Source organism: Burkholderiales bacterium, assembly GCA_035518095.1.
Classification (GTDB): Bacteria; Pseudomonadota; Gammaproteobacteria; order Burkholderiales; family JAHFRG01; genus JAHFRG01.
This window is the reverse complement of sequence record DATIXX010000035.1, coordinates 57,672-109,861: the sequence shown is the minus strand read 5'-3', so window position 1 is coordinate 109,861 and position 52,190 is coordinate 57,672. Positions and strand designations below refer to the sequence as shown.

The following is a 52,190-nucleotide window of genomic DNA, read 5'->3' as shown; positions in this document are numbered from 1 at the left end:
CGCATTGCCCAAATGACGTCTGGCCCACTGTTTTGCCTGCCCGATGGCGATCCGAATTGCCTGGCCTTCCGGGTAGCCTTCGGCGAGCAGAGCGTTGGCGATAGCGATCGCCTTGTCGCGCACTGCCGGTTCAAGATGCTTCATTGAAGTAGGAAAGCGTTCGCTGTTCCAGGGCATAGCTGTCGAATGCAGACGGTTATGGGATAATCCAGTTGCGTACAGTTAATCGCGGACTAACGCAACTGATCTTGATCTAAATCAAGCAAAGCGCGGCGGACCTGATAATACAATTCATTCATTTCTAATATATAAAGACTAACATGACTGCCAAACAACTGTTCTTTCGCCATGATGCGCACCGCAAGATCATGGCGGGCGTGACTCTTCTTGCAAACGCAGTGCGTCCCACCCTCGGGCCCAAAGCTCGCACCGTGGTGCTGGAGCGATCTTACGGCGCGCCAACCATCATTAACTCCGGAGTCGTGGTGGCAAAGGAAATCGAGCTCAAGGATCCTCTCGAAAACATGGGTGTGCAGATGGTGAAAGAAGTCGCCGTCAAGACCTCGGACGTCGCCGGTGATGGAACCACAACGGCGACATTACTGGCTTACGGCATACTCGCCGAAGGCATGAAATATGTCGCTGCCGGCATGAATCCGATGGACCTTAAACGAGGCATCGATCTGGCGGTCACTGCAATCGTGGCTGAACTCGAACGGATGGCGAAACCTTGCGCCACGCGCACGGAGATTACCCAAGTGGCGACGGTTTCGGCGAACTCCGACCCCTCGATCGGCGAGATCATTGCCAATGCGATGGAGAAAGTGGGCAAGGAGGGGGTTATAACGGTTGAAGATGGCTCGGGCCTAAACAGCGAGCTGGAAGTCGTCGAAGGAATGCAGTTCGATCGCGGCTATTTGTCGCCGTACTTCATCAACACTGCCGAGAAACAGCGCTCGATACTGGAAGAGGCATACATTCTGGTTTACGACAAGAAGATTTCCTCGATTCACGACTTGCTGCCGGTGCTGGAACAGGTTGCGAAAGCGGGAAAGACGCTGCTGGTCATAGCCGAAGATGTCGAGGGCGAAGCGCTGGCGACGCTGGTTGTCAACACACTGCGCGGCGTGCTCAAGACTTGCGCGGTTAAGGCGCCGGGCTTCGGCGACCGCCGCAAATCCATGTTGGAGGACATCGCGGTTCTTACCGGAGGCCGTGTCATTGCAGAGGAAGTCGGCCTGACGCTGGAGAAGGCAACGCTCAAAGATCTTGGCCGCGCCAAGCGGGTCGAGGTCGACAAGGACAACACCACCCTTATCGGCGGCGCCGGCCAAGCCGCAAAGATCGCAGCACGGGTTGCCGAAATCCGGCAGCAAGTAAAGGATGCCACCAGCGATTACGATAAAGAGAAGCTGCAAGAACGCGTGGCAAAGCTCGCCGGCGGCGTCGCCATCGTAAAAGTCGGCGCTGCGACCGAAACCGAGATGAAAGAGAAGAAATCCCGCGTCGAGGATGCGCTGCATGCAACGCACGCAGCGGTGGAAGAGGGCATCCTGCCGGGCGGCGGCGTTGCCCTTCTGCGTGCCCGCGCGCGCCTTAGCGCACTTCACGGGGAGAACCTCGATCAGGATGCCGGTATCAAAATCGTGCTGCGCGCACTGGAAGAGCCGCTGCGCCAAATAGTGGCGAACGCCGGAGAGGAGCCGTCGGTGGTCCTCAATCGGGTACTTGAGGGAAAAGATAATTTCGGTTTCAACGCGCTCACCAATGAATACGGCGATATGGTGCAGATGGGCGTCCTGGATCCACGCAAAGTGACGCGCACGGCATTGCAGAACGCAGCCTCAATCGCCGGATTAATGTTAACGACCGATTGCATGATCGCGCAGCTGCCCGAAAAGGTCGAAGCGGGCGGCGCCGCGCCGGCAGGAATGGAATACTAAACCGCCCGTCGGCGGCCCGCAGAGCTTGCGGCTATAACGGGTAGAAAATTCTCAGGCTGGCGCGTATTATGCTGACGCGCGTGTCTGTCGACTCCGTACGATACCAAAAGCTTCGACCTCGAGCGTCCTGTGGTCGACCCGATGCGCAAGACTTGCTCGCTCGGCTCGATAGGTAATTTCACGGCACCCGATCTGTAAACAGCGTGGCGCAAATCGCTTTTGATCCCTCGCGCCGCAGATGCCTGCCCGAAGGTTCGGCACGCGCTCGATTGGGTGGGTTCAAAATACGTTCATGCATTGCCGGCGCTTTGGCTTGATTAAAATCAAAAGCGTTACTGCAACAGAGCGCATAATATTTTTGTTGAAGCAGCGGTCCGCTTTGGAAGTCGTCGTAACTCAACAATATCGTACCAGGAGGCAAATTTACCCATGCAAGTCCCTTTGCAAATTACCTTCCGTAATTTTCAGCACTCCGACGCGGTGGAAACGCGTATTCGCGAGAAAGCTGCGAAGCTCGAGGAATTTCATCCGCGCATTATCAGTTGCCGCGTCGTCGTCGAGGAGCGCGATCGTCACCATCACCAAGGCAAGCAGTTCAACGTTCGCCTCGACATCCGCGTGCCCGGGCACGAGCTGGCTATCGATCGCGATCATCACGAGGACATCTACGTGGCGGTGCGCGACGCTTTCGATGCCGCCGCCCGGAAACTCGAGGACGTCGTGCGAGTCCAACGTGGCGTCGTCAAGGCGCACGTAATGCCGCAGCACGGCAAGGTAGTGCGCTTGTTTCTCGAAGAGGGCTACGGCTTCATCGAGACCGCTGACGGGCGCGAGCTCTATTTCAGCCGTGACAACGTGGTGGAGCCGTCTTTCGATCAGCTCGAGATCGGCATTGCGGTTCAATTTATCGAGGAGTCCGCAGGCCAAGGCCAACAAGCGAAACGCATAACTGTTGGCAAACACCGCCCGCTCAGCGGTTAACACTCTAAACGGCGGTACGTTTCCTCGCGGAGTCGTACGGCTCCAATACTGTGTTTTGGACCGGTGACAAAATACGTGGGGGTTCAAAGGAGCAGGAGTGGAAGACGTGGCAACGGGACTCCCGGACAAACCGGACCAAGCGGTCCGGAAAACCGACGACTACGCTCAGCAATCAGCCCCCAAGACTGTGAGCGCGTTCGATGTTGACGCCAAGCACGGACTGACCACTCAGCAGGTGCAACAGCAGCTGGCGCGTTTCGGATACAACGAAATTACGGAAAAAGAAGAACCCCTTTGGCACCGCGTTTTCCGCCGTTTCTGGGGTCCGATTCCGTGGATGATCGAGGTCGCGGCCATCCTGTCGGCGGTGGTGCAGAAGTGGGAGGATTTTGGCATCATCCTCGTCATGCTTCTGGTCAATGCCGGACTGGATTTCTTTCAGGAGCATCGCGCTCTCAACGCGCTTAAGGCTCTAAAACAACGTCTGGCCAGCGAAGTCGTGGTTCTACGCGACGGCGCTTTCAAAACAGTCCTCGCCCGCGAGCTGGTACCGGGCGACATCATAAAGCTGCGCATTGGCAACATTGTCCCGGCCGACGTGCAGTTGCTGCAGGGCGACTACCTGCTGATCGATCAGTCGGCGCTCACCGGTGAATCCCTGCCGGTGAGCAAGAAAATCGACGCGATCGCTTACGCCAATACCATCGTCAAGCAGGGGGAAATGCTGGCGGTGGTAGTGAATACCGGATCCAGCACCAATTTCCATACGGTGGTGGCCCTGGTCGCCAAAGCGGCCCTGGAAGAGCGCAGTCATTTTCAGAAAATGGTGATCCGGATCGGCGACTTCTTGATCATGGTAACGATCGCTTTGGTGGTGTTAATTGTCATGGTCGCACTATTCAGGCATGAACACTTCCTCGAGATTGCGCGCTTTGCGCTGGTGCTGACGGTGGCGGCAATCCCGGTCGCCCTGCCTGCGGTATTGTCGGTCACCATGGCAGTCGGGGCGCTCAACCTCGCGCGCCGCAAGGCCATCGTCTCGCGCCTGACGGCTATCGAGGAACTCGCAGGCGTCGACATATTCTGCTCCGACAAAACAGGGACGCTCACCAAAAACGAAATGCGCGTGGCCGATCCCGTAGTTCTGGACAAGCATGACGAGAAAGAGCTGTTTCTGGTAGCTGCGCTCGCGTCAAGGCCCGAAAACCGTGACCCGATTGAACTGCCGATTTTTGAGTACATCGACGCGCACTTTCCTGAACTCGACTGGAAATCCTACCGCCAATCGCGATTTGCGCCGTTTGATCCGGTGCATAAGCGCACCGAGGCGGAAGTCGAGAAGGGCCCGGAGCGCTTTACCGCCGTGAAAGGCGCGGCGCAAGTGCTGGTGGGAATGGCGCAGCTTTCTGACGAACAGGTGCAAGATATCAACAAAAAAGTGGACGCGCTGGCTTCCAAGGGATACCGCACCCTTGCGGTCGGTCGCAAAACAGGCGATGCACCCCTCGAGTTGCTGGGCCTGATACCCCTGTATGACCCGCCGCGAGATGATTCAAAGCAGGTGATTTCGGACATGGGCGCCCACGGCGTGGAAGTGAAGATGGTCACGGGCGACAATCTTGCCATCGCCGTCGAGATCGGACGCTTGTTGGGACTCAAGCCCCGCACCATGCGCTCGGAGCAACTTTCCGGCAGCGCCGGCAGCGAGTTGCTGAGCTTGGCCTCAGTGCTCTCCGCCGCGATCTATCAGCGCCTCAAGCCCGAGGTCTCAAGTCGCGACGCGCAGCGCTTCGCCAAAGAAGTGATGGAAGGGGTGGGAACCATGTACGACACCCGCCTGCTGGAACGGGAGTTCCTTCACACGCACGAATCGGCGATCGTCGAGATGATCGAGTCGGTGGATATCTTCGCCCAGGTGGTGCCCGAGGATAAATTTCGCATCGTTGACACGTTGCAAAAAGGCGGACATATCGTTGCCATGACCGGCGACGGTGTCAACGACGCACCGGCCCTGAAAAGAGCCGACTGCGGCATCGCGGTGTCCAATGCCACCGATGCGGCGCGCGCCGCAGCAGACATCATTCTCACTGCGCCCGGGCTCGACGTCATCAACGAGGCGATTAAACAGGCGCGCATCACTTTTGAGCGCATGAAGAGCTACGCGATTTATCGCATTGCCGAGACTATACGGGTTATCCTGTTCATGACTGCCAGCATCGTGCTATTCAATTTCTATCCGGTGACGGCGCTGATGATCATTCTGCTGGCGTTGCTTAACGACATCCCGATACTCACCATCGCTTATGACCACACTAAAGTGTCGAAGCAGCCGGTGCGCTGGAACATGACCGAGCTGCTCACCGTGTCCACCATTCTGGGCGTCATCGGCATAGTGGCATCTTTTGGCCTGTTCTACATCCTGGTCGAGATGAAGTTTCCAAAAGACGTGATCCAGTCGCTGATCTTTCTCAAGCTGGTGGTGGCCGGCCACGCAACCATTTTCTTGACGCGCACCGAGGACTGGTTCTGGAAGCGCCCATTCCCGTCCAGGCTCCTGCTGCACGCCAGCTTCTGGTCCGCGGTGCTCGCGACGCTCATCGTTGTGTATGGCGTCCTTGTGACGCCGGTCGGGTGGAAGTACGCGCTCTGGATCTGGGCGTATGCGCTTGCCTGGGTGGTGTTTAACGACACGCTTAAACTTTGCACGTATAAGCTGCTGCGTTCACACGATGAGTTGTGAACGCGTCCCATTCGATGGGAAACTCGGCTAAACGAGAAAATTATCGGGAACCATGACGCAATCAAGCGGCGGCCAACTGCCCCCGGGTGCATTCGCCGCTGGGCAGTCAAGTTCTGAAAGACTCATCGCGGCGCTGAGCGAGCCCAACCGCTATCCGCACCCGGTCCAGCGCGTGGACCGGATGGAGACGCATATTTCCTGGATTTTATTGACCGGCGATTACGCATACAAAATAAAAAAACCGGTCAATCTTGGTTTCCTGGATTTTCGCTCACTCGAGTCACGGCGTTTCTACTGCTGTGAAGAACTGCGTCTCAACCGGCGCACCGCACCGCAACTGTATTTGGATGTAATCCCTATCGCGGGCAGCGAGTCAAAGCCGGTGCTGGGTGGCGCCGGGCCGGCCATCGAATTCGCAGTCAAGATGCGCCAATTCCCGCAACAGGCCTTGCTTGACCGGATGGCGAAAAGCGGAACGCTCACGCCCAAGCAGGTGGATTCTCTCGCGCGGGTCGTCGCCGAATTCCATTGCACTATTGAGCGCGCCGCTACGAAGCTGCGGTTTGGCTCACCGCAGCTGGTATTGGCGCCCGCAATCCAGAATTTCGACCAGATGCAGGAACTCGCGCAAGCGACGCCGCAGCGCGAGCTGTTGCGACAGCTCCGCGCCTGGACCGAGCGCGAACACACTGCGCTCTATGCGTTATTCGATGCGCGTAAACGCGGCGGCTTTATTCGCGAATGTCACGGCGATCTGCATCTTGGCAACATCGCATTGCTCGATGATGTGCCGACCCCGTTTGACTGCATCGAGTTTAATGAGGAATTTCGCTGGATCGACGTCATGAACGAAGTGGCATTCCTGACGATGGATTTGATTGACCACCAGCTTCGGACGCTCGCTTTTCGCTTCCTGAACCGATATCTTGAGGCAACGGGAGACTACGCGGGAATGCGGGTGCTGCGGTATTATCTTGTCTATCGCGCTCTGGTTCGCGCCAAGGTGTCCTGCATTCGCGCACACCAGCCGCATGTTGAGGGCCAGGAAAAGTCCGGCGCGCTTCGGAAGTACCAAAGCCGACTTCAGCTTGCCGAATCGCTTTCCGCGCATTCTCCGCGCGCGTTGATCATCATGCACGGGCTTTCGGGGTCGGGAAAGACCACAATCGCGCAATCGCTGCTCGAGTCGCTGGGCGCGGTTAGGCTGCGCTCCGACGTGGAGCGCAAGCGGCTGCACGGCCTGGCGCCGCAGGCGCGAACCGACAGCAGCCTCGCTGCCGGAATTTATACGCCCGACGAAACCGAGCGTACTTATAACCATCTGGCGGAACTCGCGCGCCAAGTCATAGCGGCCGACTATCCGGTCATTGTGGATGCGGCGTTCCTCGTCCGCCAACAGCGTGAATTATTTCGCAGGCTGGCACGCGAGATGGAGGTGCCTTTCGTAATCCTGTCGTGCACTGCGCCGCAGGCCGTGCTGCGCGACCGGATCGTGCGGCGCGAGCGCGAGGCAAAAGATGCTTCGGAAGCCGGGCTTGCTGTTCTCGAGCAACAACTGGCGACGCAAGAGGCGCTCGGAACAGACGAAGTTGCACATATATTGAACGTTGCCCCGCAGCAGGTCGGGACGCCCCAGGGTAAGCTGGCAGAACAGCTTGCGCTGCGCCTTGGCTTGACGGGTGCCGGCTGAGTATGCGCTATATCGACGTTTTCAACGGCGATGCAGATGGTATTTGCGCATTGCACCAGTTGCGCTTGGCCGAGCCGGTTGATGCCGAGCTGATCACCGGAGTCAAACGCGATATTGAGCTGCTCAAACGCGTCAATGCGGGGCGCGGGGATGAGGTCACTGTCCTTGACATTTCGCTCGAGCGAAATCGCGCCGCTCTGGTAAATTTACTGGAGCGCGGCGCGCATGTGCGCTATTTCGACCACCATGCCGCGCCCGATATCCCCGCCCACCCCGGTTTGAGCGCGACGATCGACGAGTCTGCCGACGTATGCACCAGCATTTTAGTCGACCGGTTTCTCGCCGGGCGCTTTCGCGTCTGGGCGGTGGTCGCCGCCTTCGGCGATAACCTGGTAAATTCCGCTGCGAAGCTCGCCGAATCGCTCAACCTCGACGACGATCAGCAAATCGCCTTGAAAGAGCTGGGGGAAAACATCAACTACAATTCCTATGGCGAAACAGAGTCTGATTTGCTGATTCCTCCGGCTGAACTGTACCGCATCGTCAAGCGTTACTCCGATCCCTTCCGTTTAATCAAAAAGGAAACCTTGCTTGAGCAGCTGAGTAAAGAGCGTGCATCCGACTTGCAGCGCGCGTTGGCGATCGCCCCGCTGCGCACGGCGGGTGCATCGGATGCATACTTGCTGCCGGACGAGCCGTGGAGCCGAAGGGTCAGCGGCGCATTCGCCAACCATCTTGCAATAACCGATCCAAAACGCGCACACGCGGTGATCACTCGCAACGCGCGCGAGGGCTACACAGTCAGCGTGCGATCGCCGCATGACGGGAAAACCAACGCGTTGGATTTCTGCCGAATGTTTCCCACGGGCGGGGGCAGGTTGCGCGCAGCGGGAATCAATCACCTTGAGTCGTCGCGGCTCGAAGAATTATTGAACCGGTTCGAGGAGGCGTTCCAAAACCGCTGACTTCAGTGTATGCAGGAGAACGGGTCAAGCATGAATATCAAATGCAAGTCTTTAAAACCACTTAAAATCCGTGGTCAGGCATTGTGGTTGGATTGTAATTGGCGCGAGCTCAGTGCTTTCTCGGCCGTGCAGCCGGATTTGCCCACGCCAGGGTCATCATGCTTTCACATAATTTGCCCTATAATTGCAAATTCGAGTACGACCCTCCGAACGGAAATCCTACGCAGTCTTCCCTACCCGGAGGACTAATTCAAACGCGAACGAATTGAAGGTGATCAACAAGCGCGAAGGGTTAGCGGCGTCTGCTTTTGGAGCCGAGAACCATGATTTACGCAGAAAGTTCCAGCGGATCGAATCATCGATGCTGCGCCGCCGTAGCGCCTGCGCTAAGGCGCGCGGATAATGGTAATCACAGTTCCAATCCTGCAAGACGCAAAGAATAGCCACGACTATGAGCGATCATACGCAATCTCGCAGCCCCGTTTACGAATTCCTGCCTTCGGGAATTGATGGATTCGATTCGCTCGCCGAGCTTGCGTTGGACATGCGCTGGTCGTGGAATCACGCGGCGGACAAAATATGGCGCAAGCTTGACCCCGATTTGTGGGAACTTGCTCACAATCCCTGGGTTGTCCTGCAGACTGTTTCGCGCGGCCAGCTGCAGCGCGTGTTGGCCGATCCGGTATTTCGCAAGACTATAGATGAATTGGTGCAGGCCAAACGGCAGGCAGCGGACACGCCTGCGTGGTTCCAGCAGAATTATCAGAAATCTGCCTTAAGTTGCGTCGCTTATTTCAGCATGGAATTCATGTTGAGCGAAGCGCTGCCCATCTACTCCGGCGGCCTTGGCAATGTTGCCGGCGACCAACTCAAATCTGCCAGCGATTTGGGCGTACCCGTGGTCGGAGTGGGACTGCTCTACCAGCAGGGCTACTTTCATCAAATCATCGACCAGGACGGGTTGCAACAAGCGCTCTATCCCTACAACGATCCAGGCCAATTGCCGATTACTCCAGTGCGGGAATCGAGTGGAGAATGGTTACGTTTGCAAGTTGAGCTGCCCGGCTATTCGGTCTGGCTACGCGCCTGGCAGGCGCAGGTCGGGAGAATCAAACTTTATTTACTGGACAGCAATGACGCTGCGAACTATCCGGCGCATCGAGGGATAACCAGTGAACTCTATGGGGGCGGGCCGGAATTGCGCCTGAAGCAGGAGCTGGTTCTTGGAATTGGCGGATGGCGGCTGCTACGCGCGCTCGAAATCCAGCCTGAAGTTTGTCACCTCAATGAGGGACATGCGGCTTTCGCAGTGCTGGAACGGGCTCGCTGTTTCATGGAAGACACAGGGCAGCCTTTTGACGCGGCACTAAATGTCACACGGGCGGGTAACCTTTTTACCACACACACCGCGGTTCCCGCCGGCTTTGACCTTTTTTCGCCGGTTATCATCGAGCAGTACCTCGCCCGATATGCCCAGAATAAGCTCGGAATAACACTGCACAGTTTGTTGGCGCTCGGCCGCAAGAATCCCAACGACCTACTGGAAAATTTCAATATGGCCTATTTGGCGGTGCGCGGCAGCCGCGCGGTCAACGGTGTGAGCCGCTTGCACGGCGCAGTGAGTCGGCGCATCTTTGCGCCGCTGTTCCCGCATTGGCCCGAGGAAGAGGTGCCGATTGGGCACGTGACGAACGGAGTCCATGTGCCGAGTTGGGATTCGGCGGCCGCGGATGAAGTGTGGACCGCGGCCTGCGGTAAAGACCGCTGGCTGGGAACGATGGACGCCGTGGAACAGCAGTGTCGCTCTATTTCCGATGCCCAGCTGTGGCAGCTGCGCTCAGCCGGCCGCAAGTCGCTCGTCGAATATGCGCGCAGACGTTTGTCGCGGCAACTCGCCGCCTCCGGCGCTTCATCCCAAGAAATTGAGGTCGCGGAACATCTCTTCAGCCCCGACGCGCTGACGCTGGGTTTCGCGCGCCGCTTCGCAACCTACAAGCGACCCAACCTCTTGCTGCACGATCCTCAGCGGCTGCTGCGGCTGCTCTCCGATTCGCGGCGGCCGGTGCAACTCGTCATTGCCGGCAAGGCTCATCCGGCGGACAAAGCGGGCCAGGCGCTGATCCAGCAATGGATTCAGTTTATCCGGCGGCCCGAATTTCGTCCGCATGCTATTTTCCTCGCAGATTACGACATGCTCTTGACTGAACAGCTGGTCCAAGGCGTGGATGTTTGGCTCAATACGCCGCGCCGGCCATGGGAAGCGAGTGGGACCAGCGGCATGAAAGTGCTCGTCAACGGAGGTATCAATCTCTCGGAGTTGGATGGCTGGTGGGCCGAAGCCTATACGCCCGAAGTGGGATGGGCGCTCGGCGACGGCAAGGAACATAACGATGATCCGGCTTGGGACGCGGCGGAGGCTGACGCGCTTTATGATCTGCTCGAACACGAAGTGATTCCGGAGTTTTATGACCGCGACCAGCATGGCATTCCAACGGCGTGGGTGAAACGCATGCGCGAAAGCGTGGCACGGTTGACGCCTTACTTTAATGCCAACCGTGCGGTGCGTGAATACGCCGAAAAGTATTACTTGCCGGCCGCGGCTGTGTATCGTGAACGCGCGGCCACCAAGGGCGCGCTGGGAGCACAAATAGCTGCTTGGCAGCACACTTTGGAACAGAAATGGAACACGCTGCGCTTCGGCAGGGTGACGGTTGAGACTAAGGACAAGCAGCACACGTTTGAGGCTCAGGTCTATCTCGGAGGCCTCGACCCAAATGAGGTGCGCGTCGAGCTTTACGCGGACGGGATCAGCGGCAAGTCGGAGGTGCAGGTCATGGCGCGCGCTGAGCCGGCGACGGGCATCGCGGGAAGCTTTGTGTATCGAGCGCAAATTGAAGCGGCCCATCCGGCCGCAGATTTTACCGCGCGAGTGGTGCCGCAGCATTCCGGCGTTGCCGTTCCTACTGAGGCTGCTTACATTTTGTGGCAGCGCTGATCCGCTAGCGGCGCATGCCGGTGACCGCAAGCGCGGCGTTGCAGGGTATTTGATGCAGGTCAATAATCGAACGCCGGTACAATGTAATATTTAATTAGCAATGCGCCCGGGCTGCTCGGCGTTTCCAAGATGCGTTCCGACGCGCGCGATTTGCCGAAGGGCGAAGCCAAAAATGTCCGCAGCCGCGAGCCGAGTTACCATTCGGGTCGTGAAAACCAAGAAAGTACTTATGATTGTCAGCGCAGTGTGCCGCCTTCCGCGTAAATAAAAAAGGACGATCGCATGGATGAATCCGGGAATCGCAATATTGAAAAAGACGCGGGCGGAGCCGAGACACTTGCCACGGACGGGCTGTTTGGCAGGATCGAACGCATTGACGGACCTGTCGTCGACGTCTCTTGCAGCGAAACCAAGTCGCTGCACCGCGCGCTTTACTCCGAAGAAAATGGCAAGCGCTACGTCTTTGAGGTCTATCGCGATCTGGATGAGCATCATGTGCGCGCTATCGCGCTGCACTCCACGAGCGGACTGAAGCGCGGCATGCCTGTGTTTGACGGCGGAGGAGGGGTGCGCGTGCCGGTCGGGCCTGAATGTCTGGGCAGGCTTGTGGACATGTTCGGCGCCCCGCTCGATGGCGGCGCTCCGATCCAAGCATCGGCGCAGCGCGAGATCGTTGCCCCGCCGCCACCGCTCGCGCAAACCCTAGGTTCAGAGGGAATCCTCGAGACCGGCATCAAAGTCGTCGATCTGCTGTGCCCGTTCGTGCGCGGCGGCAAAACCGGACTGTTTGGTGGGGCCGGGGTTGGCAAAACCGTGCTGCTTACCGAGTTTATTCACTCCATTGTGCAGCTGCACCAGGGGGTATCGGTATTTGCGGGTGTCGGCGAACGCATCCGCGAAGGCCACGAACTCTGGCACGACCTGCAGGATGCCGGCGTCATGCCGAGGTCGGTGCTGGTGTTTGGACAAATGGACGAGTCGCCGGGCGTGCGCTTCCGTGTCGGGCTTACGGCATTGACTTACGCCGAATACCTGCGCGACAGCCTGCACAAAGAAGTGCTGCTGCTGATCGATAACGTGTTCCGGTTCGTACAGGCGGGCAGCGAAATATCCGGGTTGCTCGGCCGCATGCCGGCCACGGTCGGATACCAGCCCACGCTGCTCTCAGAGGTCGCCGAGCTCGAGGAGCGCATCGCTTCCATTTCGTCCGGCAGCATCACATCCGTGCAGGCGGTCTATGTTCCAGCCGACGATATGACGGACCCAGCCGTCAGCTCGATTTTCGCGCATCTCGACACGGTGGTGGTACTTTCACGCGATCAGGCGGGGAAAGGAATTTATCCGGCAGTCGATCCACTGCGCTCGTCAAGCCGGCTGATGGATCGCACTACGCTTGGAGACAGGCATTTTCGCATCGCAGAAGGCGTGCGCGAACACCTTGCGCGCTACCACGAGCTGGAAGACATCATTGCGATGCTCGGCATCGAAGCGCTCTCGGAAACTGACCGCAGGATAGTGCTGCGTGCACGCAAGCTGGAGCGTTACCTCTCGCAGCCTTTCCACGTTGTGAGCCAGCACACCGGAATAGGGGGTACATCGGTGCCCCGCGCGGAAACACTCAACGATTGCGATGCGTTCCTGCGCGGGGACTATGATACCCTTCCGGAAGACCAGTGCTACATGCGCGGCTCGATGCGCCAGGCAAAGGTATGACGGCATTTGTGCTCACATTGCACAGCGCGACTCAGCGCGAGCGCATTGCGGGTGTGAGCCGGTTCGTGGGCGAGGACGCGAGCGGGCAATTTTGCCTGCTGGCGCACCATGCGCGCATGGTGACCGTGCTTATATGTGGCGTCGCCCGGTACTGCTTGAGCGACGGCGCTTGGCGCTACATTGCGTTGCCCGGAGCGGCGCTTCACTTTGCCGGGAACGAATTACACATTGCCACGCGCCGCTATGTCCAGGGGCCCGATTTTAAAGCCATCAGCTGCGCGCTGTCGGATCAGTTGATGGATGAGGAGAAGCATCTGAGAAGCTTCAGGGATAACCTGACCCAACTGGAACAGCAAATCTTGCGCAAACTTTGGCAGATGGAGCGGCGGTGAGTGAGGATCACGAGCAGGACAAAGATCTGCAGTCGGAAATCGAGCGCCAGGCGCGCCGATTTGAGCAGGCGCGGCGCGACCGCGCCAAAATCCTTGCGCAGACGGTTTTTCTGGGAACGCTGGGTGGACTGTTCGTGCTGCCGGTTGTGGTCGGAGCTTATTTGGGCAATTGGCTGGACGATCATCTGCCAGGGTATTCGATTCACTGGACCATCAACTTGATTTTGCTGGGCGTGGTCGTCGGGGCGATTAACGTTTATCTTTTCATCAAGAATCATCTTTGAAAGCCGCACATGGTTCCGGAAATCGTTTTTCGGCTAGGACCTTTAGGAATCAGCAGCACGGTGGTCACGACCTGGGGCATAATGCTCGGTCTCGCCGCGGTCGCCTGGTTCCTGACGCACCGTCTTGCTCTGAGCCCTTCTGGGACGCAGAGCGCAATTGAAGCCATCGTTGAAGTCATCGACCGCGCGGTGCGCGCGGTTCTGCCCGAACCGCCGCCCGGCCTCGTGCCTCTGATCGGAACCCTTTGGATATTCATCGGGACAGCGAATCTTATTGGCGTTATTCCTGGACTGTCCTCGCCCACGGACGATCTTTCGCTGACCGCTGGGCTGGCCTTGTTGGTGTTCCTTTCAGTACATTGGTTTGGAATACGCGGCAGCGGTATCGGCCGCTACCTGCGCCAGTACGTCGAGCCCAATCCCATCCTGTTGCCTTTTCACCTTGTCAGCGAGTTGTCGCGCACGGTCACGCTTGCTGTGCGGCTGTTTGGAAACATGATGAGTCTTGAAATGGCCGCGGCACTGGTTTTGCTGGTCGCTGGACTGTTGATGCCGGTTCCGATACTCATGCTGCACATTATCGAAGCACTGGTGCAGGCCTATATTTTCGGCATGCTCGCCCTGGTCTATATCTCGGGCGGCATTCAGTCGCATTCATCATCCGGTAAAGGAGAATAACCATGAAAGACATGACCTGGTTTTCGATGCTGTCGACTGTCGGCGCGCTCATCGCAATAGCGTTGGGTGTGCTGGGGCCCGCGATTGGAATGGGCCGTGCCATCAGCCAGGCGATTGACGCGCTGGCGCGGCAACCTGAAGCCGAAAGATCCATTACGCGCACACTCTTCATCGGGCTCGCAATGATCGAGTCGCTCGCGATCTATGTACTGGTGGTGGTATTGATCGTGTTGTTCCGCAACCCGCTGCTGGAATATCTCGTCAAGTAGGATTAAGGGCGTAATTGTGAACTTCGACTGGCCCACGTTTTTTCTCGAGCTTGTCAACTTCCTTGTCCTTTTATGGATATTGAAGCGGCTTTTCTTTCGCCCGGTGCTGGACATGATCGCCAAGCGCCGCGCGGCTATCGAGAAAACTCTCACCGACGCGCATGCTATCGAAGCGCGGGCGGAAGAAACCAAGTCGAAATATGAGAGCCGCATGGCGGACTGGGAGGCGGAGCGCAACGCGGCGCGGGCCAAACTGTTGGACGAAATCGCGTCTGAAAAGCAACGCCGGATGGAGCGGCTCGAGCAGGCGATTAATCTGGAGCGCGAAAAAAACCGCGTTTCGGAAGCACGGCGGCTGGAAGAACAGGCACGCGCCGCGGAAATACGGGCGATTGCGCAAGCCGCCGGATTTGCGACCCACCTGCTCGAACGACTAGCAGGACCTGAGCTCGATTCCCGCATCGTTGAGCTACTTGTGGAAGATTTGAAGCGCCTATCTGATGAGCAAAAGCAGGCGCTGCGGGAGGCGGCCCACAAACCGGATGCGCAACTCGAGATGAGCAGCGCGCGCGAGCTGGCGGAAGCAGCGCGCGAGCAGTTGACGCAGGCGATAAATGAAGCGCTTGGAATATTGCCTCCGGTTGCAAAGCATATCGACCCAAGTCTCCTTTCAGGGGTGCGCGTTACGCTCGGTCCCTGGATACTGCAAGCAACCCTGGTGGATGAACTTGCGTTTTTCCGCGATGGAGCGCGCCGTGGCGCCTGATACATCATCCACCTTCGAATCGCCGCTTGCGCTCCAGGAACAGGCAATTACGCGCTACCGCTTCGGCCTCCGCGTCTTTGAGCGCGGCGAGTTAAACTCGGTCGGCGACGGCATCGCCTGGATCAAAGGACTGCCGTCGGCGCGCATCGAAGAGTTGCTTACTTTCGAAGACGGCAGTGACGCCGTCGTGTTTTGCCTCCTGCCTGACGTGATCGGCGCCATCATGTTGCGGCAGACCAACTCGGTCAAGGCAGGCACGGGGGTGCTGTTATCCGGGCGAAACCTTGATGTCGGCGTCGGCGATCCCCTGCTGGGTCGGGTGATCGATCCGCTGGGTCGGCCGCTCGACGGCCAGCGCGACCCCGTTTGCGTTGCGCGGCGCGCTCTGGACGTCAAATCGCCCAGAATCGTGGAGCGCGATTTCGTGACGCGCCCGCTTTACACAGGCAGCAAGATCGTCGACACCATGTTGCCGATCGGCAAAGGGCAGCGGCAACTGATCATAGGGGACAACGGCACCGGCAAAAGCGCGCTCGCCCTCGACGCAGTGGTGCATCAGCGCGGTCGCAACGTGCGTTGCGTATATGTGTTGATCGGTCAAAAACGCTCGACAGTTGTGCAGACCGTCAATATTCTGCGGCGCAACCGCGCGCTCGACTATTCGACAGTGGTTGTTGCAGAAGCGACCGCCACGCCAGGGCTTAAATACCTCGCGCCGTTCGCAGGCTGCGCCATAGCGGAGGAATGGACCCATAGCGGGCATGACACGCTGATTGTGTACGATGATTTGACCACGCATGCGCGCAGCTACCGTGAACTTTCGCTGCTGCTGCGGCGGGCGCCGGGCCGCGAGGCATTTCCAGGAGATATCTTTTACCTGCACGCGCGCCTTCTTGAACGCTCGATAGCGCTTGCCGCAAGTCGCGGGGGCGGCTCGATGACCGCGCTGCCGATCGTGGAGACGGAAGAGGGCGAGATCGCGGCCTATATCCCCACCAACCTGATTTCGATCACCGACGGACAGATTTATCTTGACCCCGGCCTGTTCGCACGCGGCGTGCGACCCGCGATTGACATCACTCGCTCGGTTTCACGCATCGGCGGCAAAGCGCAGACCGATGCCATCAAGCGCGAAGCCGGCCGGATGAAACTGGATTACCTGCAGTTCCTGGAGCTGGAAGTCTTCACGCGCTTCGGCGCCAAACTTGAAGCATCGATGCAGGAGCGCATCGCGCGCGGACAACTGTTGCGCGAAATTCTCAAGCAACAGCGGCTCGATCCCTTGCCCATCGAATATCATCTCGCCTGGCTGGTCGCTTTCAACGAGGGCATGCTGAACGGACTGCAAAAAGACACGCTGGAAAACGCGCTGCAAAATTTGCGCCGCGGCGTGGATCAGTCGGCATTGACGCTTAACGCGGAGCGTAGACAATGGGTCGACGCCGTGCGTGCGTGGCTGAGCGGAGACCCCGTTTGACCAAACGGCGCGAAATTCTTAGCCGCATATCTTCGCTTGGCGAGATAGAGGAAATTCTGCGCGCGATGAAGTCGCTGGCACTCGTGGAGACAAGGCGCATAAGCACATTTATCGAAGCGCAGCGCTCGGCCGTGCAAGTCATTGAAACCGCGTTAGCGGATTTCACCGCCTTTTATCGTCCCGATGTGTCATCCGTGGTCCCGCAGCGTGATGTGCTGTGCGTAATTGGAGCCGAACGCGGATTCTGCGGCGATTTTAACGCGCGCCTGGTCAGCGCCATCGAGGCCACTGTCAACGGCTCATCGCTGCCGCTGGAAATGATTATGATCGGTAATCGGCTTGCGCAAACTTGGGGTGAAAGAACTCCGGCGCCGCGCGTCATCGAGGGCGCGAGCGTGGCGGATGAAGTGCCGACGGTACTCAACCGTTTGCTTGATGATTTCAGGTCCTTGCTGGACGACGGCGATAAAACGCAGTCGGTCGGGTTCACCGTGCTGCTTTATCGGGAACGGAGTATCGAGTCACGCCGCCTGCTGCCGGTTCCCGAATTGCCGCAACCACCCCGGCTGCAGGCTTATCCGCCTTATCTGACATTGCCGCCGCAGCAATTATTATTAGCACTGGCCGACCAGTACTTATACGCCCTGCTGCATGGTATGTATTACGATTCGTTGTTGTTGGAGAACCAGAAGCGTCTCGAGCATATGGACCGCGCGATAAATAAGGTTGAAGAAAAACTCGAAGTTCTCACCAGGCGCCAGAACCAGATGCGTCAGGAAGAGATCACCGAGGACATCGAGGTCATACTTCTCGCGATTGAGTGAAGTGAATGCCCAGTTCCGCAGCCTGACGAGACCGGGATTCGCACATAAATATTTGGGTGTCGCATTCGCCGGGCCGGAACAATAACGCTACACAAGATCCCGACATCGCCATCGGCGCAATTGTGCAAGGGACAACCCTAGCGGCAAAGTGCATAGCAGGGAAAAGTTATACGCTTTGGACGGCAGCGCGTTGCCGCGTTCAGGCCGCGGCAATCCGGCAGTGCCAATTATGCTTGAGCGCCGCGCGTAGCCGGCCATTTGAGTAACAGCGAACGCCGACTCAAGGATTGAGCATGGCTGCTCCAATGTTGAAAACATTCCTGCCCAATTTCATTCGTTTTGGGCGCGAAATTTGCGGAAATCTCGCTGAAGCCGAGCGCCGCGAATGGTGGCTCGGCAACGGACTTGGCGGTTACGCCGCGGGCACCATCGCCGGCACTCTCACGCGCCGTTATCATGGACTGTTGATAGCGCCTGTCAATCCGCCGCTCGGGCGCTATCTGGTGTTCGCCAAAGCCGATGCGACAATGAACGACGGCCGGCGCGATTGGCCGCTCGCCACCAACCGCTGGAGTAGCGGGGCGGTGGAGCCGCAAGGTTTCGTGCACATCGAATCCTTCCATCTCGACGGACGCATGCCGGTTTGGCGCTACGCCATAGGCGAGTATGTGATCGAGCAGCGCATCTGGCTTGAGCCTGGAGCCAACGCGACATACGTAGCCTACCGCCTCGAGCCGAATCCCCTGCCCCCGCAAACACAACTCATGCTTTCGGTCAAGCTCTTGATTAACGCGCGCGATCACCATGTCAACACGCGGCCCGGGCAATTCAGTCCGGTGATCGAGTGCCAAACACAAAGTCTGAAAGTGAGGCATCCCAACTGGTTTACTCTGCATTTCCGCGCCTGCTGCGGGAGTATCGAAAGCCGCCATGACTGGTACGAGAATTTCGATTTGCCCGTTGAGCGCGAACGCGGGCTGCCCGATCGCGACAGCCACTTGTGCGTAGGCGTTGCAACGTTCGAACTGCGCTCTGGGGAATGGGCGGGCTTTGTCGCAAGCCTCAGCGAACAGGCTTCACCTGCTATCGAAGATGCAATGCGCCGCTTTCACTGGCGAGATGCGGAACTGCTCCGGCGTGCCAAGGTACAGGTGCCGGAACTTATCGATGCGCCGCAATGGGTGGATCAGATGGCACTCGCGGCCAATACGTTTATTTTTGCGCGGCCGCTACCGGACTTTCCTGATGGGCAGTCGGTCATTGCTGGCTATCCGTGGTTTGGTGACTGGGGGCGCGATACCATGATCGCGCTGCCGGGCATAACGCTGGCCACGGGCCAATTCGACTGTGCGCGCAACATTCTGCAAACGTTCGCGCACTTTATAGTACGCGGCATGCTGCCCAACGTTTTTCCCAATGCGGGGGACACTCCGGAATACAATACAGTAGACGCCGCTTTATGGTATATCGAGGCTTGGCGCGCCTATATCGCCGCCACGCGCGACGCATTGGCGCTGCGCGCGGTTTTCCCGGTACTGCAGGAAATCATCCGCTGCTATCGCGACGGCACGCGCTACGAAATTGGCATGGATGCAGATGCGCTGTTGCGCGCAGGCGAACCGGGGGTACAACTCACTTGGATGGACGCCAAAGTGGGCGACCGGGTTGTGACGCCGCGCATCGGCAAGCCGGTGGAAATCAACGCGCTGTGGTATAACGCACTCCAATCCATGGCCCAATTCGCCACCGACCTCAAACAGCCTGCGCAAATTTATCAGGAACTGGCGGCGCGCACGCGGTATGGTTTCTCGCGATTCATCAATCGCGAAAACGGCGGGCTTTACGACGTGCTTGACGGACCGCAGGGAACCGATAGCACGGTACGCCCGAATCAGATCTTTGCGGTGAGTCTGCCGTACAGCCCGCTGCATAAAGACACGCAAATCGGCGTCGTTCGGCTTTGCGGCAGGGAATTGCTTAGTTCTTATGGACTGCGTTCGCTCTCTCCCTCGCACCCGGATTTTCACCCCTATTACGTCGGTGGCGTGATGGTGCGCGACGGGGGTTACCATCAAGGGCCGGTGTGGGCGTGGCTGCTGGGTCATTATGTTTTGGCTGAATACCGCGTGCACGGCGACGCAAAGGCGGCACAGCGGCGGCTCGAGCCGCTTGAGGATCATCTATTGGATGCGGCGCTTGGCAATATCAGCGAAATTTTCGACGGCGCGCCGCCGCATACGCCGCGCGGCGCTCCGTGCCAGGCATGGTCTGTCGGCTGCGTACTGGAAACCTGGCTGCAGCTTGAGCGGGCGAAAAAACCGCGAACTGCGACCGGAAACACGCCGTTGGCGGTTAAATAAAGCCGCCGAGAATAAAGTAATCCGCGAAACGGATTGCCATGGATCAGGAGATGAACGCATCGAATGTTGCTTTAAATGAAGAGCGTCAACGGCTGAACGCCCAGCATGAAGGGCGCGAAAACTGGCGACTGTGGGGTCCTTATCTGGCGGAACGCGCCTGGGGGACCGTGCGCGAGGATTACAGCCCGGGCGGCACCGCATGGGAATATTTGGATCACGATCAATCTCGTTCGCGCGTTTACCGCTGGAGCGAAGACGGCATGGGCGGCATCTGTGACGAGCAGCAACGATTGTGTTTTGCGCTTGCCTTATGGAACGGGCGCGATCCGATTCTCAAGGAGCGCGCGTTTGGGCTTACCGGTAATCAGGGCAACCACGGCGAGGACGTAAAGGAATATTACTTCTATTTGGATGCGACGCCCTCACATAGCTACATGCGTTACCTCTATAAGTATCCGCAGGCGGAATATCCGTACCGCCGGCTGGTCGAGGAGAACGCGCGCCGCTCGCGCCAGGACCCGCCATTTAACTTGCTGGACACAGGTGTGTTCCGCGACAACCGCTACTGGGACGTGGAAGTGCGCTATGCAAAAGCAAGCCCGGATGAGATTCATATTCGCATTATCTTCGCAAACCGTGGCCCGGAAAGCGCGGCGCTGCACGTGCTGCCGCAACTCTGGTTCCGCAATACCTGGTCGTGGGGCGAGCCGGGCGCGATGCCCGCACTGCGTGAAATAGCGGCGCCCAAAGACGCAATGTGGGCGGTGCAGGCGCACCATGAGGCGTTGGGCGATTATTTTCTATACGGTCGGCATAAAGCGGAGACCCTGTACACCGAAAACGAAAGCAACGCGGAGCGCCTTTGGGGATTGCCGAACCCGACGCCTTATGTCAAGGATGCGTTCCACCGTTGTGTGATCGGCATGGAAAAAACGGCGGTGAATCCTGAAAAACGAGGCACCAAATTCGCCGCGTGGCATGTGCTGAAGGTGGAGCCGGGCCAGTCAGCGAGAATAGGGCTCACGCTTGCGGCGCGCATGCTGGATTCACCGTTCGCCAGGCGGGAAATAATCTTCTCGCAGCGCGAGTCGGAAGCAGCAGTGTTCTACGACGAGCTTTTGCCCGAAGCGAGCGCCCAGGACCACAATATCCTGCGTCAGGCACTGGCGGGAATGATCTGGAGCAAGCAGTTCTTTCATTACGACGTGGCACGCTGGCTCGACGGCGATGCGCTGCGACCGCCGGAAAGCCGCAAAGGAGGACGCAACCGCAGCTGGCGTCATCTCAGGGCGGCGCATGTCATATCGATGCCCGACAAATGGGAATACCCGTGGTTCGCCGCCTGGGACCTCGCGTTTCATACTGCCGCGCTGGCGCTGGTGGACGTGGATTTCGCCAAGGACCAGATCGAGCTTTTACTAAAAGAATATTATCTGCACCCCAACGGCCAAATTCCAGCCTATGAGTGGGCATTCGGCGATGTCAACCCGCCGGTGCTGGCGATGGCTGCGCTGAAAGTGTTCCGCGCGGAGCGGGTGCAACGCGGCGAAGGTGATTTGCGTTTCCTGCAACGGGTTACCCATAAGCTGCTTATGAATTACACGTGGTGGCTGAACCGCAAGGATTCCGACGGTCACAATGTTTTTGAAGGCGGTTTTCTTGGTCTGGACAACATCTCAGTCTATGACCGCTCGCAGCCGCTGCCGCCAGGTTACGCGCTCAAGCAGGCCGACGCGACCGGTTGGATGGCGATGTTCGCTCTAAACATGACTCTGCTGGCGCTGGAGCTCACCGCAGAACAATCAGACTATGAGGACGTGGCGATTCAGTGCTATGAGCAGTTCCTGGCGATGGCGAACGCCATTGCCGGCCATGCCGGAAGCCGCATTTCGCTGTGGGACGATAAGGATGGCTTTTTCAAGGACCAAGTGGTTACGCCGGACGGCATGTGGCGCCCCATCGACGTGTTTTCCTGGGTAGGAATTATTCCGCTTTTTGCCTGCGAAGTCGTGGACAAGCGGCTGCTCGATAAGGCCCCGCGCTTTGAGAAGATTCTGGGAAAACATTACCGCGGCCACTACGACGGCCACAAAGTAAGTTCTTGCCCTGTTGCGACGAATGCACGCGGCGAGCATTTGTTGGCGCTGGTCAATACTGAGTGGTTGCCGCGAATCTTAATGCGCCTACTCTCCGAACACGAGTTCCTTTCGCGCTACGGCATCCGCAGCGTCTCGCGCATTCACGCCAAGCGCCGCGACCTCGGCGTGCTTCCCGGCATCGGCCAAGCGCTTATCGAATACGTGCCCGGGGAGTCCAACAGCGGCCTTTTCGGCGGAAATTCCAATTGGCGCGGCCCGATCTGGATGCCAACCAATTACACTTTGATCCAGGCGATTGAGAAATTCCACCGCTATCTCGGCGACAGCTTCAAGGTGCCGGTACCCTGCGTTAGCAACCAAGAGATGACGCTAAAAGAAATCGCCAACCTGATTTCCGAACGCCTGGTTGACATGTTTCGACGCGATGAAAACGGACGGGTTCCGGCTTTGCCCCCGGATAGCCCGTTCCAGCATGATCCGCACTGGAAAGATCTGCTGCTGTTCAACGAGTACTTCCACGGCGAGACCGGATTAGGCTTGGGCGCGATGCACCAGACCGGCTGGACCGGATTGGTGGCCAATCTGGTTCAGCGCCGTTACCGTTCCGATATCCCTGCATTCTGGAAGAAGCGGTCGCTGCAGAAAAAAAGGGGAACATTGTCGCCTAGCGATGGCGTGCAATGATTCGCTGCATGTGCTGCAACAAGGCGACCCTATATATTTGGTAAATGCCACAAGCGGATGCCCGTGTTTTTTCCGTAATGCACAACGGCGTTTGGGCTGAGCCTATGATAATATTTCTTCAAGCGCAGCTTCGGTTCCCCCGGTTTTGTGCGCGGGGAGCGCAAATATCGCAGACTGACAAGGATTCGCCAAGACCGTAGTAAATTACAATTCTTCATGGGGAAATCCAATGTACAAAAGAATACTACTGCCTTTCGACAGCAGCAGCACGGCGGCACACGCTTTAGCAGAGTCGATCAAGCTTGCTTCCGAAATGAAGTCAAAATTGCGCATTGTTCACGTGGTGAATGTCGGCCTGCCAAGCGATGATGACCTGGAAGGCATTATCGATGTCGAAGAACTTTCAAAAAAACTGCACCATTTGGGCCAAACCTTGCTGGACAAGGCTGCCGATACGGCCCGCAAGTCTGGCGTGGAACCGGAAACAGGATTGCTCGATGCAAAAAAAGGCCGCGTCGCGGCCGTGCTTGGAGAAGAGGCAGCTAAGTGGCACGCGGACCTGGTGGTTATGGGAACGCATGGGAGAGTCGGTTTCGAGTATCTTTTGATGGGAAGCGTGGCGGAGGAATTTATTCGCATCGCCAATGCGCCTATCCTGATTGTCCGGGGATAGTTCAGCCGGTGCTTCACGCCATCATCGAGGTAACTGCAATTCCTCTAAGTCGACAGCGGGGCGGATACATCTTTTGCAACTAAGGTGGGAATTACAATTAATCTGGTTGACAGCAAAACACGGATCGACTCGGTGCAACGCTAAACGAGTGACGTAAAAGTAAACACACGCTCGCACATACCCTTGCGGAAAAACTGCTCACACCGCAACCCGGATATTGATTCCAGAATGTAGGCGATCGAATGATTCCGCGTCATGCAAATTATCCAGTATTGAAATCAAGCTGCGCGCTCGCACGCTTAAATCCTTAAGGAGAAGGCGATTGGAGCCCACAAATCGCTCGCGCTTTCCTGAATTCGAGGGGCTTGGACTGAGCGAGCAGCAAATGCTTGCCTATGACCGCTACCGCTTCTGGCGTATTACGGTCATGGCCGCGGCATGGTACAGCTTTTATTATCTGGGACGCCTTGACTGGAGCTTTTGCATCCCCTGGATCATCAGCGACCTGAATATCACCAAGTTCAACGCCGGACTCGGCGCAAGCACGATCCTTTGGGCCTATGCATTGGGCGTGTTTCTCAGCGGACGGTTGGCCGACAAATACGGCGCTCGCATCATGGATACCATCGGCGGAATCGGGACGACCGTCATGAATATCGTGATCGCCGGCTTATCCAATCTTAATTTCATCTTGGGCGCGCTTTTTGTGAACGGTTTCATTCAGGGGCAGGCTTACGCATCGACCAACGGCATGATCAGTCAGTGGTATCCGAAATCCAAGCGCGGCTTTGCAACGGGACTCTACGCGGCGTCGACCGGAGTTTCAACGCTGGTGGTTTGGCTTATTACCGGTTATTTCGTAACACATTACGGCTGGCGCGCTGCTTTTGCGTATCCGGTTTTGTTATTCACGTTGCCAATAACGATAGTCATGTTTTTGGTCGTGCGCAGCAGGCCCCAGGACGCCAATTTTCCTCCCTACCAAGAGACGCTGACCGATTCGATCTCCGCCAAAGCGGAGCATTACACGCCTGAGGAAACTCGCGGAGTCAAGGCGTGGAAAATTCTCTTCTCGAACTGGAAATTTATGCTGTATGCGGCGGCATCCATGCTGATGCACGTGGGACGCTACGGGCTTCTCACCTGGATTCCCCTTTATTACGCCGAAACATCGGGCGTCCCCCTCTCGAATATACCCGCTGCGACTGTAGCGCTGCCTCTTGGAATAATGTTGGGGCCGCTTGCCGCGGGATGGATAGCCGACAGATTCTTCCGTGCCAAGCGCTTTCAGGTGCTAAATATCTACATGGGGTGTTTCATCGCGATTATGCTTGCGATGGCGCATTTTGGCATCAGGGAGATCGGTCTCCACGGCTCTTTCGCGCTGCTGGTGCTCGGCGGCTTTTTCGCGCTGGGCGCGATCGGTGATTTGTTTGCTGCAGCATGCGATTTCGGCGGGCGCAGGATGGCCGCGACTGCGGTTGGCGTCGTCGACCTGTTTAACTATATTGGGGCTGGGTTGCAAGGGATTGTGATCGGCGGGCTTTTACAATTAACCGGTAACTGGCCCGCTGTCTTTTATACCTTGTCGATCGCGACGGCATTGGGCTTGATACTCGTCAATATTGTGAGAGAATAAAAAGCTACCGAGGACCGCTTGTTGCGTAATGTCCACCCGCTACCTCATGATGCTTATACCGTTTTGATTTAGATCAAAGCGGCATGCTGCGGGTGCGAGCATAATGAATTTGGTTTTTAGAGGGAGATATCATGGCAATTGGAGAAATCTGCAGCCGGGAGGTGGTGTTCGCGCGCAGGGACACCACTATAAAGGCAGCCGCAAGTTTAATGCGCGAGTCGCACATTGGAAGCCTGGTGATTGTAGACGAACCCAACGGGAAACGTATTCCGGCGGGAATTCTGACGGATCGGGATATCGTGGTCGCGGTCGTGGCGCTTGGGCTTAACCCGGATGCGATTCAGGTGGGGGACGTGATGGGCCAAGAACTTTTGGCAGTGCGCGAGGATGCCGGAGTGGCGGAAACAGCGGAGCTCATGCGGCTGAAAGGCGTACGGCGCCTGCCGGTAACCGACGACGCAGGCGCGCTTGTCGGCGTCGTTGCGGCCGATGATCTCCTGATTCTGCTCGCTGAGGAACTGTCCGCGCTCGCGACCATGGTTGCGCGCGAGCACAAACGGGAGCAAGAAACGAGACGAATCAGTGTCTGAGTTACGGACCGTGCAAACACCATTGCAAATCGTCTTTCACGGGATCAGTCACTCGGATGCGCTCGAGACGCATATCCGAGAAAAAGCCCAGAAGCTGGATTCATTTCATCCGCAGGTGCTGCGCTGCCACGTCACAGTGGAACAGCCTCACAAGCATAAACATCAAGGCAATCGCTTCAATGTGAGGATTGATTTAAATGTGCCCGGCGACACGATAGCTGTCAATCGCGATGCCCACGAGGATGTCTATGTCGCGTTGCGCGACGCTTTTGACGCTGCGTGCCGCCAGTTGGAAGACAGCAGTCGGCGCACGCGCGGCGCGGTGAAACACCATAGAGAACCGCAACGCAGCGGAAGCGAGACCGATTCAAAATAGCCGGCAAAAAGAGTTGCCATGAGCAGAAAAGAACCTAGAGCCCATCGCCACCATCATCTCGATCGCCAGATTGAGGAAGTCGTGCACGACCCGTATCAGGCGCGCGCCAAGCCGCCAGAGCCGTCGGCGTGCCCCAGCTGCGGTATCGTGTTCCATCAAGGCCGCTGGCAGAGATTGCCACGTCCCACTGACGCGCGGGATTATGTCTGTCCAGCATGCCACAGAACGCGCGATCACTTCCCCGCGGGTTACGTCACCCTGAGTGGCGAAGCGATGACCAGTCGCCGCGAGGAACTGATGCGCCTTGTTCGGCACGAGGAAACTAAGGAAAAATCGGACCACCCGCTGCACCGGATTATGGAAATAGAAGACCAGCCGGATAAGATCGTAATTACAACCACGGACGTGCATCTTCCGCGCCGTATCGGCGAAGCGGTGCGCCGTGCATACCGCGGCGACCTTGATGTGAAGTACAGCCCGGACGAGTACACGGTGCGCGTCAACTGGACGGGGTAAATTTATACCTGGAGCCGGTGGCTTATCAGCGCAAAAGGAGATACCTGTGTCCAAACCGACTCTTCGCTGACTTAACACCGCCGACGGACTGCACATGATCAGGAACCGGAAAAAAAGACGCGCGCTAGCTGCGGCATTGTTGGTGTTAGGCGCGGTGCTGATGTGGCTCGCGCCGGAGGTATGGTGGGGCTTAGTGCTGTTCGCTGTCGCAATCGCGCTTGAGCTGGTTGGTATCAGGTTGGAACACGCCCGCGGACGATAGCCCAACCTCTAGGCTGAGCAAGGCACGCAAGCGTTGAAATGCCGTGCCGAAAGGCGTAAATCGAAACGAGGTTGTCATGTACAAGCACATTTTATTGCCGACAGACGGCTCGCCATTATCCGAGAGGGCGGTGGAAAGCGGAATTGAATTTGCAAAGGCGATCGGTGCTCGTGTGACCGGTTTGCATGTAACGCCAAGTTTTCGAGCTACGCTTTTGAAAGGCTGGGCGCACGGTGCCTCGAAACCACGCGCGCGGCTGAAAGCCATGTTTAATGAGCATGCCAAGCAATATGTCGCGCAGATTGAACAAACGGCTGCAAGAGCTGGCGTTCGAAGCCAATGCTTTTGCATTGCGGGCGATTCGCCTTACGCGGACATCATCAAAACCGCGAGGAATAAGGGCTGCGATCTTATTTACATGGCGTCGCACGGCAAAAAAGGCGTTTCCGCTGTCGTGCTTGGCAGCGAAACTGTCAAGGTGATCACCCACAGCCCCGTCCCGGTACTGGTTCACCGCGAGGCAAGCCTCGTCAAAGGCGCATCGCCATCTGCGAAAGGCGGTGCCCGTTAGCTTTTGCAGCGAATCAAGAATAGTAACGAAGTTGCGAAGGTTAACGAAAAACAGGCAGTGAAGAACATCGACCCGGGGTCGCGGTCAGGAAATTGTAATTTGAGGCGTAGAGGGGGTTGGCCTTATGCCTTTATGTGAAACAGGGATCGGACATGGGCCTGGATAGCGCTTGCTTGTTTGCGCTTAATGCGAGCCATGATTTTGGCGCATCGATCAGCCGGCATCTCGGTATTTCCCTCACCGCGCACGAGGAACGGGAATTTGTGGACGGCGAGCATAAATCGCGAGCGCTGGCAAACGTTCGCGGCAAGGACGTGTTCGTCATTCAGTCGCTCTACCGAGACCGCCAGCAAAGCGTTAATGACAAGCTTTGCCGGTTATTGTTTTTTCTTGGCGCCGTCAAAGACGCGTCCGCGTCACGTGTAACCGCAGTAGTACCGTACCTTTGTTACGCTCGCAAAGACTGGAAGTCTCAGCCGCGCGATCCGGTAACGACACGCTACGTTGCCGGCATGTTTGAAGCCGTCGGCGCAGATCGCGTCTTGACCATGGATGTTCATAACATTTCCGCCTACCAGAACGCGTTCCGCTGCCGCACCGATCATTTGGAAGCCGCACAACTGTTTGTCGAGCACTTTGCGAAGCTGTTGGCCGCGGACGAAGTTGTGGTGCTTTCGCCGGATGTCGGCGGCGTGAAACGGGCCGAAAGATTCCGCTTGGCGTTAATGCGCCGGCTGGCACGCAATGTCGCCGGCGGTTTCATGGAGAAATACCGGGCGCTGGGCACGGTGAGCGGCGAAACGCTGGTCGCGGAAGTGAAAAACAGCTCGGTGGTGATCATTGACGACCTCATCAGCAGCGGCACGACGATTGCGCGGGCGGCCACCGCGTGCCGTTTGGCCGGCGCAAAACAAGTCTACGCAGCTGCGACGCACGGACTATTTTCCCAGGATGCCAACGCGATTCTGCGCGCTGCCCCGATTGATGCAATCGTAATCACCGACACCGTGCCGCCGCTGTGGCTGGAAGTTCAGTTGGTTCAGGAAAAACTGACTATTTTGGATTCGGCCAAGCTCTTTGCGGATGCCATCGAGAGAATACACACTGGTGGATCGATTGTAGACCTGCTTCAATCGTGATCAGTCATGCTGTGGCGCAATGCGGTCGCAAACGCAACAGGCATGTCAAAAACCCCCGGCATAGTTTCCGGCGCGCGCCAAATATTCCATCGCCAGTTGCGACCATTTCGCGGGGTCGCGGCATATCGGATCGATGAGATGCCAGACGCAAAGCTTGGCGCGCACGCAGGCCCAAAAACTCTTGTAGAAGCTCAGCAATACCGGCGATGGACGATCATGCGTCACATCACTATATACGTCCAAAATGATTTTCCCGACTTGTGGAGCGCCTAAACGTTCGCACTCCTGCGCGAGAAAAGCCAGGTCGGCCGCCGCATCCAGGGTCCGCAGCTCGCGGTTGAACTCCAGACAATCGATAATGACAGGCTCCGGTTCCAGCAGGCATATATGTTCCGGCCGAAGATCGCCGTGGCCTTCTATGATTCTTCCATCGCGAACTCTCTGGTCAAACATGGCCGGGGCCGAGCTTAGCAAATTCAACTGGGCGGCGCACGGTGCTTCGATTAACTCTTTAGGCATGCCAAACACCGGGCGGCTGAGCTCGCCGAGATTGGCGCGGACGTCGCGTTCAAACCCGGACCAGTAATCGATCGCGGCGATGCTCACCGGCGCTGAGGCCTGGTAGAATCTGGCCAGCTTTTCCGCAACCGCACGCGTCTGCCTGTCCTCGATTTGCTTGCCCAGGATAACAATGTCGAGCATGCGGTGGGCGGGCAAACGGCGCATTTTCACCAACCAGTCTACGGCGGGTCCTACGCCGTTCAATTCGAGCTTATCAGCGCGGTCCGCGGTCAATGGGATTGTCGCGATATAGACATCACCCGCCAAACGCCGGTTGAGCCGCACCTCTTCCTCGCAGTAATACTTTCTCGCGGCAACCGTGCTCGAGTCCATGAATGCGGAGCGCACCGGCTTTTTTAATTTGTAGGCGTACTGATTAGTCAGGAAAACCCATGACCGGTGGGTTTCCACGGTTTTTACATCGGATGTCGGTTCCGGATAAACCTGCGCTTGTTTCAAGAAAGCGACTTTCGCCGAAAGCGCGAACTCGGTATCGCGTTTTACTGTGGGAAGCTTTTGCACGCGCGCGCCTCTGCAGATATTAACTGTTTCCGAATCCGCTTATTTCGGGGAAACGCTTGACCAGCTCAAACCACAATATCGCTATAAAGGTTGCCGCAGCGCTTATCATCATCTCGCGCGGGTGCAGCGGGGCGAACCGAAATACGTCGCGCAGCGGCGGGAAGAGCATCACCAGCGCGAGGCCGATAAGTGTTCCGCACACAATCCACCACAACGCCGCATTGGGCGTGCGCAGCACGGTCAACAAAGGGCGTACATGAGAACGGTTGGCGAGGATGAGCCCGAGATTGCCCAAAACTATGGTCGTGAACGCGAGCGCGCGCGCCTCATTGCCCGAGGCACCCGAACCCAGCGAGTAGGCGTAGACCGCGCCAACGATGATCAACAGGCCTACTCCCTGCAGCAAGCTCAACGACAAAGCGAGGCCGCTGAACAGGGGCGCGCGCGGGTCGCGTGGCCGGCGTTGCATCAGATCCTTTTCACCGGGTTCCGCCTCAAATGCAATCGAGCAAGCCGGGTCGATAACGAATTCGAGGAATACAATATGCACCGGGAACAACATTAATGGCCAGCCCAGAAGCAGCGGAAAAAGCGACATGCCGGCGGTGGGCACATGCACGGCCATTATGTAGGTCATCGCATGACGGATGTTATCGTAGATGCGTCGCCCCATGCGCATGGCGCCAACAATAGAGGCGAAATCGTCATCAAGCAGGGTGAGAGAAGCGGCCTCGCGCGCAACATCGGTGCCGCGTGCGCCCATCGCTACGCCGATATGGGCGGCTTTGAGCGCAGGCGCATCGTTTACTCCATCGCCGGTCATGGCCACGATTTCTCCATTCGCTTTAAAAGCGCTAACTATGCGTAATTTCTGTTCCGGCACGACCCGCGCGAAGACGTTGACGTTGCGAATACGCTGCTGCAGCTCCGCATCGCCCATACCGTCGAGCTCCGAGCCGGTGATTATTTGATCGTGCTGCGCAAGGCCGATTTGCCGTGCGATGGCCTGCGCGGTGCCGGGATAATCGCCCGTAATCATCACCACGCGGATGCCCGCACTGTAGCAGTCGGCGAGCGCAGCCGCGACAGTGGGTCGCACCGGGTCGGCGAGTCCTACCAGCCCAACCAATTCAAAGTCGAAGTCGTGCTGTCCGTCAGGCCAGCGCGGGCCATCGAAACGCGCCCGCGCCACACCCAGCACGCGCAAACCTTCGGTCGCCATTTGCTTCACTTTTCCGGCCAGGTCATCGCGCCGGTTTTCAGGCAGGTGGCAAAGATCGGCGATAGCTTCAGGCGCACCCTTGGTGGCCACGATGTAGCCGTGTCCTTCGGGCGTTTTCCATGCGTGCGTGTGGGCAAGCAACTCCGGAGTCAGCGCGTATTCGTGTTTCAGCGCCCAGTCATAATGCAGATGCTCGGTCTGCGAAAGAAAGCGCTGGCCGAGGTCCATCAGCGCTTTCTCCATTGGATCGAAAGGTTCGATTTCGCTTGCCAGGATTCCATATTCCACCAGCTCGTGAAATTGCTCGGGAAGCTCGCCCGCGGGGTCAGGTTGGATATCGAGGAATCCGCCGCCTGCGTATAGCTTGCGCACCTTCATACGATTTAACGTAAGTGTGCCGGTTTTGTCCACGCATAAAACAGTAGTGGAACCCAGCGCTTCGATCGCGGGAATGTTGCGTGTCAGAACCCGTTGATGCGAAATGCGCCAGGCACCTAACGCAAGAAACACGGTGACAACTACCGGGAATTCCTGCGGCAGAAGTGCCATCGCCAGGGTTATGCCTGCGAGCGTGCCAGCCAGCCAGTCGCCGCGGTTAAGTCCGTACAAAATCACTACCGTTGCAGACAGAAGCAACCCGGCAATCGCAAGCTTGCGAACAAAAGTTCCGGTTTTCTGCTGCAGCGGCGTCGATTCCGCGGTTATGGTCTGCAGCACTTTGCCGATCTTGCCGATTTCGGTGGCCGCGCCGGTGGTCAACACCTCGGCTGTTCCCTTGCCCTGCACCAGCAAGGTACCGGAGAAGATGAACGGCAGGTTGTCACCGCCGGGGCGCTGCAGTTGCTGCGTGCCGTCCCAGGGAATTTTGCTGACCGGCACTGATTCTCCTGTCAGCAGCGACTCGTCGACGCGAAGATCGTTGCAGGACAGCAACACCGCGTCCGCCGCGACGCGGTCGCCCTCATTTAAAATAAGAAGATCGCCGCGCACCACTTCGCGGCCGGGAATGCGCTGCTGCGTTCCGTCGCGAACGACGAGCGCGCGCGGGCTCGACAGATCACGCAGTGCTTCGAGCGCGCGCTCAGTCTTGCGCTCCTGGTAGATGGTGATGCCCATGATCATCACTACGAAGGAGAGCAGAATAAGGGCTTCATGCAGGTCGCCAAGAATGCAGTAAATTGCACCCGCGGCACCCAGCAGCAGAAACATGGGTTCCCGCATTACTTGCAAAGCGATGGCAAGCAGTCCGGAGGTCTTGCGGGATGGCAGCTCATTGGGACCGTCGCTCCGCAATCTGAGCGCAGCTTCTGCGCGCTTTAGGCCGGAGGGAATCGCGAATTCCTGTTTCGAGTCCATTTTCTCTAATCAGGGCCGGGCGGCATGCCCCGCGCGGGCGCCCCCAGGTCCAGCACTGCGGCGCCGCTAATCTTGCCTTCGCGAAGTTTTGCCAAGGCTTCATTGGCGCGCTCCAGTACAAAAAGCTCTACTTCAGCGCGCACCGGTACCCGGGGACAAAGTTTGAGAAACTCCTCGCCGTCATGCCGCGTGAGGTTGGCAACGGAACGAATCACCCGTTCACCCCAGAGATCATGGTAAGGGAAACTGGGAATATCGCTCATATGGATTCCGGCGCACACCACGACACCGCCTTTTGCGACAGCATTCAGCGCTGCTGGAATTAGGCTGCCGACCGGCGCAAACAAAATGGCGGCATCAAGTTCTTGCGGGGCGCGTTCATCGGAACTCCCGGCCCACGCTGCGCCGAGCCTGCGTGCCAGGGCTTGCGCCGCGTGGTCTTCCCGGCGGGTGAAGGCGAAAACATCGCGGCCTTGATAGCGCGCGACCTGCGCAATAATATGCGCCGCGGCGCCGAAGCCGTAAATGCCAAGCCGTTTTGCATCGCCTGCCGCGACCAGCGAACGATAGCCGATCAAGCCTGCGCAAAGCAGGGGAGCCGCTTCTACGTCGCTATATTCCTTTGGTATGGGAAAACAGTAGCGCTGGTCCGCAACCGTGTATTCGGCATAGCCGCCGTCGATGTCATATCCGGTGAAGCGCGCCTTGTCGCACAGGTTTTCCCGCCCGGTACGACAGTAACCGCAGCTGCCGCAGGTATAACCCAGCCAGGGCACGCCGACCCGCTCGCCTAACGCAAAACGCTCTACGCCTTCGCCTTTCGCGGCAACGTTTCCGACTATTTCATGGCCGGGTATGATGGGCCGTTTGCCCTCGGTAAGGTCGCCATCCACCACGTGCAGGTCGGTTCTACAAACGCCGCAGGCGTGAACCCGCACCAGGACTTGGCCGGGTCCCGGCGTCGGGACCGGCAATTCCGATAAATGCAATCTTTCGTGAGGCGCACCAAGGATCATCGCGCGCATCGCGCTCTCCGGCGGAAAGACCTTCTCGGTCTAATTTTGTGGCCCGTAATGCGCCAAGCTTAACTGATACCGATCAAGGCGGCGAGAATGCCACGATTTAATGCCAAAAGGCTTTGACAATATTAGTACGCTCCCCCTTCTCGCGGAAATCAAATTCGCTTCCAGCTTGCGCACGACGAAGTGCTTCGAGACATCCGGTCGCGCTCGCAATTGTGAATTTCACCGCCCCGGCTTTGCCTCCGGTCAGCTTCAAGACAATTTTTGCCCGCAATCACCCGCGCGATGGCACCACTATCGCCTAGCTTAACTACAATAAATGCGCCGGCTAATTGCCGGCGCCTAAAAGCTCAGGAAATAGTCAGCTGTTTTGCTTTGCTTGCCGGTCTTTTGGGCAGGGTGAGTTCCAGCACGCCGTCCTCATAGTGAGCCTGTGCGGCCTTTTCGTCGACATCCTGGGGAAGCGTGAAACTGCGGAACACGTTGCCGTAATAGCGCTCCTTGTGAACCACCTTTTCGCCGTCTTTCTTTTCCTTTTCCTCTTTTACTTCCGCGCTGATCGCGACCTGTTTTTCGTCGATGTTGACAGCGATGTCTTCCTTCTTCACGCCCGGAATTTCGGCGCGTACTTTGTAGGCCTTGTCATTCTCGCTAACATCCATCTTTATCTGCAGCGACGGCTGCCCCTGCAGACTAATTGGGCGCAGAAAAAAACCCTTGAACCAGTCATCAAGATCGGTATCCATCATTGAAAGCGGATCGTAACGTGTGATATTGCCAGCCATGGTTTGCTCCTCATCAAAATAATTAAATAAAATGTGGGGAAACAAGCACTGCACCGTAAACGGCTGCAAACGACCACTTGTTTCGCGTATTTAAAATATAATCCAAAAGTCACAGGCAGTTTTTGACCTGGATCAAACAGACACTCCCAACCGTCCATTTTTATGACTAAGGTCAAGCGCACTCAAAACAACGCGCTAAGCAGTGTTCAGCAGGATCTGCTGGCCGATGCGCTTGCCAAGGTCGCAAACGCGATCTTTATCACAGATTCCCGGGGTTTCATCGTCTGGTCCAACAGCGCTTTTTGGCAATTGAGCGGCTATTCGGAGCAAGAAGTACTGGGTCGCAAAGCGAGCTTTCTGAAGTCCGGCCGCCAGGACCCGCGCTTTTACAAAGAGATGTGGGAGACAATTTGCTCCGGCAGGGTTTGGCGCGGCAAGATGGTGGAGCGCAGGAAGGACGGCGCGCTTTTCGTTGTAGAAGAAATCATTACGCCGCTGATGGACGAAACGGGCAACGTTACCCACTTCATCGCCATCCAGCACGATCTGACATCGCGGGAAAAGGAAATCGAGCGCACGCATTTTCTCGCTTATCACGACAGCCTGACCGGCCTTGCCAACCGCGAATTGCTGCTTAAGTTCCTCGAGGACGCGGTTTCTGTGGCGCAACGTGCCGGGCGCTTGGTTGGAATTCTTTTTCTAGATATGGATGGATTCAAGAACGTAAACGATAGGCTCGGTCATCGGGTCGGTGATCGGTTGCTAAAGGCGATAGCGGAACGGCTAAACGCTTCGGTGCGCAAGACGGATATGGTGGCGCGCCTCGGAGGCGACGAGTTCGTCATCGTTCAGACCGACATTGAAAATCCGCAGGCAGCCCAGGCGCTTGGCGAAAAGCTGGTGACCCGAATCGGCCAGTCCTACAATTTTTACGGGGTGAAAGTGAATATCAAAACCAGCGTGGGCATCGCGCTGTACCCGAAGGATGGAAACGACCCTGAACGGCTGCTCGCTTTTGCGGACCGCGCCATGTACGAGGCCAAGAAAGCCGGCGGCAACGGCTACAGGTTTTTTGATACGCAGTACACTGTTTAGCTCTTCACCGGGGGCGTAAACAAGTAACCCGCGGTCCTTATCGTCTTGATCAATGTGGGATGTTGCGCGTCGGGCTCGATCTTTTGCCGCAAACGGCCCACCTGCACATCGATGGTGCGGTCAAACGGTCCTGCCGCGCGCCCGCGCGTGAGATCCAGGAGTTCATCCCGGCTCAGTATCCGGTTCGGATGAGTCACGAAAACCGCCAGCAAATCAAATTCTCCTGCAGTAAGGGGGGTATCTACGTTGTCCGGGGAATATAACCGCCGGCTTGAAAAATCCAGCCGCCAACCTGCGAAGCGCGCGACATTAGCCGCGTTGGCGTGGTTGCGGCTTGTACCCACGCGACGTAAAACGCTGCGCACCCGCGCGAGGAGCTCGCGCAACTCGAAAGGCTTGGGCAGATAATCGTCTGCGCCCATTTCTAATCCCACGACCCGGTCGACCGTTTCTCCTTTGCCCGTCAATATGATGATCCCGACATCGGAGTGCTCCCGCAAATATCGGGTCAGCGAAAATCCATCGTCGCCGGGAAGCACAAGATCAAGTATGACCAGATCGACCGGCCCCGAATCCATGACCCGGCGCATCGCCTCGCCGTCTTTTGCGGTGCTGACCTGGAATCCTTCCGAGCAAAGATAGCTTTGCACCAGCTCACAGATCGCCGGTTCATCATCCACGACCAAGATGTGTTTGCTCGGTGGCACGGATTACGCTAAATCAGGATGTTGTTACACATTGTTTCAAAATCTGTCATTTCTGTTATTTGCGGTTTACAAATTTGCCTTAGTCTGCCTGTGTGGCTTCCAAAGAGAGGCTTTGCGCGAAAAATCATAGCCTAGATACAACAAGATGGAAAACCTGCCACTGATAGCAGTTGAGCTGATGCAACGACTGAAAACACCTTTGTTTCGAACTGGAGGATTTCATGGCTACCCCGACCGCGCTGCATGACGTTACCGCTTTCCCTTGCAATACTCAATTGGGCTGCGCAGTTTGCAGCCTGGATGATTTGTGTCTACTTTCCCGTGCCGAAGAAAACGAGCTCGGGAAATTTGGCGACTTGATTCGGCATAGGCGCCCCGTCAAGCGCGGCTGTTATGTCTTCCATGCCGGGACGCCGCTGTCCTGTATTTTCGCGGTTAAAGCGGGTTCGTTCAAGACTTCTGTGCTGCATGATGACGGACGTGAACAGGTCATGGGTTTTTATATGGCGGGCGAAATAATGGGCCTCGATGGAATTAGTTCCGATTTTCATACCGTGAACGCGGTGGCGCTGGAGGACAGCGAGCTGTGCGAACTGCCGTTTTACGAGCTGGAGCGGCTGGTGCGCGACATTCCTTCTTTGCAGCGCCATTTCCATAGGATCATGAGCCGGGAGATTGTGCGCGATCACGGGGTGATGCTGCTGCTGGGCGCGATGAGCGCAGAAGAGCGCGTCGCAACGTTCCTGCTTCAGCTTTCAAAGCGCTATCTGACGCGGGGTTACTCGGCGAGCAATTTTTGCCTGCGCATGACCCGAGGAGAAATCGGCAGCTATCTTGGCCTCACCATCGAAACCGTGAGCCGTGTTTTTTCAAGGCTTCAGGACGAGGAATTGATAACCGCAGATAAACGCGACATCTATCTCAAGGACATACCGGGCTTGAGGAAATTAATAGGCAAAAACGACGCAAGCATGCGCAAACCTGCGCGGCGCGCTGCGCGTCACGATGCGCGTGGGGGAACGCTACATGCGGTCGCTTGATTCGAGAAAGGGCCCATATGGACATGAGCGAGGGCGCCCGCTTGACTACCGTCTTTGTAGTGGATGATGACCGAGCTGTGCTCGACCTGCTAAGAACGCTCATCGAAGCGGACGGATTCAATGTGCAAACCTGGTCCAGCGCTGAGGGGTTTCTTGCCGATTATAGCCTGCCCCAAGACGGCTGCCTCGTGCTGGACCTTGATCTGCCCGGCGCGATGAACGGGCTCGAACTTGCAGAAACGCTCCAGGCGCGCCATGCGCGGCTGACGATTATATTTGTAAGCGGCCGCGGAGATCTGTTGACCTCGAGCCGGGCCAAAGACATCAATGCTCTCGGTTACTTCAGCAAGCCTTTTGATAACCGGCGCCTGCTGGCGTGTGTCCGGCTGGGGATGGCTAAGACCAAGGCTTAAGCGTAGGGCGCCAATTATTGTTCGAGAATACGGCGGATGTGCCTGCCGAGCGCTTCCCGAGTATAGGGTTTGCTGATGAGTTGTGTGCTGTCCTCAAACTTCCGGTCTTGCACCACGCTATTTTCAATATAGCCGGACGTATACAAGACTTTCATCGAAGGTCTGCGGCGCAAGGCTTCGCGCCCAAGCTCCAATCCATTCATCGCGCCGGGCATCACCAGGTCGGTAAACAATAAATCGATATCGCGTCCTTTTTCCAGCTCTACAAGCGCTTGTTGTGCGTCCGCCGCTTCGAGTACCACATAACCGAGGTCACGCAGGAATACGCTGGCGAGGTCGCGCACGCCTTCGTCATCCTCGACCAGCAGCACTGTTTCGCCGGCAGCTTGCGGTGTACCACTGAACGCATAATCCTGCGCGAGAGCTTCCTCGTAACCTTTTGCCAGTGGCAAATAGAGTTGTACCGTGGTGCCTCGCGAAAGCTCGCTGAAGATCTTGACATGTCCGCCCGATTGTTTGACAAAGCCGTAGACCGACGCCAAGCCCAGCCCACTGCCTTTTCCAGCGGCTTTGGTGGTGAAAAACGGCTCGAATGCCCGCTTTATTACTTCCGGGGACATCCCGCTGCCGGTGTCTGTCACTGTAAGCATCGCGTATTCACCGGGCACCAAATCGCTCCCCTCAATATCGGATGCGGCATCAGGCGCGACAGCCGCGGTCTCAATGGTAAGCCGTCCACCTTGCGGCATCGCATCGCGTGCATTGAGCGCGAGATTGAGCAGGGCGTTTTCCAGCCCGCCCGGATCGGCAATTGCTTTTGCCAACCCGGGTCGAACCGCCGTTTCAATGCGGATGGATTCCCCTAATGTCCTTCGCAGCATGTCGGTCATGTTTTGCACCAGCTCGCCGAGATCTACTTCCCGAGGCTGCAGCGGCTGCCTGCGGGAAAAAGCGAGCAGTTTTCGCGTTAGTTCAGCGCCGCGCGCCGCAGCGTTCGCCGCAGCGTCAGCAAGCTCGCGCAACACTGGGGCTTGCGCGACACGCTCCCGAAGCATCTGCAGGTTGCCGCTGATTACGGTAAGCAGGTTGTTGAAATCGTGAGCTACGCCCCCGGTTAACTGTCCGACCGCCTCCAATTTCTGAGCCTGGAGCAGCGCTTCCTCGGCGCGGGTACGCCCCGCTATTTCATCGCGCAACGCTCGGTTGACTTCGGTTAGTTCGCGGGTGCGCTGCTCCACCTTTAACGCCAGCTTTGTGCGGGCCTCACGCAGCGCGTGTTCAACCCGTTTTTGTTCGCTGACATCGCGAATAGCGGCGATGACAAGGTTTTTCCGCAAGGAGTTTTTCGCGCTCAGCATGATGTCTACCGGGAATTCGCTTCCGTCCTTGCGCCGGCCGTAAAGCTCCAGGCCCGAGCCCATTGCACGAGTGCGCGGCTGAGCGGCGAAGTCCATGCGATGGCCAACGTGGCCATCCCGAAAACGCTCAGGCAGCAGGATTTCTACCGGATTTCCAATGAGCTCCTCGCGACGATAGCCGAACAGGGCATGCACCTGCGCGTTGGCCTGGACGATCGAACCCTGCGGGTCAACAACGACGATTGCGTCGGCGGCGGATTCAAAAAACGCGTCCCAAATCTCTTCGCGGCTGCGCAGCGCCGCATCGCCAAGCGATTTGACCTTTCCAGAGGATTTATTTTTGGTTGATTTTCTAGATCTTGCGTTATGCACTGAATGCTTTTTCCTTGGCAATTTTTGCCTCCTTCAGCACTTACTCCACCATTACTATTGTATAGGATGGGAGAGTGAGCGGCCAAAGCGCAGTCCGTTCGCTGCCCATAGCTAGCGCCTGGTTGCGCGATCTCCGGGTAAAAAAAGGCAGCTGATTTGATTTGGATCAAGGCAATCCGCCGAGCGCGCAACTGATAATTAAAGCAACTTTCTTGAAGCGGCAAAAGAAGCCAAAGGTAATGCCGGATTGGCAATTTAACACTTAAAAGAGGGCCCAATGTACAAGCACATACTGATACCGACCGACGGCTCGAGTCTTTCGCAAAAAGCCGTCAAACAAGGCGTGGCATTTGCAAAATCGATCGGGGCAGGAATAACTTTCATCACCGTGACGCCCACCTTTCATGTGTTTTTCGCCGATGAACCCCTGATGGTTATCGACACCAAGCGAGAATATGAAAAAGACAGCAAACTGCGCGCCAGGAAAATTCTTGACGCCGCGGGCAAGGCGGCTGCAGCCGCGCGGGTCAGGTTTGGAGCTGTGCATGTGGTAAGCGACCAGCCTTATAAGGCGATCATTAGCACAGCGCAAAGAAAAAATTGCAACCTGATCTTCATGGCCTCGCACGGATGGAAAGGCCTTGGTGCAATGATCCTGGGAAGCGAAACCAACAAAGTATTAACGCACAGCAAGATTCCGGTGCTGGTGTGCAGGTGAAAAATAGCAGCTTTTCTTGGAAGCTTTAACTTAGGAAGAGGAGTTCAGTCATGGCAGATATGCTGAAAGTCATAGAAGTATTGGCGGAGTCGAATAAAAGCTGGGAGGATGCTGCGCAAAACGCGGTGATGCGTGCCGGAAAGACGCTTAGCGGCATCAAGTCGATTTATATTAAAGACTTTGAGGCCAAGGTGGAAAACAACAAGATTATGAAGTACCGGATTAACGCTAAAATAAGTTTTATTCTGGAATAAAAAACCGCCTGTTCATATATGGACGATTTCGAGGATTTTATGACGCCAGAGGAAATCCAACTTGTTAAGACCTCGTTCGATAAGCTGGCGGCCATGCCGGATCAAGTAGGGGAAATGTTTTACCAGCGCCTGTTTGAACTCGATCCCAATGCCAGGCAGCTTTTTTGGGGCAACATGCGGGAGCAGGGCAAGGCACTGTTTCTGATGCTCGATATGGTTGTGAATAGCCTCGACATCCAGGACAAAATTGTTCCGATCATCTTCGACCTGGGCAAGCGCCACGCAATGTACGGAGTGCGGGATCGCCACTATCAGCCGTTTGAACAGGCGATGATGGACACGCTGTCAAATGTTGTCGGAAGCGATTTCACGCCGGATGTGCGAAAGGCGTGGAGTGCAGCCTTCGCTTTTCTGGCCGACATTATGAAAGAAGCCTCCGCGAGGCCCGCGAAGTGAGCTAATTCTGTGCGGGGGTTATGGGGTAAATTCGACAATTAAAAACGCTCGCGCCGCTAGGGAATAGACTATTTCACCAAAACAACAGGAATCGTTGCAAGGCGCAGCACTTTGACGGCGGTGGAACCTAGCAGCATATTTTTCAATCCTCCCATACCGCGCGTTCCCATGTAGATTAGATCGCAGTTTCGCGCTTTGGCCTGCTCGATGATGGTTTCAGCAACCGGGCCAACGAACATTAGGGCGCGATGTATGATCTTTGCACGATTCAGCAATCGTCCGCTGTTTGCCAGCGCTTCCTCCGATTCCTCCCGGTAATACCGCTTGATTGCGTTCCGGCTGATCACCCTGTGCATGCCGGGCAAATTTGGTACCGGCAGATGGACATAGAGTAAAAAGATTTCGGGCGCTTTGTTGTAAAGCGCCGCATGTTTAATCAAGGCTTTAGTGGCCTTGTCCGAATGCGGCGAACCATCCACTGCGAGAAGAATTTTCATTTATCGTCTGTATTTGAAAGTATTCATTTTGAAATTTGATTTCATCCCGGCTAATGGAAGTTAGAATCATTTATGTCGACTAGCAAAAGCATTTTTTACGAAGAGCTCGAACCATACGCCTGATCGATTCGATGAACAGGATTCATATAATTTATAGATAGCACGTGAGACCTGATTGAGAATGAAAATAATTATCAGTAATTTCTTGCGAGGAGTCGCTCTAGATAAAGTTATTTAGGTATAAAGAATCGTCATTTTGGTAGCTATAATGAGACAGCTCCGGCCGCACTCATTGCCCAAGGCAAAAAGCTGTTCCACAACGGCATTCCCTCCCAAAATATTCCGGCCTGCGCGAGTTGCCATGGGCAAGATGCCCAGGGGGCGGCCATATTTCCTCGTTTAGCCGGTCAGCATGCCCAATACCGGGTGCGTCAGCTTACCGTGATTCAGGAAAATCTGCGCAAGTCTACGATCATGCACGGCATTGCCGTGAACCTCACGGATGATCAAAAGCGGGCCCTTGCAGCGTACCTGGAATCCTTGTAGGCTGGTGTTGTGTAATTTACGGTAAGGAGAAAAGAGCAATGAAGCAAACTCGCACCAATATTCGGCGTCGTGATTTCCTGAGAATTGGCACACTTGCAGTCGCTTCTGTCGCGATGGGTCTGCGCGCCGGTACATCAGCAGCACAGGAGCACGTAAATGAGACCGATCCGGCAGCGGCAAGCCTGGGATACAAGCTCGATGCTACCAAAGTCGACAAAGCAAAATTTTCAAAATACATGGCCGGTGAGCAATGCTCGAATTGCCAGCTGTACCAGGGCAAACCCGGAGCTGAATGGGGCCCATGTCCTATCTTTGGCGGCAAGCTGGTCCACGACACGGGCTGGTGCTCGGCCTACGTCAAGAAAGTGTGAGTTTTCGCTTTCAGGGCTGAACGTACGACCGTTGCAAAACAGCCGCTTGTTTCAATATTAAAAAATCGGGATGGACAAGACTGTTGCGATTGCGACAGGGATCTGTTTTATCCTGATTTCCTATTTGGGGTGGGCGGACAAGACCAATACGAATGTGGAGGATCACGTAGACCGCGTCGTTCGCATCTGTGCGGTCTGCCATGGTGAGGGCGGCCACAGCCAGGTTCCCCAAACTCCAAGTCTTGCGGGCCAGTCGGCTTTGTATACTGCACAGCAGCTCAAGCTGTTCAGAGGCCAGACCCGACTCGAAGCCAGTCCCCAAGCCTACATGTGGGGGGTTTCGGCACTGCTGGATGACGATACCATAACGGGCTTGGCTGACTACTACGAATCTCAGACCCCTTCTCCAGGAAAAATTGAGAAGCCCAGGCTCATTGAGAAAGGCAAAAGTATCTACTTAAACGGAATACCTTCGAAAAATTTGGCAGCGTGCTCGTCATGCCACGGCGAAAATGGAGAAGGGGTAGCGGTGTTCCCGCGACTTGCTGGACAGCATGCCGCCTATTTGTTCGCACAGCTGCAGATATTTCGCACCCGGTTACGGCCATACTCCGCCGTCATGATCGGCATTACGAAAAACATGACGCGGGACGAAATGGAGGCCGTTGCCTACTATCTTCAATCAAAGTAGCTTAAGCCGTGAAAACCGAAGAGTAGCGGCTGGTGATTCCTACCATCTGCTTTTCGGGAGCGCCGCTCGATCAAGCAAGCAGATCCGCTTCGAGATAATCCGGAACACGGCAGCTCCAACCGAGCCCTTCCTCGATCCGATGGCGCAGGGCGTCCGCCGCTGCGGGTTCGCCGTGTGTCACAAAAGTGCGTTTGGGAGGATTACTGAAGCCTTTCAACCAAGCCATAATCTCCAAACAATCGGCATGCGCAGATAGGTTGTTGATTAGTGCTACCTCGGCGCGTATTGGTACATACGCGCCGTGGATTTTCACTGACTCGGCCCCGGCAAGAATAGCCGCGCCGCGTGTGCCGCCTGCCTGGAAGCCGGAGAAAAGAATGGTATTGCGCGGGTCAGGAGCAAATGATTTCAGGTGATGCACGACCCGGCCGCCCGTAGCCATGCCGCTTGCTGCGATGATGATCATGGGTCCGCGCTTGTCATTGAGACTCTTGGATTCCTCCGCACTGTTGACGATGTGGGCGGTCGTGCACATTGCATCGCACTGTTCGGGAGTCAACCTATGTTCGCCGAGATGGTTGCGAAACAACTGGGTCACGTCGACTGCCATCGGGCTGTTGAGAAATACGGGAAGGTCGGGTATTGATTTTTCGGTTTTCAACAGGTTGATGTAATAAAGAAGGGTTTGGGCACGGCCCACCGCAAATGCGGGAATAATGACAACCCCGCCGCGTCCCGCTGTACGATTGATAATCTCGGCGAGCTTCAGCCGCGGATCGGCTGGATCATGCCGACGATCGCCGTAGGTAGATTCAACGACCAAATAGTCAGCGGCTTCGATCAGTTTGGGCGGACGCATCACGATGTCGTTCGGACGCCCGATATCGCCGGAAAACAGAATCGAAGTTTCCGGGCTGCGAATGGATATGAACGCTGAACCGAGAATATGCCCTGAAGGAATAAATCGCACCTTTAATTCTTCGTCAAGAAGCCATTCCAAGTCGAAATCAAGCGGCGCGAAAAGCTGCAGGCAACGCCAGGCATCGTCCTTTGTGTAGAGGGGCAATGCAGGTTTGTGTTTGGAAAACCCGTGGCGATTTGCGTACTCGGCTTCTTCCTCATGCAAATGTCCGCTGTCGGGGAGCAAAATCGCGCACAGCTCGCGGGTGGCATGGGTGCAGTAAATCTTGCCGCTGAAGCCGTTTTTGGCGAGCAGCGGCAGATAACCGCTGTGATCAATATGTGCATGGGTGAGGACCACCGCGTTGATTACTCTTGGATCGACGGGCAGCGGGTCCCAGTTTCTCAGCCGCAATTGTTTGTAGCCCTGGAATAATCCGCAATCAATCAGGTAGCGTTTGGAACCGCGGCTCAGGAGGTATTTCGAGCCGGTTACCGTTCCAGTGGCTCCAAGAAACTGGATTCCCAAGTTTGCATCCCGCAACCGGCGCGCTGTTGACAAGGTGATGCGTGCTAAATCTTCGCCGTGCGCAGCCGAAGCGCGTTGAGAACGACCGAGACCGAGCTTGCGCTCATTGCCGCAGCGGCGATCATCGGGTTCAGCAATAAGCCGGTAAAGGGAAACAGGACGCCGGCGGCGATTGGCACCCCGATGCTGTTGTAGACAAAGGCGAGGAACAAATTTTGGCGGATGTTGCGCATGGTTGCGCGGGAAAGGCGCCGCGCGCGCACGATGCCGCCTAAATCACCTTTCACCAGAGTAATGCCTGCGCTCTGGATCGCCACCTCGGCGCCGGTGCCCATTGCGATCCCCACTTCAGCCTCGGCGAGAGCGGGCGCATCGTTTACGCCGTCGCCCGCCATCGCCACTGCGCGACCTTGCTTGCGCAGCGCCTTCACCACCAGGCCTTTTTCCCGCGGCGGGACGTCGGCCCGGACGTCCATGATTCCCAGGCGCTGCGCCACCGCGCGCGCAGTAATTTCATTATCCCCCGTCAGCATGACGACTTTAATTCCCTCGGTAGCAAGCGCCCGCAGCGCTTCCCGAGCAGACGCTTTAATCGGGTCAGCCACACCGATCACGCCGGCAACATGCGATTCGTTTACCAGGAACACGACAGTCTCGCCGCCGCGGCGCATTGAGTCGGCTTTAGCCTGCAAGCTTTGCGAGATCTGGGCCAGGGATTGGGCGAAGCGCAGATTACCCAGGGCAACGCGCCTGCCCTGGAAAATTGCCTTGACGCCCTGTCCAAACACAGCCGTGAAGTTCTCGACTGCCGACGGCGTCACGTTTCGTTCCTTTGCACCCGTTAGAATCGCGGTGGCGAGCGGATGTTCGCTGCCGCGTTCGAGGCTCGATGCGACTTGCAGCACCTGATCTTCCGTAAAGCCGTCTGCCGCAACCACCGAGGTCAGCCTCGGCTTCCCTTCAGTCAACGTGCCGGTCTTGTCCACGACCAGCGTGTCGATTTTCTCCATGCGCTCCAGCGCTTCCGCGTTGCGTATAAGCACGCCCATCTGGGCGCCGCGCCCGGTGCTGACCATGATGGACATCGGCGTGGCCAGGCCAAGCGCGCACGGGCAGGCGATAATCAGGACCGACACGGCGCTTACCAGAGCAAAACTCATTGCCGGCGGCGGTCCGTACACCGACCAAAGCAGGAACGCCACTGCGGCGATGCCCACCACTGCGGGAACGAAATAGGACGACACGACATCAGCTAGCTTTTGGATAGGGGCGCGGGTACGCTGCGCCTCGGCAACCATATGCACGATTTGCGAGAGCAGCATCTCTGCACCTACACGTTCCGCCCGCATAACAAAGCTTCCGGTTCCATTGACGGTGCCGCCGGTCACTTTTTCCCCCGGCTGCTTTTCTACGGGCACGGACTCGCCGGTCACGAACGATTCGTCGACACTGCTGTGCCCTTCGAGGACGACGCCGTCAACCGGCACTTTCTCTCCGGGGCGAACGCGCAAGCTGTCGCCTTTGTGAACCTGTTCCAGCGTCACTTCCTCATCGTTACCATCGGTTCGAATTCGTATAGCCGATCGCGGCGCGAGCTTGAGCAGTGCGCGGATTGCGCTGCTGGTTTGCTCACGCGCGCGCAGCTGCAGCACTTCGCCGAGAAGGACCAGCACCGCGATGACTGCCGGCGCCTCGAAATAAAGACTTACCTGTCCGGAAGCGTCGCGAAAAGCCGCAGGGAACAGCCCGGGCACGAGTATCGCGACGGTACTGTACGCAAACGCAACTCCGACGCCCAGCGCGATCAACGTGTACATATTCAGGTTGCGCGAAACGAGAGAATTCCATCCGCGTACAAAGAACGGCCACGCCGCCCAGAGCACGACCGGAATGCTGAACAGGAACTGAATCCACCCGGATACTGCGGAGCTCAGGAATCGTTCGAATCGCGGCCCAAGAAGATGCTCGGCCATCGCAAGAAAAAATACCGGGAGTGTTAATAAAAGTCCGATCCAGAAACGCCGCGTCATGTCCTTAAGCTCGGCATTGGGATGTTCCTCAGCACTCGCTACGACGGGTTCCAGCGCCATGCCGCACAATGGGCAGACCCCGGGTCCGGCTTGCCGGATTTGCGAATGCATCGGACACGTGTATATCGCGCCATGCGCAGGCTCCGGCGGAACTGCTGAAGTTTGTTTATTTTCTGCGAACCCCTTCGGAGCGGTCGCGAATTTTTCTAGACAGTGCCGGCTGCAGAAATACCAGGTTCGGCCGGCGTAGGAATGCATATGCTTTGCCGCGGCGATGTCGACCGTCATCCCGCATACCGGATCGAGAGCCGTTGCGGCACACGCGCCAGAATGTCCGTGATTGTGCCCCGAATGCCGCCCGCTATCGCGGCTTGCATGATTGTTCCTCATGGCGCCCATCATTGAATTTGCAAGTCAAGTGACTTGGATAAAGCGTACACGTTGCTAGACTGTTTTTGCAATCTATAGGCCTGGGCCCGAATTCACGTTGGGAATTAGCTTACCGGTCCCGTCTCAGCAGCCGTGCAAATGAGAATTGATTAAACATAGCTCAACCTGAAGAGCGTCAGGTTGATTTAGATCAACTGGCAGCAGACCAATTGCGGGTTACTTCAAGTGATTGCGCCAAACTTGACGTGGGTCAATTTGCTAAATTCGAATTTCCGGCATATTGGCCAGAATTGATTGTACCGACTTGCGGAAATGAAATGAATGATTCTGTGGATGCGGGTTTATTGCGGCGGCTGGAGCGCAGCGGCCCGCGCTATACGTCGTACCCCACCGCCGACCGATTTCTAGAAGCGTTCGGGCCCGATGCCTACCGGGTCTGGACGGCGAAACGCAACATCGGCGGCATTACTCGTCCACTTTCACTTTATGTGCACATTCCGTTTTGCAGCAGCCCTTGCTTTTATTGTGCCTGCAATAAGATCGTGACCCGCGACCGCGGCAAAGTCGTGAACTACCTGCGCTATCTGCTTCGCGAAATCGCCCTGCAGGGCGAATTGTTCCGCGACGACCCGGATGTAGTGCAACTGCATTGGGGCGGCGGCACGCCCACTTTTCTCAACCATGAAGAAGTCCGCCAGCTGATGGCGGCGATCCGCAGCCATTTTCGTCTGGCACCGGAAGGCGAATATTCGGTGGAAATCGATCCGCGCACTGCAGACGAGGAGACGATGGCGGTTCTTGCCCAACTGGGTTTCAACCGGGCGAGCATCGGCGTACAGGACTTCGACCCGGTCGTGCAACGAGCGGTAAACCGGGTACAGACAAAGGAAGAAACCATGCGCGTAATCGATGGCGCGCGCGGCGAGGGGTTCAAGTCGGTAAGCATCGATCTGATATACGGCTTGCCGCACCAAAACATTGAGGGTTTTGACGGCACGCTTGAAAGCGTGATCGCAATGAATCCCGATAGAGTATCAATCTACAGCTACGCGCATCTCCCCAACCGATTCAAGGCACAACGCCGGATCAATGAAGCCGCGCTTCCCGATACGGAGACCAAATTGCGGCTCCTTGGCCTGGCTATCGAGCGCATGACCGAGGCGGGTTATGTTTACATTGGCATGGACCATTTTGCCAGGCCGGATGATGAACTGACGCAAGCGCAACGCCAGGGCCGTTTGCACCGCAATTTCCAGGGTTATTCCACTTACGCCGATTGCGACATGGTGGCGCTCGGGGTATCCGCCATCGGTAAAATCGGTCCCACCTATTGCCAGAACTTCAGGGAACTGAAGGATTATTACGACTGTCTTGATCGCGGGCAGCTGCCGATTATGCGCGGCATTGAGCTGACAGCAGACGATCTGGTGCGGCGCGCAGTGATCCAGATTCTGATGTGCCACGTCGCGCTTTCCAAGGATGCTATTGAAAAGGCCCACGTGGTCGATTTCGACAATTACTTTGCACCGGAGCTGCAAGAGCTTGAGGGATTGGAGTGGCGCGGATTGCTCGCGCTGGAGGAACGTTGGATTAATGTAACACAGCGCGGCCGATTCGCAATCCGCGATATCTGCATGGTGTTTGACAAATACCTGCGTACCGACCTGGAGCACCGTCGCTATTCCAGGCTGATATAATTGCAATGCACGCCTGCGCCGCGCTTCACAGCCGCCGCTAAAGCTGCTTGCTTACATACATCAGTTTCGGATCATCGGAACTTGTGGCTATGTCGAAGCCCATCTCTTTTGCCAGCTGCAGCATTCCAATATTTTGTTTAAGAACCCAACCTTCAATCAGCTTGATGCCTTTGTCGCGAATGCAATCCGCAAGTTCGGAGACAAGCCTTGCACCTATGCCTTTTCGCTGCCAATCGTCGGCGACGACGACGGCAAATTCACAAGTACTGCCGTCCGGGTTGATGCTATAGCGTGCCACGCCAATTTCAGTTTCTCCGCCGACTGTTGCAACGGTGGCAATCAGCGCCATTTCCCTGTCGTAGTCAACCTGTGTCAGACGCGCCAGGAACTCGGGTGATAATTCGCGAATCGGGTTGAAAAACCGGAAGTATCTCGCCTCAGATGACAGTCCGCGCACAAACTGCTGCTCGATCTCCGCGTCTTCGGGGCGTATGGGCCGGATGGTGATACACGTTGCATCGGGCAAAAACCATTCCTTCTTGAGATAGGACGGGTAGGGATGAATGGCCATATGGGAATACCGCCCGCCCTTGGTTCGCAGCGGATGGTCTACCACGACTCTTGCATCCGCGACTATCGCACCTGTCTCATCAACGATCAGCGGATTGATATCCATTTCCTTGAGGCCCGGTAGCTCGCAGACCATTTCAGAAACACGCAATAACACATTTTCCAGAGCAACCCGGTTGACCTCGGGCAGATTCCGGAATTTCCCGAGCATCTTTGCGATCCGGGTGCGGCTGACGAGATTATCGATAATGTAATGATTGAGAGGGGGCAGCGCGATCGACTGGTCCTGTTCGATTTCCACTTTGATGCCCCCGGCACCAAAGCTGATTACCGGCCCGAAAACCGCATCGGTGCTGACCCCGATCATTACTTCCCGGGCGTTTGGTTTGCTTAACATCGGTTCGATCGCAACGCCCTCGATGCGGGCTTGCGGGCGAAGCTTGCTGACCTGGGCAATAAGGTCCTGATAGGCAGCCAGCAGGTCCCTGCCGTTGATGATGTGCAGTCGGACTCCGCCGACGTCGGTCTTGTGAACTATATCCGGCGAATAGATTTTCGCAGCCACCGGGAAACCGATTTGTTCGGCAAGCACCAGGGCATCGGCAGGGGAGCGCGCAATCAGCGTTTCCGCCACGGGAATACGGAACGCGGCGAGCAGGGCCTTGGCCTCGGCTTCATTGAGAACCTTCCTCTTTTGCGCCAGCACTCCGTCGATCAGAGTTTGCGCGCCCTCAACATCCGGCGCCTGTTGCTGCGACAGCGGACTGGGCGCTTGAAGTAGCAGCTCTTGGTTGCGACGGTGGGCGGCGAGATAGCCAAATGCTTCAACCGCATTTTCCGGCGTGGAAAAAGTCGGTACATTTTCACGTACAAAAGCTGTGCGACTGGATCGCACCACCTCCTCGCCCATCCAACAGGCAAGAAGCGTCTTGTCCGTTTGCTTGGAGAGTCGGATCACGCCTTGTGCCACGGAGTCGGCATCGGTCATGGCTTGCGGGCTCAGCATGGCAAGCACGCTGTCAACTTCGGGGTCTTGCAGGCAGATGCTGACTGCGGCTTCGTAGCGCGCGACATTCGCGTCTCCGATAATATCTACCGGGTTCCTGTGGGACCAATTTGCCGGCAGCGCGCTATTGAGCTTCTCGATCGATTCCTGGGACAGGTTGGCCATTACGATTCCGTTTTCCGCGGCACAATCTGCCGCGAGCACACCGGGACCGCCGCCATTGGTGACAATAGCAAGACGATTTCCTTTCGGTCGGCTTCCGGATGCCAATATTTCTGCAGCAGCAAACAGCTGAGCATATGTTTTGACCCGCACCGTGCCCGCTCTACGCAGCGCGGCATCAAACACCATGTCGCTTCCGACCAGCGCTCCGGTATGGGTGGCAGCGGCCTTCGAACCGCTTAAATGCGTTCCGGCTTTGATCACCACCACCGGCTTGGTGCGCGCTGCGGCCCGGAGCGCGCTCATGAAACGCCGAGCATCGCGCACGCCTTCAATGTAGAGCAATATGCTGTTTGTCTCGAGGTCGCCAAGCAGGTAATCCAGAATCTCGCCGAAGTCGAGATCTGCAGCGTCGCCCATTGATACCACGGTTGAAAATCCCACCCCGGCGGACTGGGCCCAGTCGAGAATGGCAGTACACAGTGCCCCGGATTGCGAAACCAGAGCAAGTTTGCCGATCTTGGCTCCACTCTTGCTGAACGTCGCATTAAGCCCGATTGAAGGTCTGATGATCCCGAGGCAATTGGGGCCGACAATGCGGATGCCGTGTTTTTTTGCACGCTCCATCATCTCGCGTTGCAATTTCCGCCCTTCCTCACCTGCTTCTGCAAATCCCGCGGTAATGATGACTGCGGCTTTCACTCCGGCAGCCCCGCAGGAATCGATTACGGGTGCTACCGCGGCAGGCGGTGTTACAATCACGGCAAGCTCCACGTGCTCGCCTATGGCCTGGATGGTCGGATACGAACGCTGCCCGAGTATTTCCTGGTGCTCGGGATTTACCGCAAACAATTTGCCTTTGAATTTGCCTTGTAGGAGGTTCATGAACACCAGGCGGCCCACGGATCGCGCCCTGTCGCTGGCTCCGATTAGCGCCACACTTTGCGGCGCAAACAAAGGGGTGAGATAGTGTCTCATAGGTTTGGCTGCTTAAGTCATTAACCCTGACTTAATGAAATACGCGGATCTACCGGGCGGGCTATCGCCCCCGCACGAAATCATAAACGTTCCGGGGAAAACCTGGGAGAATCGGAAAAAGATATTTTATCGGGTCTTCACCGTTCTTGATATAGGTAAAAAAGTAAGTCCTCAAATCGCGAAACGGTGGAGAGTTAAGATGTCGCGAAATATACCGCACGAGTAAGCGGCAACGTGAGCAGGCGCCGATTCTTTGCAGCATCCGGGCAGCGAAGCCGCAGTTCAGGACTTACAACCACGGTTGATGACGCGTGGTGGCGCAAGCCGCTAAGCGAATGTTTGACTGTACTCGATGCGAGCCGCCAGGGTCTTTCGGGCAAGGAAGCTCGCCGCCGACTGCGCATTTCAGGGCCCAATTCGTTTCAGGACATCCCCAAGCGATCGCTCGTTATTCAGTTCCTGACGCGTTTCAAGAACCCGCTGGTTATTATCCTGCTGGTGGCGAGCAGCGTTTCGTTGCTCACCCAGGAAATTGCCGGTTTCGCCATCATCAATATTATAGTCATTCTCAGCGTTACTCTGGATTTCATTCAGGAATACCGCGCGGAGCGGGCAGCGGAGCGACTGCGGGATATGGTTGCAGTACATGCAACGGTTTTGCGCGATGCAACCCCGCGCGCCGTCCCAGTACAGCATCTCGTGCCCGGCGACGTCGTTCTGGTGGCGGCAGGGAATCTAGTCCCTGCGGACGGGCGCGTCGTCGAGTCGCGAGATTTGTTTGTCAATCAGTCGATACTTACCGGCGAACCTTATCCGGTCGAAAAACGGCCGCTCGACACTCTTCCTGCTGATGCGGATTTGCTGAGTGCCGGAAACGCGCTTTTTATGGGGACCGCCGTAACCAGCGGCACGGCGAAGATGCTGGTTTGCAAAACTGGCAGTACTACCGCGATCGGGCAAATTGCCGAGTATGTCGGACGCAGAAGAGCGCCCACCGATTTTGAGCTTGGAACGCGGCGTTTCGGGCTGATGATCATGCGACTTACCTTTTTTCTGGTTTTATTTGTGCTGTTGGTCAATGCGCTGTTTCACCGACCATTGCTGGAGTCCTTGCTGTTCGCGATAGCACTCGCCGTCGGCCTTACACCGGAATTATTGCCCATGGTGGTGACGGTTACGCTTTCCCGCGGTGCGATCCGCATGGCGGACAAAAAGGTGATCGTGAAACGTTTGGCGTCGATCCAGAACCTCGGCAGCATGGATGTTCTGTGCACCGACAAGACCGGCACGCTCACTGAAGCGCGCATCCGGGTCGC

Annotated in this window: 44 protein-coding genes (1 of these 44 only partly in view); 34 read left to right on the top strand and 10 right to left on the bottom strand. The window is 56.8% G+C overall.

Annotated elements, in window-relative coordinates:
• Nucleotides 1–320 precede the first annotated feature (320 nt).
• From groL to VLV32_06610, 24 genes are all read left to right on the top strand, one after another.
• Entirely contained in the window at nt 321–1,943 is a 1,623-nt protein-coding gene (gene groL / locus VLV32_06725) for a chaperonin GroEL (GenBank protein ID HUL41580.1), read from the top strand.
• A gap of 429 nt (nt 1,944–2,372) precedes the next feature.
• Nucleotides 2,373–2,924 (top strand): HPF/RaiA family ribosome-associated protein, encoded by a 552-nt coding sequence (locus VLV32_06720; GenBank protein ID HUL41579.1) that lies wholly within the window; start codon nt 2,373–2,375, stop codon nt 2,922–2,924.
• A gap of 97 nt (nt 2,925–3,021) precedes the next feature.
• A complete protein-coding gene (locus VLV32_06715) occupies nt 3,022–5,664 on the top strand; it encodes a plasma-membrane proton-efflux P-type ATPase (protein ID HUL41578.1) in 2,643 nt (880 codons plus the stop codon).
• Between the two features lie 52 nt (nt 5,665–5,716).
• The gene (locus VLV32_06710) at nt 5,717–7,354 is read left to right on the top strand and encodes an AAA family ATPase (GenBank protein HUL41577.1); all 1,638 of its coding nucleotides are present in this window, start codon (nt 5,717–5,719) and stop codon (nt 7,352–7,354) included.
• Nucleotides 7,355–7,356: 2 nt separating this feature from the next.
• On the top strand, nt 7,357–8,319 hold the full coding sequence (locus tag VLV32_06705; GenBank protein HUL41576.1) for a DHH family phosphoesterase: 963 nt from the start codon (nt 7,357–7,359) through the stop codon (nt 8,317–8,319).
• Between the two features lie 451 nt (nt 8,320–8,770).
• Nucleotides 8,771–11,314, top strand: a complete 2,544-nt coding sequence (gene glgP / locus VLV32_06700) for an alpha-glucan family phosphorylase (GenBank protein HUL41575.1) — start codon at nt 8,771–8,773, stop codon at nt 11,312–11,314.
• A 282-nt stretch (nt 11,315–11,596) separates the two neighbouring features.
• The gene (gene atpD / locus VLV32_06695; protein HUL41574.1) at nt 11,597–13,027 is read left to right on the top strand and encodes a F0F1 ATP synthase subunit beta; all 1,431 of its coding nucleotides are present in this window, start codon (nt 11,597–11,599) and stop codon (nt 13,025–13,027) included.
• Nucleotides 13,024–13,419, top strand: coding sequence for a hypothetical protein (locus VLV32_06690; protein ID HUL41573.1), 396 nt, complete (start codon nt 13,024–13,026; stop codon nt 13,417–13,419). Before atpD ends, VLV32_06690 begins: the two co-directional genes overlap by 4 nt.
• Nucleotides 13,416–13,703 carry an AtpZ/AtpI family protein gene (locus VLV32_06685; GenBank protein ID HUL41572.1) on the top strand — a complete coding sequence of 96 codons (288 nt, stop codon included), beginning with the start codon at nt 13,416–13,418 and terminating at the stop codon, nt 13,701–13,703. The genes VLV32_06690 and VLV32_06685 overlap by 4 nt, the downstream gene beginning before the upstream one ends.
• A gap of 9 nt (nt 13,704–13,712) precedes the next feature.
• Complete coding sequence (locus tag VLV32_06680) at nt 13,713–14,381, top strand: F0F1 ATP synthase subunit A (GenBank protein HUL41571.1); 669 nt, start codon at nt 13,713–13,715, stop codon at nt 14,379–14,381.
• A gap of 2 nt (nt 14,382–14,383) precedes the next feature.
• A complete protein-coding gene (gene atpE / locus VLV32_06675; GenBank protein HUL41570.1) occupies nt 14,384–14,650 on the top strand; it encodes an ATP synthase F0 subunit C in 267 nt (88 codons plus the stop codon).
• Nucleotides 14,651–14,666: 16 nt separating this feature from the next.
• Nucleotides 14,667–15,416 (top strand): F0F1 ATP synthase subunit delta, encoded by a 750-nt coding sequence (locus tag VLV32_06670; GenBank protein ID HUL41569.1) that lies wholly within the window; start codon nt 14,667–14,669, stop codon nt 15,414–15,416.
• The gene (locus VLV32_06665; protein HUL41568.1) at nt 15,406–16,893 is read left to right on the top strand and encodes a F0F1 ATP synthase subunit alpha; all 1,488 of its coding nucleotides are present in this window, start codon (nt 15,406–15,408) and stop codon (nt 16,891–16,893) included. Before VLV32_06670 ends, VLV32_06665 begins: the two co-directional genes overlap by 11 nt.
• Nucleotides 16,890–17,717: a FoF1 ATP synthase subunit gamma gene (locus VLV32_06660; protein HUL41567.1), complete on the top strand. Its 828-nt coding sequence runs from the start codon at nt 16,890–16,892 to the stop codon at nt 17,715–17,717. Before VLV32_06665 ends, VLV32_06660 begins: the two co-directional genes overlap by 4 nt.
• A gap of 293 nt (nt 17,718–18,010) precedes the next feature.
• A complete protein-coding gene (locus VLV32_06655) occupies nt 18,011–20,077 on the top strand; it encodes an amylo-alpha-1,6-glucosidase (GenBank protein HUL41566.1) in 2,067 nt (688 codons plus the stop codon).
• Between the two features lie 50 nt (nt 20,078–20,127).
• The gene (locus VLV32_06650; GenBank protein ID HUL41565.1) at nt 20,128–22,860 is read left to right on the top strand and encodes a glucosidase; all 2,733 of its coding nucleotides are present in this window, start codon (nt 20,128–20,130) and stop codon (nt 22,858–22,860) included.
• Nucleotides 22,861–23,089: 229 nt separating this feature from the next.
• The gene (locus VLV32_06645; protein HUL41564.1) at nt 23,090–23,533 is read left to right on the top strand and encodes a universal stress protein; all 444 of its coding nucleotides are present in this window, start codon (nt 23,090–23,092) and stop codon (nt 23,531–23,533) included.
• A 322-nt stretch (nt 23,534–23,855) separates the two neighbouring features.
• The gene (locus VLV32_06640; protein HUL41563.1) at nt 23,856–25,172 is read left to right on the top strand and encodes an MFS transporter; all 1,317 of its coding nucleotides are present in this window, start codon (nt 23,856–23,858) and stop codon (nt 25,170–25,172) included.
• A gap of 131 nt (nt 25,173–25,303) precedes the next feature.
• Nucleotides 25,304–25,762, top strand: coding sequence for a CBS domain-containing protein (locus VLV32_06635; GenBank protein HUL41562.1), 459 nt, complete (start codon nt 25,304–25,306; stop codon nt 25,760–25,762).
• Nucleotides 25,755–26,138 carry an HPF/RaiA family ribosome-associated protein gene (locus VLV32_06630; GenBank protein HUL41561.1) on the top strand — a complete coding sequence of 128 codons (384 nt, stop codon included), beginning with the start codon at nt 25,755–25,757 and terminating at the stop codon, nt 26,136–26,138. Before VLV32_06635 ends, VLV32_06630 begins: the two co-directional genes overlap by 8 nt.
• Nucleotides 26,139–26,156: 18 nt before the next feature.
• The gene (locus VLV32_06625; GenBank protein HUL41560.1) at nt 26,157–26,654 is read left to right on the top strand and encodes a BCAM0308 family protein; all 498 of its coding nucleotides are present in this window, start codon (nt 26,157–26,159) and stop codon (nt 26,652–26,654) included.
• A gap of 94 nt (nt 26,655–26,748) precedes the next feature.
• The gene (locus VLV32_06620; GenBank protein HUL41559.1) at nt 26,749–26,916 is read left to right on the top strand and encodes a hypothetical protein; all 168 of its coding nucleotides are present in this window, start codon (nt 26,749–26,751) and stop codon (nt 26,914–26,916) included.
• Nucleotides 26,917–26,992: 76 nt separating this feature from the next.
• Nucleotides 26,993–27,487: a universal stress protein gene (locus VLV32_06615; GenBank protein HUL41558.1), complete on the top strand. Its 495-nt coding sequence runs from the start codon at nt 26,993–26,995 to the stop codon at nt 27,485–27,487.
• 152 nt (nt 27,488–27,639) lie between these two features.
• On the top strand, nt 27,640–28,626 hold the full coding sequence (locus VLV32_06610) for a ribose-phosphate pyrophosphokinase (protein HUL41557.1): 987 nt from the start codon (nt 27,640–27,642) through the stop codon (nt 28,624–28,626).
• A 45-nt stretch (nt 28,627–28,671) separates the two neighbouring features.
• Here VLV32_06610 and VLV32_06605 read toward each other — a convergent pair whose 3' ends face one another.
• The 4 genes from VLV32_06605 to VLV32_06590 form a co-directional block, all read right to left on the bottom strand.
• A complete protein-coding gene (locus VLV32_06605; protein HUL41556.1) occupies nt 28,672–29,709 on the bottom strand; it encodes a hypothetical protein in 1,038 nt (345 codons plus the stop codon).
• Between the two features lie 19 nt (nt 29,710–29,728).
• A complete protein-coding gene (locus VLV32_06600) occupies nt 29,729–32,287 on the bottom strand; it encodes a cation-translocating P-type ATPase (GenBank protein HUL41555.1) in 2,559 nt (852 codons plus the stop codon).
• Nucleotides 32,288–32,292: 5 nt separating this feature from the next.
• A complete protein-coding gene (locus VLV32_06595) occupies nt 32,293–33,312 on the bottom strand; it encodes a zinc-dependent alcohol dehydrogenase family protein (protein HUL41554.1) in 1,020 nt (339 codons plus the stop codon).
• A gap of 347 nt (nt 33,313–33,659) precedes the next feature.
• The gene (locus VLV32_06590) at nt 33,660–34,094 is read right to left on the bottom strand and encodes an Hsp20/alpha crystallin family protein (protein ID HUL41553.1); all 435 of its coding nucleotides are present in this window, start codon (nt 34,092–34,094) and stop codon (nt 33,660–33,662) included.
• A gap of 162 nt (nt 34,095–34,256) precedes the next feature.
• On the opposite strand from VLV32_06590, the gene VLV32_06585 reads away from it, so the two are divergent.
• The gene (locus VLV32_06585) at nt 34,257–35,189 is read left to right on the top strand and encodes a diguanylate cyclase (GenBank protein HUL41552.1); all 933 of its coding nucleotides are present in this window, start codon (nt 34,257–34,259) and stop codon (nt 35,187–35,189) included.
• Here the strand turns inward: VLV32_06585 and VLV32_06580 are convergent.
• Entirely contained in the window at nt 35,186–35,896 is a 711-nt protein-coding gene (locus VLV32_06580; GenBank protein HUL41551.1) for a response regulator, read from the bottom strand. The two genes, VLV32_06585 and VLV32_06580, sit on opposite strands and share 4 nt — an antisense overlap.
• A gap of 221 nt (nt 35,897–36,117) precedes the next feature.
• On the opposite strand from VLV32_06580, the gene VLV32_06575 reads away from it, so the two are divergent.
• Together VLV32_06575 and VLV32_06570 are read left to right on the top strand one after the other, a co-directional pair.
• A complete protein-coding gene (locus tag VLV32_06575) occupies nt 36,118–36,936 on the top strand; it encodes a helix-turn-helix domain-containing protein (protein HUL41550.1) in 819 nt (272 codons plus the stop codon).
• A gap of 17 nt (nt 36,937–36,953) precedes the next feature.
• Nucleotides 36,954–37,349, top strand: coding sequence for a response regulator (locus tag VLV32_06570; protein HUL41549.1), 396 nt, complete (start codon nt 36,954–36,956; stop codon nt 37,347–37,349).
• Nucleotides 37,350–37,363: 14 nt separating this feature from the next.
• On the opposite strand, the gene VLV32_06565 is transcribed toward VLV32_06570, so the two are convergent.
• Nucleotides 37,364–39,100, bottom strand: coding sequence for a PAS domain S-box protein (locus VLV32_06565; GenBank protein ID HUL41548.1), 1,737 nt, complete (start codon nt 39,098–39,100; stop codon nt 37,364–37,366).
• Between the two features lie 256 nt (nt 39,101–39,356).
• Here VLV32_06565 and VLV32_06560 point away from each other — a divergent pair, with 256 nt between their 5' ends.
• From VLV32_06560 to VLV32_06550, 3 genes are read left to right on the top strand one after another with little or no spacing between them, the layout of a single operon-like run.
• The gene (locus VLV32_06560) at nt 39,357–39,797 is read left to right on the top strand and encodes a universal stress protein (GenBank protein ID HUL41547.1); all 441 of its coding nucleotides are present in this window, start codon (nt 39,357–39,359) and stop codon (nt 39,795–39,797) included.
• A gap of 50 nt (nt 39,798–39,847) precedes the next feature.
• Nucleotides 39,848–40,051, top strand: coding sequence for a dodecin family protein (locus VLV32_06555; protein ID HUL41546.1), 204 nt, complete (start codon nt 39,848–39,850; stop codon nt 40,049–40,051).
• 39 nt (nt 40,052–40,090) lie between these two features.
• A complete protein-coding gene (locus VLV32_06550; protein HUL41545.1) occupies nt 40,091–40,507 on the top strand; it encodes a globin domain-containing protein in 417 nt (138 codons plus the stop codon).
• Between the two features lie 68 nt (nt 40,508–40,575).
• Here the strand turns inward: VLV32_06550 and VLV32_06545 are convergent, their stop codons facing one another.
• Nucleotides 40,576–41,004: a universal stress protein gene (locus VLV32_06545; protein HUL41544.1), complete on the bottom strand. Its 429-nt coding sequence runs from the start codon at nt 41,002–41,004 to the stop codon at nt 40,576–40,578.
• Between the two features lie 659 nt (nt 41,005–41,663).
• Between VLV32_06545 and VLV32_06540 the strand changes: the two genes are divergently transcribed.
• Together VLV32_06540 and VLV32_06535 are read left to right on the top strand one after the other, a co-directional pair.
• Entirely contained in the window at nt 41,664–41,921 is a 258-nt protein-coding gene (locus tag VLV32_06540) for a high-potential iron-sulfur protein (GenBank protein ID HUL41543.1), read from the top strand.
• A gap of 70 nt (nt 41,922–41,991) precedes the next feature.
• Nucleotides 41,992–42,612 carry a c-type cytochrome gene (locus tag VLV32_06535; GenBank protein ID HUL41542.1) on the top strand — a complete coding sequence of 207 codons (621 nt, stop codon included), beginning with the start codon at nt 41,992–41,994 and terminating at the stop codon, nt 42,610–42,612.
• Nucleotides 42,613–42,682: 70 nt separating this feature from the next.
• Here the strand turns inward: VLV32_06535 and VLV32_06530 are convergent, their stop codons facing one another.
• The gene (locus VLV32_06530; protein HUL41541.1) at nt 42,683–44,041 is read right to left on the bottom strand and encodes an MBL fold metallo-hydrolase; all 1,359 of its coding nucleotides are present in this window, start codon (nt 44,039–44,041) and stop codon (nt 42,683–42,685) included.
• 44 nt (nt 44,042–44,085) lie between these two features.
• Nucleotides 44,086–46,461 (bottom strand): heavy metal translocating P-type ATPase, encoded by a 2,376-nt coding sequence (locus VLV32_06525; protein HUL41540.1) that lies wholly within the window; start codon nt 46,459–46,461, stop codon nt 44,086–44,088.
• Nucleotides 46,462–46,778: 317 nt separating this feature from the next.
• Here VLV32_06525 and hemN point away from each other — a divergent pair, with 317 nt between their 5' ends.
• On the top strand, nt 46,779–48,158 hold the full coding sequence (hemN, locus tag VLV32_06520; GenBank protein ID HUL41539.1) for an oxygen-independent coproporphyrinogen III oxidase: 1,380 nt from the start codon (nt 46,779–46,781) through the stop codon (nt 48,156–48,158).
• Between the two features lie 37 nt (nt 48,159–48,195).
• On the opposite strand, the gene VLV32_06515 is transcribed toward hemN, so the two are convergent.
• On the bottom strand, nt 48,196–50,874 hold the full coding sequence (locus tag VLV32_06515) for a bifunctional acetate--CoA ligase family protein/GNAT family N-acetyltransferase (protein HUL41538.1): 2,679 nt from the start codon (nt 50,872–50,874) through the stop codon (nt 48,196–48,198).
• A 234-nt stretch (nt 50,875–51,108) separates the two neighbouring features.
• On the opposite strand from VLV32_06515, the gene mgtA reads away from it, so the two are divergent.
• On the top strand, nt 51,109–52,190 hold the 5' end (the start) of the coding sequence (gene mgtA, locus VLV32_06510) for a magnesium-translocating P-type ATPase (protein ID HUL41537.1). It continues 1,531 nt past the right edge of the window; the window shows 1,082 of its 2,613 coding nt (coding positions 1–1,082); the start codon lies at nt 51,109–51,111; the stop codon falls past the right edge of the window.

What these genes read in the sequence shown, in the direction of transcription:
- groL (HUL41580.1), top strand. Translation starts at nt 321, where the DNA reads ATGACTGCCAAACAACTGTTCTTTCGCCATGATGCGCACCGCAAGATC.
- VLV32_06720 (HUL41579.1), top strand. Translation starts at nt 2,373, where the DNA reads ATGCAAGTCCCTTTGCAAATTACCTTCCGTAATTTTCAGCACTCCGAC.
- VLV32_06710 (HUL41577.1), top strand. Translation starts at nt 5,717, where the DNA reads ATGACGCAATCAAGCGGCGGCCAACTGCCCCCGGGTGCATTCGCCGCT.
- VLV32_06705 (HUL41576.1), top strand. Translation starts at nt 7,357, where the DNA reads ATGCGCTATATCGACGTTTTCAACGGCGATGCAGATGGTATTTGCGCA.
- glgP (HUL41575.1), top strand. Translation starts at nt 8,771, where the DNA reads ATGAGCGATCATACGCAATCTCGCAGCCCCGTTTACGAATTCCTGCCT.
- atpD (HUL41574.1), top strand. Translation starts at nt 11,597, where the DNA reads ATGGATGAATCCGGGAATCGCAATATTGAAAAAGACGCGGGCGGAGCC.
- VLV32_06690 (HUL41573.1), top strand. Translation starts at nt 13,024, where the DNA reads ATGACGGCATTTGTGCTCACATTGCACAGCGCGACTCAGCGCGAGCGC.
- VLV32_06680 (HUL41571.1), top strand. Translation starts at nt 13,713, where the DNA reads ATGGTTCCGGAAATCGTTTTTCGGCTAGGACCTTTAGGAATCAGCAGC.
- atpE (HUL41570.1), top strand. Translation starts at nt 14,384, where the DNA reads ATGAAAGACATGACCTGGTTTTCGATGCTGTCGACTGTCGGCGCGCTC.
- VLV32_06655 (HUL41566.1), top strand. Translation starts at nt 18,011, where the DNA reads ATGGCTGCTCCAATGTTGAAAACATTCCTGCCCAATTTCATTCGTTTT.
- VLV32_06650 (HUL41565.1), top strand. Translation starts at nt 20,128, where the DNA reads ATGAACGCATCGAATGTTGCTTTAAATGAAGAGCGTCAACGGCTGAAC.
- VLV32_06645 (HUL41564.1), top strand. Translation starts at nt 23,090, where the DNA reads ATGTACAAAAGAATACTACTGCCTTTCGACAGCAGCAGCACGGCGGCA.
- VLV32_06635 (HUL41562.1), top strand. Translation starts at nt 25,304, where the DNA reads ATGGCAATTGGAGAAATCTGCAGCCGGGAGGTGGTGTTCGCGCGCAGG.
- VLV32_06625 (HUL41560.1), top strand. Translation starts at nt 26,157, where the DNA reads ATGAGCAGAAAAGAACCTAGAGCCCATCGCCACCATCATCTCGATCGC.
- VLV32_06620 (HUL41559.1), top strand. Translation starts at nt 26,749, where the DNA reads ATGATCAGGAACCGGAAAAAAAGACGCGCGCTAGCTGCGGCATTGTTG.
- VLV32_06615 (HUL41558.1), top strand. Translation starts at nt 26,993, where the DNA reads ATGTACAAGCACATTTTATTGCCGACAGACGGCTCGCCATTATCCGAG.
- VLV32_06610 (HUL41557.1), top strand. Translation starts at nt 27,640, where the DNA reads ATGGGCCTGGATAGCGCTTGCTTGTTTGCGCTTAATGCGAGCCATGAT.
- VLV32_06600 (HUL41555.1), bottom strand. Translation starts at nt 32,287, where the DNA reads ATGGACTCGAAACAGGAATTCGCGATTCCCTCCGGCCTAAAGCGCGCA.
- VLV32_06595 (HUL41554.1), bottom strand. Translation starts at nt 33,312, where the DNA reads ATGCGCGCGATGATCCTTGGTGCGCCTCACGAAAGATTGCATTTATCG.
- VLV32_06590 (HUL41553.1), bottom strand. Translation starts at nt 34,094, where the DNA reads ATGGCTGGCAATATCACACGTTACGATCCGCTTTCAATGATGGATACC.
- VLV32_06585 (HUL41552.1), top strand. Translation starts at nt 34,257, where the DNA reads ATGACTAAGGTCAAGCGCACTCAAAACAACGCGCTAAGCAGTGTTCAG.
- VLV32_06575 (HUL41550.1), top strand. Translation starts at nt 36,118, where the DNA reads ATGGCTACCCCGACCGCGCTGCATGACGTTACCGCTTTCCCTTGCAAT.
- VLV32_06570 (HUL41549.1), top strand. Translation starts at nt 36,954, where the DNA reads ATGGACATGAGCGAGGGCGCCCGCTTGACTACCGTCTTTGTAGTGGAT.
- VLV32_06560 (HUL41547.1), top strand. Translation starts at nt 39,357, where the DNA reads ATGTACAAGCACATACTGATACCGACCGACGGCTCGAGTCTTTCGCAA.
- VLV32_06555 (HUL41546.1), top strand. Translation starts at nt 39,848, where the DNA reads ATGGCAGATATGCTGAAAGTCATAGAAGTATTGGCGGAGTCGAATAAA.
- VLV32_06550 (HUL41545.1), top strand. Translation starts at nt 40,091, where the DNA reads ATGACGCCAGAGGAAATCCAACTTGTTAAGACCTCGTTCGATAAGCTG.
- VLV32_06545 (HUL41544.1), bottom strand. Translation starts at nt 41,004, where the DNA reads ATGAAAATTCTTCTCGCAGTGGATGGTTCGCCGCATTCGGACAAGGCC.
- VLV32_06540 (HUL41543.1), top strand. Translation starts at nt 41,664, where the DNA reads ATGGGTCTGCGCGCCGGTACATCAGCAGCACAGGAGCACGTAAATGAG.
- VLV32_06535 (HUL41542.1), top strand. Translation starts at nt 41,992, where the DNA reads ATGGACAAGACTGTTGCGATTGCGACAGGGATCTGTTTTATCCTGATT.
- VLV32_06525 (HUL41540.1), bottom strand. Translation starts at nt 46,461, where the DNA reads ATGAGGAACAATCATGCAAGCCGCGATAGCGGGCGGCATTCGGGGCAC.
- hemN (HUL41539.1), top strand. Translation starts at nt 46,779, where the DNA reads ATGAATGATTCTGTGGATGCGGGTTTATTGCGGCGGCTGGAGCGCAGC.
- VLV32_06515 (HUL41538.1), bottom strand. Translation starts at nt 50,874, where the DNA reads ATGAGACACTATCTCACCCCTTTGTTTGCGCCGCAAAGTGTGGCGCTA.